Origin of the sequence: Aquibium pacificum (genome assembly GCF_040839445.1) — a bacterium.
Taxonomy (GTDB): domain Bacteria; phylum Pseudomonadota; class Alphaproteobacteria; order Rhizobiales; family Rhizobiaceae; genus Aquibium; species Aquibium pacificus.
In genome coordinates this window covers 1-54,208 of sequence record NZ_JBDPGJ010000001.1, presented here as the reverse complement: position 1 = coordinate 54,208, position 54,208 = coordinate 1, and the positions used below count along the sequence as shown (strand labels likewise).

At 64.0% G+C, this 54,208-nt stretch carries 57 protein-coding genes, 1 tRNA gene, 4 pseudogenes and 1 other annotated feature; of the genes and pseudogenes, 20 read left to right on the top strand and 42 right to left on the bottom strand.

What is annotated here, in order from left to right:
* The first annotated feature begins 29 nt into the window (after positions 1-29).
* A complete protein-coding gene (locus tag ABGN05_RS00310; RefSeq protein WP_367952000.1) occupies positions 30-1,733 on the top strand; it encodes an outer membrane beta-barrel protein in 1,704 nt (567 codons plus the stop codon).
* A gap of 23 nt (positions 1,734-1,756) precedes the next feature.
* Here the strand turns inward: ABGN05_RS00310 and galU are convergent, their stop codons facing one another.
* The gene (gene galU / locus ABGN05_RS00305) at positions 1,757-2,662 is read right to left on the bottom strand and encodes a UTP--glucose-1-phosphate uridylyltransferase GalU (protein ID WP_367951999.1); all 906 of its coding nucleotides are present in this window, start codon (positions 2,660-2,662) and stop codon (positions 1,757-1,759) included.
* Between the two features lie 207 nt (positions 2,663-2,869).
* Here galU and ABGN05_RS00300 point away from each other — a divergent pair, with 207 nt between their 5' ends.
* Together ABGN05_RS00300 and ABGN05_RS00295 are read left to right on the top strand one after the other, a co-directional pair.
* Entirely contained in the window at positions 2,870-4,078 is a 1,209-nt protein-coding gene (locus ABGN05_RS00300; RefSeq protein ID WP_367953106.1) for a lytic murein transglycosylase, read from the top strand.
* Between the two features lie 17 nt (positions 4,079-4,095).
* Entirely contained in the window at positions 4,096-5,406 is a 1,311-nt protein-coding gene (locus tag ABGN05_RS00295) for an SGNH/GDSL hydrolase family protein (RefSeq protein ID WP_367951998.1), read from the top strand.
* On the opposite strand, the gene ABGN05_RS00290 is transcribed toward ABGN05_RS00295, so the two are convergent.
* From ABGN05_RS00290 to gltB, 5 genes are all read right to left on the bottom strand, one after another.
* Positions 5,378-5,569 carry a hypothetical protein gene (locus ABGN05_RS00290; RefSeq protein WP_367951997.1) on the bottom strand — a complete coding sequence of 64 codons (192 nt, stop codon included), beginning with the start codon at positions 5,567-5,569 and terminating at the stop codon, positions 5,378-5,380. The genes ABGN05_RS00295 and ABGN05_RS00290 overlap by 29 nt on opposite strands.
* A gap of 147 nt (positions 5,570-5,716) precedes the next feature.
* Positions 5,717-7,171, bottom strand: coding sequence for a glutamate synthase subunit beta (locus ABGN05_RS00285; protein ID WP_367951996.1), 1,455 nt, complete (start codon positions 7,169-7,171; stop codon positions 5,717-5,719).
* 8 nt (positions 7,172-7,179) lie between these two features.
* Positions 7,180-7,593, bottom strand: coding sequence for a PIN domain-containing protein (locus ABGN05_RS00280; protein ID WP_367951995.1), 414 nt, complete (start codon positions 7,591-7,593; stop codon positions 7,180-7,182).
* Positions 7,594-7,595: 2 nt separating this feature from the next.
* Positions 7,596-7,859, bottom strand: a complete 264-nt coding sequence (locus ABGN05_RS30180) for an antitoxin (RefSeq protein ID WP_373695871.1) — start codon at positions 7,857-7,859, stop codon at positions 7,596-7,598.
* A gap of 57 nt (positions 7,860-7,916) precedes the next feature.
* The gene (gene gltB / locus ABGN05_RS00270; RefSeq protein ID WP_367951993.1) at positions 7,917-12,644 is read right to left on the bottom strand and encodes a glutamate synthase large subunit; all 4,728 of its coding nucleotides are present in this window, start codon (positions 12,642-12,644) and stop codon (positions 7,917-7,919) included.
* 486 nt (positions 12,645-13,130) lie between these two features.
* Here gltB and ABGN05_RS00265 point away from each other — a divergent pair, with 486 nt between their 5' ends.
* The 5 genes from ABGN05_RS00265 (at position 13,131) to ABGN05_RS00245 (ending at position 17,018) form a co-directional block, all read left to right on the top strand.
* On the top strand, positions 13,131-14,180 hold the full coding sequence (locus ABGN05_RS00265) for a threonine aldolase family protein (protein WP_367951992.1): 1,050 nt from the start codon (positions 13,131-13,133) through the stop codon (positions 14,178-14,180).
* A 150-nt stretch (positions 14,181-14,330) separates the two neighbouring features.
* Positions 14,331-14,636, top strand: coding sequence for a BufA1 family periplasmic bufferin-type metallophore (locus ABGN05_RS00260; protein WP_367951991.1), 306 nt, complete (start codon positions 14,331-14,333; stop codon positions 14,634-14,636).
* A 29-nt stretch (positions 14,637-14,665) separates the two neighbouring features.
* Positions 14,666-15,580 carry an MNIO family bufferin maturase gene (gene bufB, locus ABGN05_RS00255; RefSeq protein WP_367951990.1) on the top strand — a complete coding sequence of 305 codons (915 nt, stop codon included), beginning with the start codon at positions 14,666-14,668 and terminating at the stop codon, positions 15,578-15,580.
* A complete protein-coding gene (locus tag ABGN05_RS00250) occupies positions 15,564-16,379 on the top strand; it encodes an HvfC/BufC family peptide modification chaperone (RefSeq protein WP_367951989.1) in 816 nt (271 codons plus the stop codon). Before bufB ends, ABGN05_RS00250 begins: the two co-directional genes overlap by 17 nt.
* Positions 16,380-16,418: 39 nt before the next feature.
* Complete coding sequence (locus ABGN05_RS00245) at positions 16,419-17,018, top strand: DoxX family protein (RefSeq protein WP_367951988.1); 600 nt, start codon at positions 16,419-16,421, stop codon at positions 17,016-17,018.
* Positions 17,019-17,108: 90 nt separating this feature from the next.
* On the opposite strand, the gene ABGN05_RS00240 is transcribed toward ABGN05_RS00245, so the two are convergent.
* Positions 17,109-17,576 carry an Hsp20 family protein gene (locus tag ABGN05_RS00240; RefSeq protein ID WP_367951987.1) on the bottom strand — a complete coding sequence of 156 codons (468 nt, stop codon included), beginning with the start codon at positions 17,574-17,576 and terminating at the stop codon, positions 17,109-17,111.
* 562 nt (positions 17,577-18,138) lie between these two features.
* Between ABGN05_RS00240 and ABGN05_RS00235 the strand changes: the two genes are divergently transcribed.
* Complete coding sequence (locus ABGN05_RS00235) at positions 18,139-18,624, top strand: RICIN domain-containing protein (RefSeq protein ID WP_367951986.1); 486 nt, start codon at positions 18,139-18,141, stop codon at positions 18,622-18,624.
* Positions 18,625-19,073: 449 nt separating this feature from the next.
* Positions 19,074-20,066: an alpha/beta fold hydrolase gene (locus ABGN05_RS00230; RefSeq protein WP_367951985.1), complete on the top strand. Its 993-nt coding sequence runs from the start codon at positions 19,074-19,076 to the stop codon at positions 20,064-20,066.
* On the opposite strand, the gene hisN is transcribed toward ABGN05_RS00230, so the two are convergent.
* On the bottom strand, positions 20,063-20,839 hold the full coding sequence (gene hisN / locus ABGN05_RS00225) for a histidinol-phosphatase (RefSeq protein ID WP_367951984.1): 777 nt from the start codon (positions 20,837-20,839) through the stop codon (positions 20,063-20,065). The two genes, ABGN05_RS00230 and hisN, sit on opposite strands and share 4 nt — an antisense overlap.
* A gap of 250 nt (positions 20,840-21,089) precedes the next feature.
* Positions 21,090-21,977 carry an N-formylglutamate amidohydrolase gene (locus ABGN05_RS00220; protein ID WP_367951983.1) on the bottom strand — a complete coding sequence of 296 codons (888 nt, stop codon included), beginning with the start codon at positions 21,975-21,977 and terminating at the stop codon, positions 21,090-21,092.
* 198 nt (positions 21,978-22,175) lie between these two features.
* On the opposite strand from ABGN05_RS00220, the gene cpdR reads away from it, so the two are divergent.
* Positions 22,176-22,538 carry a cell cycle two-component system response regulator CpdR gene (gene cpdR, locus ABGN05_RS00215; protein ID WP_008835384.1) on the top strand — a complete coding sequence of 121 codons (363 nt, stop codon included), beginning with the start codon at positions 22,176-22,178 and terminating at the stop codon, positions 22,536-22,538.
* A gap of 140 nt (positions 22,539-22,678) precedes the next feature.
* Positions 22,679-22,753, top strand: a tRNA-Val gene (locus ABGN05_RS00210).
* 540 nt (positions 22,754-23,293) lie between these two features.
* Here ABGN05_RS00210 and ABGN05_RS00205 read toward each other — a convergent pair.
* On the bottom strand, positions 23,294-23,860 hold the full coding sequence (locus ABGN05_RS00205; RefSeq protein ID WP_367951982.1) for a nuclear transport factor 2 family protein: 567 nt from the start codon (positions 23,858-23,860) through the stop codon (positions 23,294-23,296).
* A 304-nt stretch (positions 23,861-24,164) separates the two neighbouring features.
* Positions 24,165-24,341 (bottom strand): hypothetical protein, encoded by a 177-nt coding sequence (locus ABGN05_RS00200; protein WP_373695870.1) that lies wholly within the window; start codon positions 24,339-24,341, stop codon positions 24,165-24,167.
* 6 nt (positions 24,342-24,347) lie between these two features.
* On the opposite strand from ABGN05_RS00200, the pseudogene ABGN05_RS00195 reads away from it, so the two are divergent.
* Positions 24,348-24,443: pseudogene (locus tag ABGN05_RS00195) on the top strand (IS5/IS1182 family transposase); the annotation flags it as partial.
* 333 nt (positions 24,444-24,776) lie between these two features.
* A complete protein-coding gene (locus ABGN05_RS00190; RefSeq protein WP_373695869.1) occupies positions 24,777-25,490 on the top strand; it encodes a sugar phosphate isomerase/epimerase family protein in 714 nt (237 codons plus the stop codon).
* A 179-nt stretch (positions 25,491-25,669) separates the two neighbouring features.
* On the opposite strand, the gene ABGN05_RS00185 is transcribed toward ABGN05_RS00190, so the two are convergent.
* The 6 genes from ABGN05_RS00185 to ABGN05_RS00160 are packed head-to-tail and all read right to left on the bottom strand — an operon-like array spanning position 25,670 to position 30,973.
* Positions 25,670-26,461: an SDR family NAD(P)-dependent oxidoreductase gene (locus ABGN05_RS00185; RefSeq protein WP_367951980.1), complete on the bottom strand. Its 792-nt coding sequence runs from the start codon at positions 26,459-26,461 to the stop codon at positions 25,670-25,672.
* A gap of 37 nt (positions 26,462-26,498) precedes the next feature.
* Positions 26,499-27,188 carry an NIPSNAP family protein gene (locus ABGN05_RS00180; RefSeq protein ID WP_367951979.1) on the bottom strand — a complete coding sequence of 230 codons (690 nt, stop codon included), beginning with the start codon at positions 27,186-27,188 and terminating at the stop codon, positions 26,499-26,501.
* A complete protein-coding gene (locus ABGN05_RS00175) occupies positions 27,185-27,886 on the bottom strand; it encodes a hypothetical protein (RefSeq protein WP_367951978.1) in 702 nt (233 codons plus the stop codon). Before ABGN05_RS00175 ends, ABGN05_RS00180 begins: the two co-directional genes overlap by 4 nt.
* A 9-nt stretch (positions 27,887-27,895) precedes the next feature.
* Positions 27,896-29,095, bottom strand: a complete 1,200-nt coding sequence (locus ABGN05_RS00170) for a cytochrome P450 (RefSeq protein WP_367951977.1) — start codon at positions 29,093-29,095, stop codon at positions 27,896-27,898.
* Positions 29,096-29,111: 16 nt separating this feature from the next.
* Positions 29,112-29,909, bottom strand: a complete 798-nt coding sequence (locus tag ABGN05_RS00165) for a shikimate dehydrogenase family protein (RefSeq protein WP_367951976.1) — start codon at positions 29,907-29,909, stop codon at positions 29,112-29,114.
* Positions 29,910-29,956: 47 nt separating this feature from the next.
* On the bottom strand, positions 29,957-30,973 hold the full coding sequence (locus ABGN05_RS00160) for a TRAP transporter substrate-binding protein DctP (RefSeq protein WP_367953105.1): 1,017 nt from the start codon (positions 30,971-30,973) through the stop codon (positions 29,957-29,959).
* 199 nt (positions 30,974-31,172) lie between these two features.
* Between ABGN05_RS00160 and ABGN05_RS00155 the strand changes: the two are divergent.
* A pseudogene (locus ABGN05_RS00155) lies at positions 31,173-31,503 on the top strand (IS110 family transposase); the annotation flags it as partial.
* A gap of 155 nt (positions 31,504-31,658) precedes the next feature.
* On the opposite strand, the gene ABGN05_RS00150 reads toward ABGN05_RS00155, so the two are convergent.
* The 6 genes and pseudogenes from ABGN05_RS00150 to ABGN05_RS00125 form a co-directional block, all read right to left on the bottom strand.
* A complete protein-coding gene (locus tag ABGN05_RS00150; RefSeq protein WP_367951975.1) occupies positions 31,659-32,111 on the bottom strand; it encodes a DNA adenine methylase in 453 nt (150 codons plus the stop codon).
* A gap of 33 nt (positions 32,112-32,144) precedes the next feature.
* A complete protein-coding gene (locus ABGN05_RS00145; protein WP_367951974.1) occupies positions 32,145-32,300 on the bottom strand; it encodes a DNA adenine methylase in 156 nt (51 codons plus the stop codon).
* Positions 32,301-32,542: 242 nt separating this feature from the next.
* Entirely contained in the window at positions 32,543-33,754 is a 1,212-nt protein-coding gene (locus ABGN05_RS00140) for a tyrosine-type recombinase/integrase (protein ID WP_367951973.1), read from the bottom strand.
* A gap of 23 nt (positions 33,755-33,777) precedes the next feature.
* Positions 33,778-33,912, bottom strand: a pseudogene (locus ABGN05_RS00135) (helix-turn-helix domain-containing protein); the annotation flags it as partial.
* 67 nt (positions 33,913-33,979) lie between these two features.
* On the bottom strand, positions 33,980-34,246 hold the full coding sequence (locus ABGN05_RS00130; protein ID WP_367951972.1) for a hypothetical protein: 267 nt from the start codon (positions 34,244-34,246) through the stop codon (positions 33,980-33,982).
* Complete coding sequence (locus ABGN05_RS00125) at positions 34,246-34,401, bottom strand: hypothetical protein (RefSeq protein ID WP_367951971.1); 156 nt, start codon at positions 34,399-34,401, stop codon at positions 34,246-34,248. Before ABGN05_RS00125 ends, ABGN05_RS00130 begins: the two co-directional genes overlap by 1 nt.
* A gap of 111 nt (positions 34,402-34,512) precedes the next feature.
* On the opposite strand from ABGN05_RS00125, the gene ABGN05_RS00120 reads away from it, so the two are divergent.
* The 3 genes from ABGN05_RS00120 (at position 34,513) to ABGN05_RS00110 (ending at position 36,585) form a co-directional block, all read left to right on the top strand.
* Positions 34,513-34,857, top strand: a complete 345-nt coding sequence (locus ABGN05_RS00120) for an Arc family DNA-binding protein (protein ID WP_367951970.1) — start codon at positions 34,513-34,515, stop codon at positions 34,855-34,857.
* Positions 34,858-35,030: 173 nt separating this feature from the next.
* Positions 35,031-35,801: a HipA family kinase gene (locus ABGN05_RS00115; RefSeq protein WP_367951969.1), complete on the top strand. Its 771-nt coding sequence runs from the start codon at positions 35,031-35,033 to the stop codon at positions 35,799-35,801.
* Positions 35,785-36,585: a DUF3037 domain-containing protein gene (locus ABGN05_RS00110; RefSeq protein WP_367951968.1), complete on the top strand. Its 801-nt coding sequence runs from the start codon at positions 35,785-35,787 to the stop codon at positions 36,583-36,585. Before ABGN05_RS00115 ends, ABGN05_RS00110 begins: the two co-directional genes overlap by 17 nt.
* 41 nt (positions 36,586-36,626) lie before the next feature.
* Here the strand turns inward: ABGN05_RS00110 and ABGN05_RS00105 are convergent, their stop codons facing one another.
* From ABGN05_RS00105 to ABGN05_RS00020, 18 genes are all read right to left on the bottom strand, one after another.
* Complete coding sequence (locus tag ABGN05_RS00105) at positions 36,627-36,932, bottom strand: hypothetical protein (RefSeq protein WP_367951967.1); 306 nt, start codon at positions 36,930-36,932, stop codon at positions 36,627-36,629.
* 114 nt (positions 36,933-37,046) lie between these two features.
* A complete protein-coding gene (locus tag ABGN05_RS00100; protein WP_367951965.1) occupies positions 37,047-40,328 on the bottom strand; it encodes a phage tail tape measure protein in 3,282 nt (1,093 codons plus the stop codon).
* 14 nt (positions 40,329-40,342) lie between these two features.
* A complete protein-coding gene (locus tag ABGN05_RS00095; protein WP_367953104.1) occupies positions 40,343-41,941 on the bottom strand; it encodes a terminase large subunit in 1,599 nt (532 codons plus the stop codon).
* Positions 41,942-42,010: 69 nt separating this feature from the next.
* Positions 42,011-42,334: a phage head closure protein gene (locus ABGN05_RS00090; protein ID WP_367951964.1), complete on the bottom strand. Its 324-nt coding sequence runs from the start codon at positions 42,332-42,334 to the stop codon at positions 42,011-42,013.
* Positions 42,331-42,741, bottom strand: coding sequence for a DUF3168 domain-containing protein (locus ABGN05_RS00085; protein WP_367951963.1), 411 nt, complete (start codon positions 42,739-42,741; stop codon positions 42,331-42,333). Before ABGN05_RS00085 ends, ABGN05_RS00090 begins: the two co-directional genes overlap by 4 nt.
* A complete protein-coding gene (locus ABGN05_RS00080) occupies positions 42,741-43,142 on the bottom strand; it encodes an HK97-gp10 family putative phage morphogenesis protein (protein ID WP_367951962.1) in 402 nt (133 codons plus the stop codon). The genes ABGN05_RS00085 and ABGN05_RS00080 overlap by 1 nt, the downstream gene beginning before the upstream one ends.
* 1 nt (position 43,143) lies before the next feature.
* Entirely contained in the window at positions 43,144-43,446 is a 303-nt protein-coding gene (locus ABGN05_RS00075) for a head-tail connector protein (protein WP_367951960.1), read from the bottom strand.
* A gap of 310 nt (positions 43,447-43,756) precedes the next feature.
* Positions 43,757-44,338, bottom strand: coding sequence for a hypothetical protein (locus tag ABGN05_RS00070; protein ID WP_367951959.1), 582 nt, complete (start codon positions 44,336-44,338; stop codon positions 43,757-43,759).
* Complete coding sequence (locus ABGN05_RS00065) at positions 44,332-44,475, bottom strand: HNH endonuclease (RefSeq protein ID WP_367953103.1); 144 nt, start codon at positions 44,473-44,475, stop codon at positions 44,332-44,334. Before ABGN05_RS00065 ends, ABGN05_RS00070 begins: the two co-directional genes overlap by 7 nt.
* Positions 44,476-44,663: 188 nt before the next feature.
* Positions 44,664-44,891 carry a helix-turn-helix domain-containing protein gene (locus tag ABGN05_RS00060; protein ID WP_367951958.1) on the bottom strand — a complete coding sequence of 76 codons (228 nt, stop codon included), beginning with the start codon at positions 44,889-44,891 and terminating at the stop codon, positions 44,664-44,666.
* A 1-nt stretch (position 44,892) separates the two neighbouring features.
* A complete protein-coding gene (locus ABGN05_RS00055) occupies positions 44,893-45,477 on the bottom strand; it encodes a hypothetical protein (RefSeq protein WP_367951957.1) in 585 nt (194 codons plus the stop codon).
* Positions 45,474-46,211 (bottom strand): Ig domain-containing protein, encoded by a 738-nt coding sequence (locus ABGN05_RS00050; protein WP_367951956.1) that lies wholly within the window; start codon positions 46,209-46,211, stop codon positions 45,474-45,476. Before ABGN05_RS00050 ends, ABGN05_RS00055 begins: the two co-directional genes overlap by 4 nt.
* Before the next feature lie 29 nt (positions 46,212-46,240).
* Positions 46,241-46,627 (bottom strand): hypothetical protein, encoded by a 387-nt coding sequence (locus ABGN05_RS00045; protein ID WP_367951955.1) that lies wholly within the window; start codon positions 46,625-46,627, stop codon positions 46,241-46,243.
* A gap of 26 nt (positions 46,628-46,653) precedes the next feature.
* Positions 46,654-47,835 (bottom strand): phage major capsid protein, encoded by a 1,182-nt coding sequence (locus tag ABGN05_RS00040; protein ID WP_367951954.1) that lies wholly within the window; start codon positions 47,833-47,835, stop codon positions 46,654-46,656.
* Positions 47,832-48,365 (bottom strand): HK97 family phage prohead protease, encoded by a 534-nt coding sequence (locus ABGN05_RS00035; protein WP_367951953.1) that lies wholly within the window; start codon positions 48,363-48,365, stop codon positions 47,832-47,834. Before ABGN05_RS00035 ends, ABGN05_RS00040 begins: the two co-directional genes overlap by 4 nt.
* Positions 48,362-48,691 carry a gene transfer agent family protein gene (locus tag ABGN05_RS00030; RefSeq protein WP_367951952.1) on the bottom strand — a complete coding sequence of 110 codons (330 nt, stop codon included), beginning with the start codon at positions 48,689-48,691 and terminating at the stop codon, positions 48,362-48,364. The genes ABGN05_RS00035 and ABGN05_RS00030 overlap by 4 nt, the downstream gene beginning before the upstream one ends.
* Positions 48,684-49,778, bottom strand: a complete 1,095-nt coding sequence (locus ABGN05_RS00025; protein WP_367951951.1) for a phage portal protein — start codon at positions 49,776-49,778, stop codon at positions 48,684-48,686. The genes ABGN05_RS00030 and ABGN05_RS00025 overlap by 8 nt, the downstream gene beginning before the upstream one ends.
* Positions 49,779-50,008: 230 nt before the next feature.
* On the bottom strand, positions 50,009-50,728 hold the full coding sequence (locus tag ABGN05_RS00020) for a hypothetical protein (RefSeq protein WP_367951950.1): 720 nt from the start codon (positions 50,726-50,728) through the stop codon (positions 50,009-50,011).
* 925 nt (positions 50,729-51,653) lie between these two features.
* On the opposite strand from ABGN05_RS00020, the gene ABGN05_RS00015 reads away from it, so the two are divergent.
* Positions 51,654-52,736 carry a GGDEF domain-containing protein gene (locus ABGN05_RS00015; RefSeq protein WP_367951948.1) on the top strand — a complete coding sequence of 361 codons (1,083 nt, stop codon included), beginning with the start codon at positions 51,654-51,656 and terminating at the stop codon, positions 52,734-52,736.
* Between the two features lie 205 nt (positions 52,737-52,941).
* On the opposite strand, the gene ABGN05_RS00010 is transcribed toward ABGN05_RS00015, so the two are convergent.
* Positions 52,942-53,472, bottom strand: coding sequence for a hypothetical protein (locus tag ABGN05_RS00010; protein ID WP_367951947.1), 531 nt, complete (start codon positions 53,470-53,472; stop codon positions 52,942-52,944).
* An 82-nt stretch (positions 53,473-53,554) separates the two neighbouring features.
* On the opposite strand from ABGN05_RS00010, the pseudogene ABGN05_RS00005 reads away from it, so the two are divergent.
* A pseudogene (locus ABGN05_RS00005) lies at positions 53,555-54,208 on the top strand (IS3 family transposase); the annotation flags it as partial.
* Positions 53,836-53,952, top strand: a sequence feature (AL1L pseudoknot). It overlaps the preceding pseudogene by 117 nt.

The window sequence follows — 54,208 nt, the reverse complement described above, 5'->3', positions numbered from 1 at the left end:
TTTCGCACCGGGCGGCTCGTCGGATCACCATGCTCGCATTGCCAGAGAGACGATCGGCAGGATCTCATCGCCTGCTCGCGCGGCAGTTGGCGCTACTGGCCTCGACGGCAGTCCTGTCGCTGACGCTCTCCAACGCGACCGCGCAGGAGAACCAGCTCCGCGGCCAGCTGACCGAGAGCCAGGTCAATGACGAGCTTCTGGGCGGGCAGAAAAGCGATGCTTCCGGCGAACCGTCACGCGGCGGCGAACCTACCCCGGGATACGTTCCCGTGAGCGAAGGCGCGCTCGATCCGGACGAGGAAACGCGCGACGACAACGCCAGCCTGTTCCCGATGGAGGAGACTGACGCCTTCACGGAAGCGCCCCCACCGACCCCGGGACGGGCCGCCCGTGCCACGAACATGCGCGACGAGCCGGAAGAGGCCGCTGACGCCGCCGGGCCCGAGCAGCCGGATCTCGAGGAAACAGACGACACCGCAGTCGGTACTGTCCGGCAGGAGCGGGTCGACGCGCTCGACGAGGAGGCGAACCGGCGCCTAGACCGCGAGAACCCGCGGACGGCCGCGATCGAGACTCCGTCCTTCGAGGAGGAGGAGAACCCCTATTCGCCGCTCGGCCTGCGCGTCGGAACGTTCGACGTCTTCACCACCCTCGACCAGGGGTTCATCTGGTCGACGAACAGCAGGAATGCGCCCGATGGCAGCGAGGGAGTACTCTCGCAGACCGAGTTGCGGCTCAACGCCGTCTCCGACTGGACCCGCCATTCCGCCGCCTTCAACGCCTTCGTCACCTACAAGGACGCCGTCTCGGGAGACGACGACTACGACGAACTCCAGGGCGGCGTGGACGCATCCTTCAGAGCGGATCTGGCGCACGAGATGAACGCCGCCGGTGCGTTCGCCTACACGGTTCGGCCCGAATCGGCGTCCTCTCCCGTCGACATCGGCAACGTCGTCTCGGAGCCTCTGCTGCAGGAGATTTCCGGCAACCTGTCGATCGGCAAGGATGTCGGCAAGGCGCGCTATTCGCTGACGGGTGCGCTCGACCGCGAGATATACTCCGACGCGGACCTGTCTTCGGGCGGAACGCTGTCGCAGAAGGATCGCAACTTCACGCTGGCGACGGTTGCGCTGCGCGCCGGCTACGAGGTGTCGCCGGCGATCGTGCCCTTCGTCGAGGCCGAGATCGGCCGCCGTTACTACGACCTCGAGGTGGATTCCAGCGGCTATGCCCGGTCCGCGGACAGGCTCGCATTGCGCGGCGGCGTCGAACTCGATTTCGGCGAGAAGCTGTCGGGCGAGGTCTCCGCCGGCTGGCTGCGCGAAAGTTTCGACGACGAACGCCTGACGCCGATTTCCGGCCTTCTGCTGGATGCCGCGCTGGTCTGGTCGCCGACCCGCGGCACGACGGTGTCGCTGATCGGCTCGACCGAGGTGGAAGGCACCACGACGGCGAGCGAGAGCGGCTCCGTCCGCTATGCCGCGAGCGTCGAGATGCTGAGGGAGGTCCGGGCGAACCTGACGCTGGGCGCCAATGCGGGCTTCGCCTGGCGCGATTACGTAAACAGTTCCGACCACGAATTGACCTTGAGCGCGGAAACCAACGCGACATGGTGGTTCAACCGCTATGCCGGCATCAACGGCCGTCTGCGCCACGAGCGCTTCGACAGCACCATCGCCGGGCGCGACTACGACGCGAGCAGCATCTATCTAGGCCTCAAGCTCCAGCGCTGACCGCGCCGGAGCGCCGGGCAACCTCAACCGATCCTGGCCTTGGCCTCACCTGCCGTATACTCCTCCAGCAGGTCGGAGATCATGCGCGTCATGCGCGGGCTGAAGTCCTTGCGCCAGAGCGAGAAGGCGACGTTGGCTTCGACGAAGCCTTCCGGCGAGCCGCAGTCGAAGGTGCGGCCCTTGTAGTGATAGCCGTAGAAGGCCTGTTCCCTCTGGAGCTTCAACATCGCGTCGGTGAGCTGGATCTCGTTGCCGGCGCCGCGCTCGTGGGCTGACAGGATGTCGAAGATCTCCGGCTGCAGGATGTAGCGGCCGTTGAGGAAGAGGTTCGATTCGGCCGTGCCCTTGGCTGGCTTCTCGACCATCGAGGTGATCTCGAAGCCGTTGGCGACGTCTTGGCCCTTGCCGACGATGCCGTATTTGTGCGCCTCTTCGGGATCGCACTCCTGAACCGCGATGACGTTTCCGCCGGCCTCCTCGTAGAGTTCGACCATGGCGCGCATGCAGCCCTTCTCCGACTGCATGATCATGTCGGGCAAAAGCAGCGCGAAAGGCTCGTCGCCCACCAGGTTGCGGGCGCACCAGACGGCATGCCCGAGGCCGAGCGGCACCTGCTGGCGCGTAAAGCTGGTCTGTCCCGGCTCCGGTTGCATGCGCTGGAGCTTGGCCAGTTCGGCGTCCTTTCCGCGCTGGGCGAGCGTGTCGTAGAGTTCGAACTGGACGTCGAAATGATCCTCGATGACGCCCTTGTTGCGGCCGGTCACGAAGATGAACTCCTCGATGCCGGCTTCCCTGGCCTCGTCGACCACGTACTGGATGACGGGCTTGTCCACGACCGTCAGCATCTCCTTGGGGAGTGCCTTGGTGGCTGGCAGGAACCGCGTTCCAAGCCCCGCAACCGGGAAAACCGCCTTTCGGACCTTTTTCATGCTGGATGACATCCGTTTCTCGATGGGGGAGGAGTGCGACATCTTGATGCCGAATTCACGGGATACGCATCGGCGGACCGAAACGATCCCGCAAGGCATTGCCCGCAGGATGTATTGCGAATCTCTTCTATGGTAAACCCTTTGCTAACCCGCGCACGGCAGGATTCCGGACTTCGTGCAACGAATTCGGAGGCAGCGATGTTCCAGATGAAAAAGAACTTCCGATCGGCGGCGCTCGGCCTCGTCGGTATTGCGACGGTCCTCGCGGCCCAGCCGGCCGCCGCCGACGCCGGTTTCCAAAAGTGGGTGGCGAGCTTCCGCGGCGTGGCCGCCAGCAACGGCATCTCGGGTAAAACGTTCGATCGCGCCTTTCGCGGCGTGACCGCTCCCGATCCGGAGGTTCTCGAGAAAGCACGCTACCAGCCCGAGTTCACCGCGCCGGTCTGGGACTACTTCGACAACCGCGTCCAGGAGGATGCCATCGCTGTCGGCCGGCAGATGGCACGTCAGTGGAAGCCCTGGCTCGATCGGATCGAAAGCCGGTTCGGCGTGGACCGCCATATCCTGCTGGCGATCTGGTCGATGGAATCGAACTACGGCGAGATTCTGAAGAACGACAAGGTGATGCGCAACGTCGTGCGCTCGCTGTCGACGCTCGCCTATGCCGACAAGAGCAGGGCCAAGTTCGCCCGCACGCAGCTCGTGTCGGCGCTCAAGATCCTCCAGAGCGGCGACATCGACGAAAGCCACCTGACAGGCTCCTGGGCCGGTGCCATGGGGCACACCCAGTTCATACCGACCAGCTACGAGGCCTATGCGGTGGACGCCGACGGCAACGGCAAGCGCGACATATGGAATTCGGTCCCCGATGCCCTGGCCACCGCGGCAAATCTCCTGCGCAAGAACGGCTGGCAGACCGGCAAGGCCTGGGGCTACGAGGTGACGCTGCCGGCAGGCCGGAAGTTTCCCGGCGGTTCGATGTCGCTGGCAAAGTGGCAGTCGATCGGCGTGGTTCGCGCCCGCAACAAGCCGTTCCCGAGCCCGTCGGACAATGCCGAGCTGAAGGTGCTGGACGGGCGCGAGGGACCGGCCTTCCTCATGACGAAGAATTTCTTCGTGCTGAAGCGCTACAACAATGCCGACAAGTACGCTCTCGCGGTCGGGCTGCTGGCCGACGAGATCGCCGGTTATGGAGGGTTGGTGCGCGACTGGAACAGGCCTTTCACGAAGCTCTCCTTCGAGGAGAAGCAGGAACTCCAGAAGCATCTCCTGACGCTCGGCTACTATGACGGCAAGATCGACGGCAAGATCGGCTCGGGCTCCCGATCGGCGATCGTCGCCGTCCAGCAGGCGCTGGGGCTCCAGCCGGACGGACATCCCAGCAAGGAAGTCCTGAGCCGGCTGAGACAACGCTGAGGCGGAAAGTACTGCGTTTGAAATCGTCGCTGCTGCGCAAATGGACGGGTTTCTGCCTTGCGCTCGCGATCCTCGCGGGCGCGGCAGCCGGTTTGGTGATCGCCGGGTCGTCTTCCCAAGCGCAGGCGCAGGAGCGGCCCAGGACCCTGTTCCAGCTCCTGTTTCCCAACCGGCGGGAAGAGAGCCGACCCGCGGTGAGGGAGCCGCAGCCGCGCAAGAAGCAGCGAAGTCCTTCGAAGCGCGTGACGCCGAAGGCTTCCAGCCCCGCACCGGCCGCGGCCAGTGCTCCCCCTCCGCAGGCCGACGTCGAGAAAGCCGAGGACGCGCGAACGCTGCTGATCGTCGGCGACTTCCTGGCCGGCGGCCTCGCCGAGGGCCTCGAGGCTGTATTCGAGAATGACCCGACAGTCCGGATCGTCGATCGGTCCAACGGTTCTTCGGGCTTCGTCCGCAATGATTTCTACGACTGGCCGGGAAACATCGGCGCCATCCTCGACGAGATGAAACCTGCCGCCGCGGTCGTCATGATCGGCTCCAACGATCGGCAGGCCATGAATATCGGCGGCTCCAGCGAGCCCGTCCGCTCTGACCGCTGGAACACGGAATACGAGGCTCGCGCGACGCTGTTCGCCTCCGCGTTCTCCACACGCGACATACCGCTCGTCTGGGTCGGGCTGCCGTCGTTCAAGTACAGCAAGATGTCATCGGACATGATCGCCTTCAACGACATCCACCGGCGCGCCGCGCAAGCCGCGTCCGGTGTCTTCGTCGACATCTGGGACGGCTTCGTCGACGAAAACGGCGCCTTCGTCACCAACGGTCCCGACATCAACGGCCAGCCGGTGCGGCTGCGGGCCAACGACGGCATCAACCTCACGCAGGCCGGCAAGCGCAAGATCGCCTTCTACGCCGAGAAGCCGCTCGCGCATATCCTCGAGGACGGATCGGCTGGCGCCTCGCCCGAGAAGGAGATCGGGGAGATGTTCGGGCCGCCAATCCCCGGCACCACGCCCGTGATCCAGCACACCACTCCGGTCTCGCTGACCGACCCCGAACTTGACGGAGGCGACGAACTGCTCGGGCTGGTCGTCGTCCCGAGACGCGACAATGCGCTCACCCCCGCGCAGAAGCTGGTGATCGAGGGACTGGCGCCGGATCCGCGCCCCGGACGCGTCGACGATTTCGGACGCTCCGGCCTGCCGGAAACCGTCGCGGCGGACGAGGACGGCCGCACGTCGGCGCTGCCCGAAGACAACGGGACAGGCACCGCTCAGGCGGCAGACCAAGCTGCCCGCAATCTCAGCGCAGGCCCTCGATCTTCCGACTAACGATCCAGGCGACGGGAATGGCGACCAGCGCCCCGGCCGCCACCGCCGTGATCATGGTCGTTGCGTCGAAGCGGTGCAGGTCCATGGTCAGCAGCGCCGTCAGGAATACGCCCATCAGCACGGGCGCCACCAGAACGTAGATCACAAGCGGAAGCTTGAGCATGTTTCCCTCCATCGGAAACCGGCCCCGGTGCGGGGCCGCCGGAGGGAGGATCGCCAGTCGCCGACGCATTGCCTTGACATGGCTCAACTGGCCGCAAATCTCCGGGAGCGCCGCCGCGGCGCTTTCGCTCCCGGACGCGCGAAGGCCTCACCGGGGCAGAAGCGTGCTGCCCATCAGCGCCTCGTCGATGGCACGCGCCGCCTGTCGGCCTTCGCGGATCGCCCAGACGACGAGGGACTGTCCGCGGCGGACGTCGCCGGCCGCGTACAGCTTCTCGACGCTGGTCCGGTAGTCGAGATCGCTGGCGACGACGTTCCTGGAGCCACGGCGGTCCGTATTGGTGGCAAGGTCGTCATGGAGCTCGGCCAAGATGCCGCTTTCGCTCGGACCGGAAAAGCCGATGGCGATGAAGGCCAGGTCGGCGCGGATGACGAATTCGCTCCCGGCGATCGGCTTGCGCGCCTCGTCCACCTCGCAGCATTTGACGCCGGTGAGCACGCCATCCTCGCCGACGAATTCCAACGTTGCGACCTGGAACTCGCGCTGCGCACCCTCCGCCTGCGAGGACGAGGTCCGCATCTTGGTCGCCCAGTATGGCCAGACCGTCAGCTTGTCCTCCTTCTCCGGCGGCTGGGGACGGATGTCGAGCTGCGTCACGCGCACGGCACCCTGGCGGAACGCGGTGCCGACGCAGTCGGAGGCCGTATCGCCGCCGCCGACGACCACGACATGCTTGCCACCGGCAAGGATCGGGTCGGACGGCCAGGCGACGGACTGGATGTCCTCGCCGCCGACGCGACGGTTCTGCTGCACCAGATAGGGCATGGCGTCGTGGACGCCGGCGAAGTCGCGCCCGGGAAGATCCGAAGGACGCGGCTTCTCGGAGCCGCCGCAGTAGAGCACCGCGTCGTATTCGGCAAGCAGCTCCTGGGCCTTCCTGTCGACCCCGACATTGACGCCGCAGTGGAAGGTGACGCCCTCGCCTTCCATCTGCTCGACGCGGCGGTCGATGTAGTGCTTCTCGATCTTGAAGTCGGGGATGCCGTAGCGCATCAGGCCGCCGGGCCTGGATTCGCGCTCGTAGACGTGCACCTCGTGACCGGCGCGGCCGAGCTGCTGCGCCGCCGCCATGCCGGCCGGACCCGAACCGATCACCGCGACCTTCCTGCCGGTCTTGTGTTCCGGCGGAAAGGGCCGGACGAAGCCCAGCTCATAGGCCTTATCGCCGATCGCCTGCTCGATGGTCTTGATGGCGACCGGCACGTCCTCGAGGTTGAGCGTGCAGGCCTCCTCGCAGGGCGCAGGGCAGATGCGGCCGGTCCATTCCGGGAAGTTGTTCGTGGAATGGAGGTTGCGGATCGCGTTCTCCCAGTCGCCCTGGTAGACGAGTTCGTTCCAGTCCGGGATCTGGTTGTGAACAGGGCAGCCCGTCGGCCCGTGGCAGTACGGGATGCCGCAATCCATGCAGCGGGCGGCCTGTTTCTCGACCTCCCGATCCGACATCGGCAGCGTGAACTCGCGGAAATGCCGGATGCGGTCGGACGCAGGCTGGTACTTGTGCACCTGCCGGTCGATTTCGAGAAAACCTGTTACCTTGCCCATTCTCGTTCCTACTCGCGGACCGCGGGAACATCCCGCAGCCAGTTCTCAACAGTAAGACCCGGCACCTGCCGGAACCCCTCGTCGTCGGTGACCATGGTCGCGCCGATTGCCATGGCGTGGGCTGCTATGAACATGTCGTTCGGCGTGATCGCCTTCCCCTTTTGCGCCATCTCAGCGCGAAGGAACGCATAGATTTCATCGGCCGGCTTTTCAAGATTGACGATTTCAATCGCGTCTAGGACTGCCAGCATCGCGGACTTCAGCCGGTGCCCGCGCGCCTTTTCCAGCCCATACTTCACCTCCGCCGATACGATGATGCTGGTACAAAGCTGGCCGGCCTCGGTCGACGCAAACCGCGCTGCCGCTGTTCCTCCCGGATTCTTCGCGATGTCCGAGATGATGTTCGTATCCAGCAGGTACACTCCTACAACTCGATGTCGTCCAGTGGCAGCAGGTCGCTGTCGTCGATCTCCGGAAAGTCCTCGTCGATCGGGGGCTGGGTCTTCAGCCACGCGATGACCTCGCGTGGCGTCATCTTGGCACTTGCGGGCCTCAAGACGAGACTGCCATCGCTCTGCTTCTGCATGATGACCTCATCACCCCCAAAATCGAACTCCCGCGGAATGCGGACGGCCCGGCTTCTACCGTTCCGAAACACCCGTACCTTTCGTTCGCTCCTGTCCAGCATGGGCAGACCTCCTGCTTCGGCATATCACATGATATATGCCAGGCGTCTCCGACACAACTACTCCGCGGCGATCCCCATCCTCATGCGCTCCATTTCCCGCAGGGCGCGGCGGTATTCGACCGGCATCACCTTGCGGAACTTGGAGCGGTAGTTCGCCCAGTCGTCGAGGATCGCGCGCGCGCGGGTGGAGCCCGTGTAGTGCGCGTGGTTGGTGATCAGCTGGACCAGCCGCTCCTCGTCGTGGCGGGTCATGTCGCCGGAGACGTCGACGCGGCCCTTGTGCATCAAGTCGCCGCCGTGGTGGTGCAGCTTCTCCAGCATGTCGTCTTCCTCGGGCACCGGCTCGAGTTCGACCATGGCCATGTTGCAGCGCTCGGCGAAATCGCCCTCCTCGTCGAGCACGTAGGCGACACCGCCGGACATGCCGGCCGCGAAGTTGCGCCCGGTCTTGCCGATGACGACGACCGCGCCGCCCGTCATGTACTCGCAGCCATGGTCGCCGCAGCCTTCCACGACCGTGACGGCACCGGAGTTGCGCACCGCGAAGCGCTCGCCCGCCACGCCGCGGAAGTAGCACTCGCCCTCGATCGCGCCGTAGAGCACGGTGTTGCCCACGATGATGGACTCCTCCGCCTTGATGCGGGAGTTTTCCGCCGGGCGGATCACGATCCGGCCGCCGGAGAGGCCCTTGCCGACATAGTCATTGCCATCGCCGATCAGCTCGAACGAAATGCCGCGCGCCAGGAAGGCGCCGAAGGACTGGCCGGCGGTCCCGGTGAGCGTCACCGAGATCGTGTCTTCCTTCAGGCCCTTGTACTTCCAGCGCTTGGCGACGGCGCCCGAGAGCATCGCACCGGTCGAGCGGTCGGTGTTGCGGATCGGAAGCTCGATCTTCACCTTCTCCTTGCGCTCCAGCGCCGGACGCGCGAGTTCGATCATCTTGCGGTCGAGCACGTCGTCGATCGGATGCTTCTGGCGGGTCGTCCAGAACGTCTCTTCCTTGGGCGCGTCGGGCTTGAAGAAGACTCGGCTGAAATCGAGGCCGCGCGACTTCCAGTGGCCGACCAGCGTCTCCTTTTCGAGAAGCTCGCTCTGACCGATGATCTCGTCGAGCCTGCGATAACCCATGTCGGCGAGGAACTGGCGTACTTCCTCCGCCACGTAGAAGAAGTAGTTGACCACGTGCTCGGGCGCTCCCTTGAATCGCTTCCTGAGCACCGGGTCCTGGGTGGCGATGCCGACCGGGCAGGTGTTGAGATGGCACTTGCGCATCATCAGGCAGCCCGCCGCGATCAGCGGCGCCGTCGAAAAGCCGAACTCGTCGGCGCCGAGCAGCGCGCCGATGATGACGTCGCGGCCGGTCCTCAAGCCACCGTCGACCTGCAGCGCGACGCGCGAGCGCAGGCCGTTCAGGACCAGCGTCTGGTGCGTCTCTGCAAGGCCCATCTCCCACGGTGATCCCGCGTGCTTGAGCGAGGTTAGCGGCGAGGCGCCGGTGCCGCCGTCATAGCCGGCGATGGTGATGTGGTCGGCGCGCGCCTTGGCGACGCCCGCCGCCACGGTGCCGACGCCGACTTCCGAAACGAGCTTGACCGACACGTCGGCCGCCGGGTTGACGTTCTTCAGATCGAAGATCAGCTGCGCCAGATCCTCGATCGAATAGATGTCGTGGTGCGGCGGCGGCGAGATCAGTCCGACGCCCGGCGTGGAGTGACGCGTCTTGGCGATCGTGGCGTCGACCTTGTGGCCGGGCAGTTGTCCGCCCTCGCCCGGCTTGGCACCCTGGGCGACCTTGATCTGCATCATGTCGGAGTTGACGAGATATTCCGCCGTCACGCCGAACCGGCCCGAGGCCACCTGCTTGATGGCCGAGCGTTCCGGGTTCATCGATCCGTCTGGCAACGGCAGATAGCGATCCGGCTCCTCGCCGCCTTCGCCTGTGTTGGACTTGCCGCCGATCGAGTTCATCGCCCGCGCCAGCGTGGTGTGCGCCTCGCGGCTGATCGAGCCGAACGACATCGCCCCGGTCGAGAACCGCTTCACCAGTTCGGCCGCCGGCTCCACCTCGTCGAGCGGCACCGGCGCACGGCCGGTCTCCGCCGCCGTACGGATGTGGAAAAGGCCGCGAATGGTCTTGGCGCGGGAGGATGCGCCGTCGATCTGCGCCGAGTACTCCTTGAAGGTTTCCCACGAGCCCTTGCGCACCGCATGCTGGAGCGTCGCCACTGCATCTGGCGACCAGATGTGGGCTTCGCCGCGGATGCGGTACATGTACTCGCCGCCGATATCGAGCGCATTGCGCAGCACCGGGTCATCGCTGAACGCAGCCCTGTGCCGTTCGACCGTCTCGGTCGCGACCTCCTCCAATCCGACGCCTTCGATCGTCGTCGCCGTGCCGGTGAAGTACTTCTCCACGAAGTCCGTCTTCAGCCCAACCGCGTCGAAGATCTGAGCACCGCAGTAGGACTGATAGGTCGAGATGCCCATCTTGGACATGACCTTCAGGATGCCCTTGCCGATCGACTTGATGTAGCGCGACACGACCTCGTAGGCGTCGACCTCGGGCGGGAACTCGCCGCGGCGATGCATCTCGGTGAGCGTGTCGAAGGCGAGGTAGGGATTGATCGCCTCGGCGCCGTAGCCGGCGAGGCAGCAGAAATGGTGCACCTCGCGCGGTTCGCCGGACTCCACGACCAGACCGACCGAGGTCCTGAGACCCTTGCGGATCAGGTGATGATGCACCGCCGCCGTTGCCAGCAGCATCGGGATCGCGATGCGGTCCGGCCCGATCTGGCGGTCCGACAGGATGATGATGTTGTAGCCGCCCGCGACGGCGGCCTCGGCCCGGTCGCACAGCCGCTCCAGCGCGTGCGGCATGCCCTCGGCGCCCTCGCCGGAGCCGTAGGTCACGTCGATCGTCTTGGTGTCGAAACGGTCTTCGGTGTGGCCGATGGAACGGATCTTCTCGAGGTCGCCATTGGTGAGGATCGGCTGGCGCACCTCCAGCCGCTTCTTGCGCGACGAACCGACGAGGTCGAAGATGTTCGGCCGCGGCCCGATGAAGGAGACCAGGCTCATGACCAGCTCCTCGCGGATCGGATCGATCGGAGGGTTGGTCACCTGGGCGAAGTTCTGCTTGAAGTAGGTGTAGAGCATCTTCGACTTGTCCGACATGGCCGAAATCGGCGTGTCGGTGCCCATCGAGCCGATCGCTTCCTGACCGGTCGTCGCCATCGGCGCCATCAGGATGCGCGTGTCCTCCTGCGTGTAGCCGAAGGCCTGCTGGCGATCGAGCAGCGTCACGTCCTTGCGCAGCGCGCGCGGCTCCACCGGCTTCAGCTCCTCCAGGATGAGCTGGGTGTTGTCGAGCCACTTGCGGAACGGATGCTTGCCGGCGATCTCGGCCTTGACCTCCTCGTCGGAGACGATGCGTCCCTGCTTGAGGTCGATCAGGAGCATGCGACCGGGCTGCAGCCGCCACTTGGTGATGATCTTTTCCTCGGGGACCGGCAGCACGCCGGCTTCCGACGCCATGATGACGCGGTCGTCGTCGGTGACGACGTAGCGGGCGGGACGCAGCCCGTTGCGGTCGAGCGTGGCGCCGATCTGCAGGCCGTCGGTGAACGCGACGGCGGCTGGCCCGTCCCACGGCTCCATCAGCGCCGCGTGGTACTCGTAGAAGGCCTTGCGCTCGGCATCCATGGACTTGTTGCCGGCCCAGGCTTCCGGGATCAGCATCATCATCGCATGGGTCAGCGAATAGCCGCCCTGGTAGAGGAACTCGAGCGCATTGTCGAAGCAGGCGGTGTCCGACTGTCCTTCATAGGAGATCGGCCACAGCTTCGAGATGTCGTTGCCGAAGAGTTCGCTGTCGACCGAGGCCTGGCGGGCCGCCATCCAGTTGACGTTGCCGCGCAGCGTGTTGATCTCGCCGTTGTGCGCGACCATCCGGTACGGGTGAGCGAGCTTCCAGGACGGGAAGGTGTTGGTCGAGAAGCGCTGGTGCACGAGGATCAGCGCGCTGTCGAAGCGCGGATCCTTGAGGTCCTTGTAGTAGGCGCCGACCTGGTAGGCCAGGAACATGCCCTTGTAGACGATCGTGCGCGACGACAGCGACACGGTGTAGAAGCCGTTGTCCTTTCCCTGCGTCTCGGAGAAGATGCGGCCCGAGATGACCTTGCGCAGAATGTAGAGCCGCCGCTCGTACTCCTCGTCGCTTTCCGCCACCGGGTTGCGGCCGATGAAGACCTGGCAGTGGACGGGTTCGGACGCGGCGATATGCGGCGCCTTAGACAGCGAGGAATTGTCGACGGGAACATCGCGGAAGCCCAGGAGCGGCTGCCCCTCGGACCTGCAAACCTCGGCGATGACTTCCGCGACATGGGCGCGCTGGGCGGGGTCGCGCGGCATGAAGAAATGGCCGACGGCATAGTGGCCGGGCGGCGGGAGCGTGATCCCCTGCGCCGCCATTTCCTCGCGGAAGAAGCGGTCCGGAATCTGGACGAGCACGCCCGCGCCATCGCCCATCAGCGGATCGGCGCCGACGGCACCGCGATGCGTGAGGTTTTCGAGCATGGCGAGGCCATCCTCGACGATCTGGTGCGAGCGAACGTTCTTCATGTTGGCGATGAAGCCGACGCCGCAGGCATCGTGCTCCTTGCGCGGGTCGTAGAGACCGCGAGCGGCAGGCAGGCCGGCAAAGGCGGGCGCGCGTATGACGGCGCGCGCATCGAGTTCGGCGGCCAAACGTGGCTCCGTCGTCGCAGATGGCGTGAAAACCGTCATCGTCCTTCCTCCGTTTCGTCCCGCTGGAGGCGACAGCCTCCCTCCGGGTCTTCATCTTAACAGCCCTGGCGAGTTCCTGCACAGGCAGGCGGCCGCGACGGTTCGTAGCGCGCCGGACGCGCGACCATCGTCACCCTTGACCGCCAGCCCGCGGTTCTTGGCTGCTTTCGGTGCCGGTACGCAAGAGCCCGGACCGGCGCGATTTCTCCGCCAGTCCCGGCCCGGTTGTCCGTCAAAAAATAAGACAGCAATACTGTCCTAATTGCACATTGTCAGAAATGGTCGCCGGGCACAAGACCGAAGCGCAAAAAAATGCGGTATCCCTCGCAACAATCGATGCACGGGCAGCCTTCCCGAGAAATTTTGTTGCGCCGAGAGCGTTTCGACCCCGCCAGCGGGAGAATGATAGGGGCTCGAAGAAGGGGCTTGAAGTCCCGCATCGCGGCAAGGCACTCTCCGGCGGCATTTTACGCTTCGGGAAAATCGATGATCTTTGCTTCAGACAATTGGGCCGGCGCCCATCCGGCAATCGCGGCGGCGCTTTCGGAGCACGCCGGCGGATATGCCCGCGCCTACGGCAACAGCGATCTGGATCGGAAGGTCGACGACAGGTTCAGCGAAATCTTCGAGCGCGAGGTCTCAGTCTTCTTCGTTTCGACGGGTACGGCGGCGAACTCGCTCTCGCTGGTTTCGGTCAACAAGCCCGGCGGCGTGGCCTTCTGCCATCGCGAGGCGCATATGACGGAAGACGAGGCGGGCGCGCCGGAATATTTCACCGGCGGTGCGCGGCTCTGCCCGGTCGATGGTCCCCTGGGCCGCATCGACCCGGCGAACCTCGACACGGCGATCGCACGCTATCCGGCCGAATTCGTCCATTCGGGCCGCCCGATGGCGATTTCGGTCACGCAGGCCACGGAAATCGGCACCGTCTACGGCCTCGACGACCTCGATGCGGTCGCCGACGTCGCCAGACGGCATGGCCTGCCGCTGCACATGGATGGCGCGCGCTTCGCCAACGCGCTCGTCGCGCTCAATTGCAGCGCGGCGGACATGACCTGGAGGCGCGGCATCGATCTCCTTTCTTTCGGCGGCACGAAGAACGGCTGCTGGTGCGCAGAGGCGGTCGTGCTCTTCGATCCCGGCATGGCGCGGGAATTCGCCTTCATCCACAAGCGCGCCGCGCAGCTCTTCTCTAAGTCGCGCTTCGTCGCCGCCCAGTTCGACGCCTACCTCGCGAACGGTCTGTGGCTGCAGACGGCGCGCCATTCGAATGCCATGGCCGCCCGGCTCGCAGGCCATCTGCGCAGGTCTCCCCGCGCGCGCCTCGCCTGGGAACCGCAGGCCAACGAGGTCTTCGCCATCCTGGGTGCGGACGTCTCAGCGTCGTTGCAGCGGGAGGGCGTCGTCTTCCATCCCTGGCACGCCCCGCGAGGCTTTGCGGAGGCAATGGCGCCCGACGAAGCGGTCTTCCGCTTCGTCACCAGCTTCGCGACGACGCAAGAGGACGTTGAGTCTCTGGGCGCGCTGATCGCCTGACCGATCTTCCTTCATTAACTTTCGGTAACGTCGGCGTCAGGGCTGCGTGATTTTGGGTCGCGTCCTCTTTACTTCCAAGTGAGCAACAGCCTGCCGATGATGGTCTTGCCGGTCTAGACCGGTTTGAACCAGCACCGAGAGGAGACTTGCATGTCGACGAGAACCGTAGTCAGCGCCGCCTATCTGGCGGGCGTCGTCGCGACCGCGCTTTCAGCGGGCATCATCACCACGGCCGGCACCGCCCAGGCCCAGGACAAGGAAAAGTGCTACGGCGTGGCCATGGCCGGCAAGAACGACTGCGCAGCCGGACCCGGCACCACCTGCGCCGGTACGTCCAAGGTCGACTATCAGGGCAACGCCTGGAGCTATGTCGAGAAGGGCACCTGCGCCAAGATCGAACTGCCCGGCGAGCGCATGGGATCGATGGAGCCGCTCAAGCGCGACATGCCGTCGTAAGCACCGGCGTCGGAAACGGAGCTTCCGCGATGAACGCGCATTCGCAGATCCGATCCTCGCACCGGCTCCGCTTTCCGGATCATCCGGTCGCGGGCAAGGCCGGAGCGAGCTTCAAGCCGGAGCACTTCGATGCGATTGCGGAAGACTCCGGCTTTGGCGGGTTCTTCGAGGTCCACGCCGAGAACTACATGGGCGCCGGTGGACCGCCCCACCTCGCGCTCGCGGCGATCCGGCAGCGCTTTCCCGTTTCCATGCATGGCGTGTGCATGTCGATCGGCGGGCCGCAGCGGCTCGACGAGGAACATCTGGCGCGTTTCGCCGGCGTGGTCGAACGCTACGAGCCGGCTCTGGTATCCGAGCATCTCGCCTGGTCGACGCACGACGACGTCTTCTTCAGCGACCTGCTTCCGCTGCCATATACCAATGCCACGCTCGCCCATGTCTGCGCCCATGTCGACCAGGTGCAGGAGGCGATCGGCCGCCGCATCCTCATGGAGAATCCGGCGACCTACGTGCTGTTTGACGAGTCCACATGGTCGGAGACCGAGTTCATCCGCGAGATGGCGCTGCGCACGGGATGCGGCCTGTTGCTGGACGTCAACAACGTCTTCGTCTCCGCCACGAACCACCGCTTCTCCGCGATGGACTATCTCGACGAATTCCCGCTGCATCTCGTCGGTGAGATCCACCTGGCAGGCCATGACGAGCAGGCCGACGACGAAGGCCGGCCGCTCCTGATCGACACGCACGACCGTCCCGTGCCGGACCCCGTCTGGTCGCTCTACGAAACGGTGATCGGCCGCATCGGCCCGGTCCCGACGCTCGTGGAATGGGACAGCGACATTCCCGAGTGGCACGTCCTGCGCGCCGAGGCGGAGGCGGCAGGACGCATTCTCGAACGCAACGCGAGCATGGCGGAGGCGAGGCATGGAACGCGCGGCTGAGGTCGGCCGTCCCGGTCTGCCGGCACCGGGCGAAGCCGCCGGAGGGTATGCCGCCGCTTTCGCAGCCTGCCTGCTCGATCCGGACCGCAACGCGCCGGAGAACATCGCGGCTCCCGGTGGCGGGCGCGCCGCGAAGCGCTTCGCAGTCTACCGCAACAACGTGGCGGCGAGCCTCGTCAACGCGCTGGCCGACATCTACCCCGCCACCGCGAGGATCGCAGGCGAGGAATTCTTCCGCGCCATGGCACTCGTCTTCGCCCGCTCGTCCCCTCCCCGCTCGCGCGTGCTCAGCGAATACGGGCACGATTTCCCGGGCTTCATCGCAGGCTTCGAGCCGGCGGCCCGGATGCCCTACCTTGCCGACGTGGCGCGGCTGGAGCGCGCTTGGCTGGACGCCTATCACGCGGCCGATGCGCCGCCGCTGGACCCGCGGGCGCTCGGCGAACTGCCGCCCGAGGACCTGGCCTCGGCCCGCTTCACCCCGCACCCGGCCATGCGGCTGGTCCGGTCCCGCTTCGCCGTGGTGTCGATCCTGGAGGCGAATCGCGGCGATGCCGGCAACGCCGGCAGGATCAGGGGCGATGTCGCCGAGGACGCGCTCGTCACGCGGCCGCGTGCCAGGGTCGAGGTGCGGCGGCTTGAACCCGGCTGCGCCGTCTTCCTGGAATGCCTCGCGGCAGGCGCTTCGCTGGCACTGGCGGTCGAAGAGGCGTTCGCGGAGGAACCCGCCTTCGATCCCGGCAAGGCGATCGCCTTGATGCTCGAAGCCCGCGCCTTCAGCGCGGTAATTCAGGACTGATCAGCGGGCATTCCCGTCCGCCAGATCCGGAGGAGTCTCATGTCGTACCTGATGGAAAAAATCGCCAGGCTGCACGCCTCGGTGTTCGGCACGATCGAGCGGGTGCTGGACGGCTGGTTCCTCGGCCTTCTCGCGCGCTTCGTCTTCGCCGCCGTGCTGTGGATGTATTTCCTCAATTCGGCGCGCACGAAGGTCGGCGACGGCCTGCTCGGCTTCTTCACAGTCAGCGACAACGCCTACTACCAGATTGCCCTTCCCGCAGTCGAAGCGGCCGGGGGCGACGTCAGCCAGGTGTCCTTCATTCCCTGGGGCGCGATGGTGTGGGCCGGCACCTATGCGGAGTTCGTGCTGCCGGTCCTGATCGTGCTCGGGCTTTTCGCGCGTATCGCGGCGCTCGGCATGATCGCCTTCATCGCGGTGCAGTCGATCGTCGACGTCACAGTCCACGCCGTCGGCCCCGAGACGATAGGCAGCCTGTTCGACCGCTTTCCGGATGCAGCGATCCTCGACCAGCGGCTGCTCTGGGTGTTCCCGCTCGTCTATGTCGCGGTGAGGGGTGCGGGCGCGATTTCGCTCGACGCCCTGCTGTCGCGCGGACGGACCCGGGCGCATGGCGCGGTCGCCGCTCCCGCCGGTTGAGCCGGACGCACGACATCAAAAAGGGCGGCCCGTTTCGGAGCCGCCCAGCATCGGCCTTCAAGGCCGGTCAGCAAGGGTGGGACTGGCCGCTCAGGCGGCTTTCGCCTCGATCTGCTTCGAAGACCTGGCGCCGCCATTGGCAATGGCGATCTTCCGGGGCTTCATCTCCTCCGGAATGTTGCGCTTCAGGTCGATGTGAAGCAGGCCGTTCTTAAGCTCGGCGCCGTTGACCTCGACATGGTCGGCAAGCTGGAAGCGACGCTCGAAGGCGCGCGAGGCAATGCCGCGATAGAGGACCTCGGTGCTCTCGCCGTTCTCGGTCTCGGCCTTCTCGCCCTTGATCGTCAGCACGTTGCGGTGAGCCTCGATCGAGATCTCGTCCTCGCCGAAGCCAGCAACCGCCATGGTGATGCGATAGGCATCCTCACCGGTGCGTGCGATGTTGTAGGGGGGATAGGTCTGACCGCCGTCGGGCTGCGAAAGCGAGTCCAGCATCGTGAAGAGCCGGTCGAAACCGACGGTCGAGCGATAGAGGGGGGAAAAATCGACGTGACGCATAGTTGTTCTCCTGTTGAGCAACATCGTGTTTGCGCTTTGACCGACGGCTGAAAATCCAAACTGGCATTCTCTTGTCGGCCAGCGGCCCCGATTTCGGCGACCGCAGCAACGATTTGGGAATTGGGATTTCGGGTTTCAAGACCCTGGAATGAGTACGTGCCGCATCGCTGGTCGCACGGCGGAGCGCACGCCGCCCACTCGAACTGCTTGATTTCCGGCGCGGGGAGAATGCAGGTGCGAAACCGGAAATGGCACTCGCGAGAGTTGAATGTCAGATCTTGCGTCCGGCAGAGAATGCCAACGTTGCAAGGATAGTACTGACATCATCAAACGGTATTATAGAGATCCATTCCGATCCTCCTTCTTGCCAGGGAAAAGCCACACAAACGACAATTTCGTTCATCTATCGTTCATGAGAAATCCTTAAAAATCGCGGCGTACACAAGTCGTGTATATTCGATATTGGGCCTAGGGGGCTTCGATATTTGAACTTTAACACCGATAACGTACTGCAACTTAAAAGGAGAAGATTATGCGAAATATTCTTGCTATTGCTATTGTAATGGCATTTCCTGTCCTTGCGGCAGCGCAGGACTTTCCGAGTGGCTACTTCAAGCTCACCACGCAGTTTCGCGAGGGCTCGAACGAATGCCTCGAAGGCAACCAGAGGGGTGGCTCCATGAACGGGGCAGCCTTCATGGACTCCTGCCAGAACGTCTCCGGACAGCTGTGGAAGGCCATTCCGGCCGGAAACGGCTACGTCAAGCTCACCACCCAGTTCCGCGAAGGTTCGAACGAGTGCCTGGAAGGCAACCAGCGGGGCGGCTCCATGAACGGCGCGGCCTTCATGGACTCCTGCCAGAACGTTTCTGGACAGTTGTGGAAGATGATGCCGGCTGGCAACGGCTACTTCAAGCTCACCACGATGTTCCGCGAGGGCCAGAACGAATGCCTCGAAGGCAACCAGCGGGGCGGCTCCATGAACGGCGCGGCCTTCATGGACTCCTGCCAGAACGTCTCAGGTCAGTTGTGGCGCGTCGGACAGTAGGCTCCGCCGGCACAGCGGGCGCCGCCGCTTAGCGGGGTGGTGCCTGCCGCGTCGCAGTGCCAAACGGCCTCGTCACGTTTCGTCCGGCTTGCCGGATGGGTTGGCTCGCGGGATCGACCGATCCCGCGAGCCATTTCGTTTGCAGTCCCGTCCGGGGACCCGATCCCCGTCTTCGTAAGAGAAAATCGCTCCATCGGGACATGAACGCCACATGAACGGCCCCTTCCGCTTCCGTTCAGGTGCGCGCGGCTATCTTCCGCTCGACCAACAAGAAGCGGCGCGGCCGACAAAGGCCCCGCGATCGGTTCGGTCCGGGTGTAACGTCCCTTCCTCCCGGATCGGCATAGGCCGGAGGCGCCCCATCGCCTCCGGCCTTCAGTTTGTATTGCGTTCGGGCGGAGCGGCTCGAAGACTTTGCTTTTGAATCCTCTCCCTTCTATCAGAGGCTCATGGACGCCACCCAGGAACCCGCGCCCGCCGCGGCGCCCGTCCCGGAGATTCTCTTCGGAACGGCCGACAACGAAATCCCGCCACGCGCCCGCGCCGGTTATCTCAAGGCGCGCGACGGCCGCCGGCTTCGCTACGGGGTGTTCGCCGCGGGCGGCCGGCCCCGCAGGGGCACGGTGGTCATTCTCCAGGGTCGCAACGAGAGCATCGAGAAGTACTTCGAAACGATCGGCGACCTGTCCGTCCGGGGCCTGGGAACCGCCATCATGGACTGGCGCGGCCAGGGCGGATCGGATCGCCTGATCCGCGATCCCGAGCGCGGATACGTCGACAGCTTCCGGGACTACGTCGCCGACCTCGACCGCTTCTTCGAGGAGATCGTGCTGCCCGACTGTCCCGGACCGTTCTATATCCTTGCCCACTCCACCGGCGCGCTGGTCGCGCTCATGGCGGCACCGGAACTCGTCAACCGCGTCCGCCGCATGGTGCTGACGTCGCCGCTGCTGAGCCTCGAAGGCCTTCCTGTCTCGATGCTCACCGTCCGGCGCATCGCGACCCTTCTCTACAGTCTCGGCCTCGGCTCCATGTATCTCGGAGGCGGCCCCCGCTCGGCCGGAAGGACGGCCTTCGCCACCAACACGCTGACCTCGGACTTCCGCCGCTATGCGCGCAACACCGGCATCTACCTGCGGCATCCAGAACTCGGCCTCGGCGGCCCGACCGTGACATGGATCCTGGCGGCCTGCCGCGCCATCGCACGGGTGACGGATCCGGATTTCATGGCACGCATTCAGGTCCCGACACTCATCATCGCGGCCGGCGCCGACGAGGTCGTCTCGACCCCCGCCATCGAGGAGTATGCCATGGCGCTGAAGTCGGGTTCGCTGCTCACCATCGACGGAGCCCGCCACGAACTCCTGCAGGAGGCGGACGCCTACCGCGAGCAGTTCCTCGCCGCTTTCGACGCCTTCGTTCCGGGTGGCGACGTTTCCTAAATCTTGCCTTGGATCGCCTTCATCGCCGCTTCGTGAAGCTCGGGACTCGCCGCGGCGATGATGTCGCCGCCCGCTTCGGCCGGACCGCCCTCAAACGTCGTCACCACGCCGCCCGCCTTCTCGATGATCGGGATCAGCGCCACGATGTCGTAGGACTGCAATCCGGCATCCACCGCGATGTCGGCGTAGCCGGCCGCGACCATGGCGAAGCCGTAGCAGTCGGTGCCGTAGCGCGTCAGCCGCGCGGCGCGCTCCAGCCGGTCGTAGCGCACCCGCAGATCGCCCGTGAAAAGCGCCGGCGTGGTGGTGAAGACGGTCGCCTGGGAGAGGTCGGCGATGCGCCGCGTCGTGAGCCGGCGCGAACCGCCCGGCCCTTCGTAGAAAGCGCCGTCGCCGGTGGCGAAATAGAGTTCGCCGGTGAACGGCTGGGACATCATCCCGCACACGGCCCGTCCCCCGACGGTCAGGCCGACGAGCGTTCCCCACAGGGGAATGCCGGAGATGAAGGCACGCGTTCCGTCGATCGGATCGATCACCCAGACCCGGTCGGAACCGCCGTTCTCCGTGCCGTGCTCCTCGCCGAGAATACCATCGCCCGGATATTCGGCCCGGATCAGTTCCCGGATCACCCGCTCGGCTTCGCGATCCGCCTCGGTGACAGGGTCGAAGCCGGCATCGAACTTGTTGGAGACGACACCTGCGGCGCGGAACCGCGGCAAGGTTTCCTTCGCCGCAGCCGCCGCCATCGCGCGCAGGAACTCCGTCATGTCCATCCGTCACCTCTTCGAGCTGTTGTATTTCTGTCACATTGATGCCGCGACACACCGCGCGCAAGCGCTTCCGTAGCTGTTTTGCACGAGAGGCGCTTGACAATTGTGCATCGCACAATATGCTTCTTCATGAACGGTTTATTCCGTTCTGCCCTCCTTGGGCGTTTCCTCCCTAGACTTCGACCGCGTCGTGAAAACGATGCGGTCTTTTTTTTCGCCCGCCTCGGAGAGGTTACCGCGCCCGAATATGCCGCTATTCGGCCGCGAGCGGCCGCTCGTCGGCGAACGGCGCCGAGCGGAGCAGGAGGGTCATGAAGCGCGAAATGTCCTTCGCCAGCGGCTCGAAGCCGCTCGACTTCCGATAGGTCCGCTCGTTCATGTAGAGGCCGCGGTTCACCTCGATCTGCAGGGCATGCAGGCCGCGCGCCGGCCGGCCGTAATGCTCGGTGATGAAGCCTCCCGCATAGGGCTTGTTGTGGGCGACCGTATATCCGAGCGAGGTGAGGATGCCGATCGTGGCCTCGGTCATGGCGGCCGAGGCGGAGGCGCCGAAGCGGTCTCCCACGATGAAATCCGGCCGGATGCCGGACTCGCCCAGCCGGATGCTCGCCGGCATGGAGTGGCAGTCGATCAGCGCCGCTACGCCGAACCGCGCCTGCGTGGCCACGATCAGCCGCCTGAGGCTTTCGTGATAGGGCTTGTAGATCAGGTTGATACGCCCGACCGCCTCGTCGAGCGGTATCTTCCCGCCGTATATTTCCTGTCCCTCGCCGACGATCCTGGGCACCGTGCCGAGCCCGCCGGCCACCCGCGCCGAACGGACGTTGGCGAAGGGCGGCGGCGTTTCGAGGAACATGCGCGGATCGAGTTCCCACGGCTCGCGGTTGACGTCGAGATAGGCGCGCGGGAAGTTCGCCGCCAGCATCGGCGCGCCCAGCGCGAGCGACTCGCGGAAGAGTTCGTCCACGAAGCAGTCTTCCGAGCGGCGGATCGCATCGCGGTCGAGCCGCGCCATCGCCAGGAAGCGCTGCGGGTAGTGTCTTCCGCTGTGGGGGGAGTTGAAGACGAAGGGAACAGTCTGGCGCTCGGGCTGCCGCACCTCGAAGGGAGCGGTGTCGCGGAAGTCGGTCTCGGTGCTCATGGGCGGGGAACCCGCTGGTGGGTGGCGATCATCGCTGGAACGTGCCACCGGGACCAACGCCTGTCCAGTCCGTCTCCATCCCCGGCGAGCCCGCGAGATGGCGGAATTCACTTGATGTTTACCCTGTCTCCCTCATATATCCGCCGTGGTGAACGGGTGGGACCGCGTCTGCCCGGCAGGTGATTCGGACGGGAGCACATGGCGAGAATCCTTCTTGCTGAAGACGACGACGACATGCGCCGCTTCCTGGTGAAGGCGCTCGAGCGCGCCGGCTACGACGTCAGCGATTTCGACAACGGCGCCAGCGCCTACGAGCGGCTGCGCGAGGAGCCTTTCTCGCTGCTTCTGACCGACATCGTGATGCCGGAGATGGACGGGATCGAACTCGCCCGCCGAGCCACCGAGATCGACCCCGACCTCAAGGTGATGTTCATTACCGGCTTCGCCGCCGTCGCGCTCAATCCCGATTCGAAGGCACCCAAGGACGCCAAGGTCCTGTCGAAGCCCTTCCACCTGCGCGACCTCGTCAACGAGGTCGAGAAGATGCTGCAGGCCGCCTGACCGGGCTGCCGACAAGGTCCGGCGCGGCCCCGGCCGGCGGCGCCGGCGCGAACGGGACCGACCGCGTGTTCGATGTTCCGGCGGAGGCGTTTTTGTCATTGACGGCCCCGCGCATTGTGTGGTGTATGCGCGGCGCTGATGGGCGTGTAGCTCAGCGGGAGAGCACTACGTTGACATCGTAGGGGTCACAGGTTCAATCCCTGTCACGCCCACCATCATTTCAGGCACTTAGCGGAGCCCCTACCCGCCTCCGCACAGAAACCGAACAGAATCCTCATTTCTGCGGCTCCTGCGTGTTGACCCAAACGGCCTTGCCGCCGGGTTCAATGACCGTTTTTGCAATGTCCTCGCGCCAGCTTGCACCGCGCTGAATTACCAGCGCGTGAGATGGACCAAGGGGTCGGCTCGCATACCGCGACGGAGGTAATCCTTGGTCCTCGCGAAATCCCCGGCAGGACCGACCCCAAGAATGCGAAGCGGCTTTCTCTCGTTCGACCGCATGTCATGCCAGAAGTCGATTTCCTCAACTCCCGCCTCGGAGATCCAGCCGGCGTCGACCAACAACTGGAGGCGCTGCCTCGGCTCGAACTGATCGATGTCCACAAAGACGCTCGTGGATCTGTGCCGCTAAGCCATGGTTCAAACCTCCGCTGCGTTCTTCTGCCAGTCCGGGTGGTGAGGAAGTCGAGGCTGAGCTGACGCATCGTCTCTCCGATGGGATTCAAGTGCGCGGCATGGCACTCCGAAGCGGCTGGCTACTTCAACATGCCGTAGAGCGGATCGCCGGGTCCGCGAACATGCGCCACCGAGACCGGAGGACCGTTTCGGACCGGCACGCGCTTCGCGTCGACCTCCTCGATCACGACCACGCGATTGGCGATCTTCCACTCCCCGGCCCGCCGCTCAAAACGATCGATCATTCGCGCATACATCACGACCGCGAGCCGCTCCCCCTTATTGAGTTCCTCTTCGCCGACCCAGGCACGGATGGTTTCGCGGGCTTCGGCGGGATAGGATTGCGGAACGATCACATAGCTTTCCATGACCGCGACGTCGTTTGAAAGGAACTCGATAAGCGTATTAGCGATGAGGTGCATCGACTGATCGATGGAGGCATGCCGGCGCATGATCCATTCGATCAGCCCGTCGACGTCGCCCTTGTAAGATCCATGGTCGTCATGTGCGTCCGAATGATAGGCGCTACGGATCAGGTCCGGGTCGAGTCTGTCGACGCCGCGAGCATAGCGGTACATCGCGTCGCGAATGGCGTCCTTGTCCGCCAACCACCGCAGCGGATCCTCGACGGATGACTGGTCAGGCATGTTCTTCGTCCTCCCTGATCGCAGAACATATCAGCCTTCCCGGACACCGATGAAGTCCCAACGGCTGGGGACGTCAGAAGTCCACGCCGTGCGACGCCGGAGTGACGGTGGCATGGGAGTGTGCCAATGGATTCTCTGTGGCCGACGCCAGGGAGTCGAAGGACGGGAACCAGAGCCGCGCCCAGGCTCAGGACTCATTGGTCAGAGCCAGAAGATGACGGCTTGTGGTCGCTCATCTGGCGTTCAGACAGGAGCAGGATGATCGGCCGTCCGTCAGCATCGCAGACGGTGTGGAGCTTGGAGTTCAGCCCGCCTTTCGTTCGCCCGATACGACGGGGAACATCCCCTTTTCTAACAGGCCCGCCGCCGTGCGGTGGGCCTTCAGATGCGTCGCGTCGATCATGATGCGCTCGGGCTTGGGCCGTTCGCCGGCGAGGCCAGCGAAGATGCGGTCGAACACCCCCATCAGGCTTGAGCGCATGAAGCCCGGCGGGTGGTGAGCGGCATCATCTATGTGATCCGCAACGGGCTGCAGTGGAAGGACGCACGGTCTGGCTACGGTCCGCACAAGACGCTCTACAATCACCAACCCCCGGAACGCCGTGCGGCAGCGGTAAGAATGGCGATATCCGCACCATCTGGCGCTCGCTCAGCAGAAACAAAACACCCGTCGCGGTCTCCTTCTCGGAGACCGTGAATCACATCTCAATCGGAACAAATAGGTCTTGCGCCTAGCTGCCGACCGACCTTCCGAGCCGACAGGGACTGCTCATCGCGTTAGAAACGTCTCTATTCTGTATCGCATCACGACAGGCGGGAGAAAGACATGCGCCCAATATGCATCGACTGGCTAAGCGCTCCCGAACTCGATGCGCCGGGACTCGTACGCGCAGCAGCCGACAATCGGGTGGACCGCGTGAGCCTGATCGTCAATCCAATGTACCCGTTCGCCGACCGCGACCTTGCCGGCGACACCGCGGCTCGACGCGAAACGCGCCGCCTGTGCCGCGACCTTGGAGTCCAGGTAGATTGCATGGAGGTGCTGCGCTTGCATAGTGACACCGATCCGCGCTCCTTCCGGCCGGCCTTCGATTCGGGCGCCTGGCTGGATGCACGCACGGCCGTGGTGCTGGCTTTCGACTCGGACGAGGCGCGGCTGGCCGATCTGCTGGCCATGACCTGCGACGTCGCCGCCGAATACGGGATTGCCGTGGTGACCGAGCTCAACCGGCGCTTCGCACTGAAATCGCTCGAGGACGCCACGCGACTGATCGCGCGCAACGGACGCACCGACTTGGGAGTACAGATCGATTCCATGCACTTTTACCGGTACGGCAGCCGCTGCGAGGACATCGCGCCTCACCGCGACCTGATCGCGCGGGCGCAGATCTGCGACGGTCCCTTGGCCGGTCCCGCCACCGACGAGGAACAAATGATCGAGGGGCGCACCAACCGGCTGCTGCCCGGCGACGGGGAATTGCCGCTGGCCGAATGGCTAGCCGAGATCCCGCAAGGCATCGTGGTCGCGCTTGAGGCTCCGATGCTGCGGCTCGAGGTGCACGAACGTTTGCGCCGCGGCGTCGCCCAACTGCGCGCGCTGGTCGAGCGCGTCGACGGCACGCGAGCCTGACCCGGCTTGATCGGTCTGCTAGAGGCTTCGCCGATCACGGCGCGGCTCGTCCGGTACGGATCGATCCGTGCGGGCCGGAGGCCTGCATGGCACGAAACTCATGCCGTTTTGCATCATCGCACGCCGGTTGATTCCGTGTGCATGGTCACATTGTCCCATGCAGGCTGCGGGAACTAGCTTCAGCCCTGGGCCGGACTCAGCTCGGGAGGGAACCAGCCCGAGGACAGCGCCATGTTGCCGCCATCGACCGGCATGATCACTCCGGTGACATAGGAGGCGTCGTTCGAATTCAGGAAGGCCATCACCGTGGCCTGTTCGCGCGGGTCGGCGGCGCGCCCCAGCGGAGTCTTGCGCGCGCGCGACGCGAAGCGGTCGGGTTCCTCCTTCGTCACCGCCTCGAAGATGCCGGTCATGGTGAAGCCGGGACAGATGCAGTTGACGCGAATGTTGTAGCGCGCCCATTCCACCGCCAGCGATTTGGTGATCCCGACCACGCCGTGCTTTGCCGCGATGTAGCCGACGTCGTTGGGATGCGCGACCAGCCCGCTCAGCGAGGCGACATTGACGATCGCGCCCTTGCGGTTGGGGATCATGCTCTGTCGGGCCACCTCCCGGCAGAAGTAGTAGGTACCGCTCATGTTGACGTTGACCATCTCGTCCCAGACGTCATAGGCCTCGGCCGGACCGTAGGCGGCATATCCCGCGACGTTGAAGAGCGTGTCCACACCGCCCCAGTCGCGCACCACCTGCGCCGTCATCTCGGTCACGAAGGAGCGGTCGCCGATGCTGCCGGCCGCGGCAAGCACCCGCGCCCCCTTCGCGCGCAACTCGTCTTCCACCTCGGCAAGACCCTGTCCGTTCACGTCATTGATCGCGACGGCGGCGCCCCGCGAGGCCATCAGCTGCGCGGTCGCCCGCCCCATCCCCGAGGCGGCGCCGGTGATGATCGCGATCTGGTTTTCGAAACGCATGGGAAGCTCCGGTTCGGGTGTTGGCATCGCTTGGGAATCAAACGTCCGGGTGGGGGTGCGGTGAAAAATCCGCACGGGCGCGGCCATAGGGCGTGGGGCGCAACAGGAAGGCGTCGTGCGACGGCCCGGGCGGTTCGATGGCGGCGCCGTAGGCGGCCAGGGTCCCGACGTCGGGCCACGCGGTCACGCTGACCAGCCGCTGAACGGGCGCGCCGATCAGGGTTTCGAACACCCCGAGCACCTGCCCGCCCGCCGCCTGCATCGCATCCAGTTGCGCGCCAACCATCGCCTCGCCTTTCGCCCGGTCCTGGCCGGAAAGATCGTGCCGGCGCAGTTCGTAGACGCCTTCGACCAGGTCGCCGGCGGCCACGCCGTCGGCACTCCGGTAGCCCGCCCAGAGCGGCGAGGCGCGCATCAGGGCGATGTGCGCGCGTTCGACCCGCTGCTCGCCGGCATAGTTCGCCGTCATCTTCGCGATCCATTCCGGATCGGAATAGAACGCTCCCCAGGCCCGCATCCGGGCGTCGAGGTTGGTCCAGCGCAGAAGATAGCCGTAGATGGGAGCGAATGGCCCGCCCACCCCGGCGAAATGCATCAGCGGCACGTCGAAGCCATGCCGGCGGAAGAGCGGGGGCACGTCTTCGCCCATCTGCCGCGCGAGGCCAGCGAGGCGTGACTGTACCGTTTCATAGATGCGCAACTCGTAGAAAAGCTCGTCCCGCATCATGCGCCCTCCACCAGCGGCTGCAGCAGAATGGACTCCACCTGCCAGAACAGCCGCCGCCGGTGGCGCGCGCGTTCTTCCAGCCGGCGCGCCGCCGTATCCGCCCGCGCATCCAACGCCAGCCATGTATCGGCCGGCAGCAATCCCTCCGGCCAGGCGAGGATGGCGGCAATCAGCGGGCGCTCCGGGCCGATGGCGATCTCGAATAGCCCCGTAACCCGCGCGCCCTCCTCCTGCGCGGCAGTCAGTTCGTGGTCGGCGAGCGCCGTTGCAGCCTCGGTCGCCGCGCCGTTCAGGACTCGGTAGAGCCGCAATTCATGCAGGCCAGAACTCGATACCGCCGTGTGCTGGAGGGAGGATGCAGCGGCCGAATCTATCAGCAACCAGCTTTCGGCGTCGCGGATCAGGCCTCGCGCGCCATCCCAGATCTGGGCCCGCGCCTCTTCCCCGTCCAGCCATGTCCCGAGACTTGCCTGCCGTTCTGTGAGGTTGGGCCAGCGCGTCAGCGTCACCAGACCTGGTCCGCGGCTGCCGAGGCGCACGGTCCAGGCGCCTTCGGGCGGCGGCACCCCCGCCGCGGCGCGCGCGGCCGCGGTGTCCCGGTACCAGCCGCACAATTCCCGGATCGCGCCACCGGGGGCGAGCATGTCGAACCGCAGTTCGAACAGTTGGCGCTTGGTCGTGTCAAGCCAGGTGGTCATGGCATGCCCCTAGTGCAGCCGGAGCGGCAGCGACGATAGCTGGCGCATCTGGTTGACCGGCCGATAGACCGGCGTGCCGGCGAGTTCCATTCGCTCGAAGGCGCGCGACAGCGCGGTCAGGATCACATCGGCCTCGTGCCGGGCCAGCATCTGGCCCAGACACATGTGGATACCATGCCCGAAGCCGACGTGGATGCCGGCAGTCTCCCGCGAAAGGTCGTAGCGGTCCGGCGCGTCGAACTTGCGCGGGTCGCGGTTGGCCGCACCCAGGAACACGCCGATCTTGGCATCCCGCGGCAGACGGGTGCCGGACAGCTCGGTCTCGCCGAGGGTCGTGCGGTAGATCATCTGGAATGGCGATTCGAGCCTTATCGCCTCTTCGACTGCCACGCGCGCCAGCCCGCTGTCGGCGCGCAGCCGCGCCCATTGGTCGGGATTTCTTGCCAGAAGGTGCAGCGTGTGTGAGAGCGAGGTGATGGTGCTGTCGGTGCCCCCGCCCACGAAGGTCAGCAGCATGTTGGCGGCAGTGCCCGGCGTGATCTCGCCCCGATCCTCGCAATCGTACAAGAGTTCGCCGATCGATCCCGGCTGGACGGCGTCGCGTTGGGTAAGGCCCTGGAACCATTCCAGATGGGGTCCTGCGCGCCTGACGGATTCGCGCAGGGTCTCGTTGTCCGGCCCCACCTGGTTGAAGCGCATGTTCGAAATCGCCATCGTGTTGTCACGCGGAAGGTCGATCCCAACGGCGCCGGAAAAGGCGCGCAGCACATAGGTTTCGGCAATGTCGCGCACGCCATCCACGCCGTCGGCGTCGCGGAGTTCATCAATCAACTGGCCAGCGACCGCGTCGAACCCCTCGCGCCAGCCCCGGATCTTGATCGGAGACATCAGGCGCGACAACACCCCGCGCAACGCCGTGTGCGCCGGCGGATCGACCTCGTTCAGCCGGTTGGGTATGCGGTGGTTGCCCGGCTTGCGGATGTCCTGGATGCCGACCCCTCCCGACGATGAAAAGCGTCCCGGATCACCAAGGATTTCCAGCGCTTCCGCATGCCGTCCGGTTGCATAGACGCCATGTGCGGTCAGCCGTACCACCGGGGCACGGTCCCGCAGCGCTTCCTGAAAGGGATAGGGGTTCAGCAGGACCGGCATCGAATATGGATCGATGTCCAGGCTCGGGGCCTCGGCTGCGGGTCGTGAAGGGGCCATGATCTCCTCTTGACGTTCAGAAGCCCCAGAACCGCATCATTTCGCCACGCTGGCCGTCAGCCATCGCGCGAAAGTCAAAGGTTCGGCAGCCAAACCGTTCTACGTGCCGCAGGAACGGCGTCAGGGGCTTGGGCACGATGTCGACCACCACCGTCTTCGGGTCGAGCGCCTCGAAGGTTGCAGGCGGAGGGTCGCCGGGGTTCATGCCAAGCGGGGTGGCATTGACGATGAGATCATGCCCGGCGGGATCGGCGGCGCCGGGCGCAGCGCGGCAGGCCGGATAGGCGGCCGCCACCCCTGCCGCCACCCGCGAGGCTCGCGCGGTATCGATGTCGACCAGGGTCAGCGCCGCCGCGCCCGCTTCGGCGCAGGCGAAAGCGACGGCCGTGCCCGCTCCTCCTGTGCCGATGAGCAACACGCGACGCCCTTCCAGACGCACTCCGGCCTCGGCCAGTCCGGCGATCAGACCGCGTCCGTCGAGGATATCGCCCGACCAGCGGCCGTCAGCCTCCCGCCGCATGATGTTGATCGCGCCCACATGTGTGGCGGCGGGCAGCACGTCATGGACCACCGACAGCGCCTCGGACTTGAAGGGATAGGTGACGATCAGGCCGTGGAAGTTCGGCATCACCATGAGCGCGCCGACAACTTTCGCGAAGCGCCCCGCCGGAACGTGCAGAGGCACCACGACCGAATTCGCCCCTGCGGCCGCCAAACGCGGATTCAGCGCCTGCGGCGTCTGGGTCTGTACGATCGGATCGCCTGCGATTGCATAGAGACGGGTATCGCCGTCGATGAAGGGGATGTCTGGCATGATAATCCGGAGCCGGGGAGGCGCGGCATGGCCGCGCCCTTGTGGGGCTAATGCTTCGCCGCTTCGGCCGCCGCTATGTCGGCTCGGAACTGGGTCAAGATAGCCGCCGGGTCGGCAAGTCCCGCAGCCTTCGCCCGTTCAATCCAGGCGCCTTCCAGCGAGGCGGTCTTTTCCTTCATCGCCGCGACCAGTTCATCGCTGGCATCCACGATGTGGATCGTTCCGCGCGTTTGGGCCGTTTCCAAGGCCTTGGAGTCGGCGCGGTCATAGCCCTGGCCGACCACCTTTGCCAGAACGTCGCCGGAGATCGCCGTGATCGCAGCCTGATCTTCGGACGAGATTTTTTCCCAGGCAGCCTTATTCATGATGACGGATACCGGAGCGTGATACATTCCACCCGGAATGATGGTGCCGTGTGTCACGACCTCAACCATCTTGGACACGACAAGATTTTCCGGACCAGAGAGGCTGCCGTCGAGCGCGCCGGTAGTCAGCATCTCGAACACTTCGCTCGATGGCTTTGTGATCGGCACCGCACCGAGCGCCTCAAGCGAGGCGGTGGTGCCCGTACCGACAGATCGAATTTTCAGCCCCTGCCAGTCCTCGATCTTCTCGATCGGGCGGACGCGGTTGAAGACATGACCCGACGAAGTCAGGAACATGGAAAGGACCTTCACTTCGTCGTACTCGCCGACGGGCTGGAGATGCTGCTCGAACAGCCGGTGGAACAGAGGCGCGATAATCTCGACCGAATTGGTTTCCAGGAACGGCAGCTCTCCCAGTTCGGTGGTGACGAAGCGGCCCGGCGTATAGCCCGGAATGAGCAGTGTCACATCCGCCAGCCCCTCGCGCACGACGTCGAATTGCGAAGCGGCGGTTCCCACGGTCTTGGGCAGCATTTCGATCGCCACTCGGCCATCGGTGACGCGCTCGACTTCATCGAAGTAGGGTAGCAGCAGATCGGTGTTCACCCAGCTGGTGGGCGGCAGCCAGGAAGAATATTTGAGCTCAAGTTCGGCTGCCGAAGCCGCGGATGCCGACAGCCCAATTCCCGCAACCAGCATGGCGGCGTAGATATGGTTGAATTTCATGAAGTCCTCCCTGTAACAACCGGAGGCACGGGGTAGTGCCTTATCGGCCGTAGTGCAGCACTCAAGGCTGCCTAGGACGAGGTTTTCAGAGGGCCGTCCAAGGATCTGTCCCTGACAAAAGGGACCGCCGCGTGCCGCCAGGAAGTGTGGGCAGGCTGATGCACAGGATGACGGCAACTGCATGCCGGTGTCACGGGTGCTTTCGCCGTTCGTGAAGCGGGTGGTGATCGCCCACCCGCTTCAGGTGAAGGCGATCGCACATGCCCAGGTGAAGACCGACAAGGTCGATGCGGGGACCGTGGCGAGCCTGCATGCTGCGGGCTATCCGCCGGAGATCTGGACACCGGATGCCGCCACCGAGCGGATGCGCTGGCTGGTTGCCCGCCGCTACCAAGTGGTGCGATTTCGCCGCACGGATCAAGAACGAGGTGCATGCGATCCTGCGCGCTCATCTGATACCGAAGTGCCCGCACGCCGATCTGTTCAATGGTCGCGGTCGCGCCTAGCTGATGCGCCAGCCGGTGCCCGACGATGTCCATGGTGACTCGCTGCCAGTCAGCGAGGCGATCATCGTAAAGAGCGTCGGCATAGCCGGAGAGCACCACCATGCCGTCCAGTTCGCAGAGGAACTCGAGCAGCTCGGCGTGATTCTCCCGGCTCAGGTCGTGCCGGTACATCCGCCAGGCGAGTTCGTATCGGTTGCCGAGCGCCCGGTTCTCCGGCAGGTAGGCGGGTCGACGTAGTGAAAGCTGGCGGCGCTGTCGTGTTTGGCCAACACTTCGCTGGCGTCCCGGTTCTCGATGACGAAGCCCTGCAATCGCTCCACCGTCACGGCAAGCGCGTCGGGCCAGTTCTTCCAGTCCGTCGCCGGCGCGGTGCCGCTTCTGGACGAGTTCGCGCGAAAGCCGGTCGATCGGTGCCCCCTATCCTGGCTCGCGTGCGCATTGGAGCCGAATCCCATGAACGCGCGAACGACCAGCCGGCGTGAGCGCTCGATGGGATCATCGGTGGGCTCATACGCCTCGCGGAACTCGGTCCGGCCGAAATTGGTCAGACGGATCACCCGTTCTAGCTCGCAGGCCTGCGCCAGATCCCGCAGCACCCGGAACATCGTGACAGCCTCGTCGTCCAGGTCGTTGTAGACCTAGCAATAGCAGCGCGACTTGCGGATCAGCACGGACGCCGCGCCGCCGAACGGCTCGACATAAGCCCGGTGCGGTGGGAAGTGCGAAATGATCCATGGGGCGAGCCGCCGCTTGCCGCCGTGCCATCGCAGCACCGGGCGCGATGGAGCGATCATTTGCGGCCCAACTCCCTGACTAAAGCGAGCCAGAGCACGCAATAGCAGGCGATGACCCAAGTCGGGCCGTCGACTGCATAGCCCAGCCATTTGGCGATACCCAGGATCACGAGGCACCCGCCAATCGGGACGACCGCCGACGTCACCGCCGGGCTCCGCACAGATACCGCACAGATACGTCTCGGGAGTTCCCGGCCGATATGGCTGGTTCTCGTGCGAAAACGCCTGAAAACCCTGTAAAATCAGGCTGAGCTATACGTTGACATCGTAGGGGTCACAGGTTCAATCCCTGTCACGCCCACCATTCGGCCCCTTGAAATGGCACAGAAATCCGCTTCGGCGGATTTTTCTTTTTCTGGCGACTGACACGCAACTGACACGCAAAGCCCTTTCGGCACGGGCAGCGACACTCCCAAGTCCCCGAAGTAGCCGTCAATCGCCTCCCGCCCCTTCGATAGGTAGTCAGGCGAGAACTCGGCATAGACTTCCGTGACACCCGGCGTGCGATGCCCCAAGAGGCCGGACACTTCCCATGCTGGAACGCCCCGTTTGCGAAGCTCCACCGCCATCGTGTGGCGAAGGCTGTATGCGGTAATGTCGTCGGACAGCCCTGCCGCCCGCACCACGGTCTTGAAGCCCTTCTTGATGTCCGCGATTGGCGCGCCATGCCAGTTCACGAACCGCTTCACGTCCTTCCGCTGGAGGAACGGTAGCAGCGTGTCCGTGATCGGCACGATAGGCCGGTACTTCTTCGTCTGCTTCCTGCCCTTCGGGTTCAGGTGGATATGGCGGTCATCAAGCCGCACCTGTGCGGGAGCAAGGTCTAGGATGGCGTCCGGCCTCGCCAGCGTATTCAGGGCGATCACGACATACGCATACAGATGCGGCCATTCCTGCACCTTGGTCAGGAGGGTCTTCATTTCTGTCTTGTCCAGCCGGTAAGGCTCTTTAGCGTCAGACCTATCGGTCAGGTCCATGATAAACGGGCGGGACGTGATCTCGCCGTGCTTCCACGCCATGTTGATCGCAGCCCGTCCAACCGACAGGGTGCGGCTCACGTAGCTGTTGGCGTAACCCTTCGCCGACAGCCACGCGATGAACTCCTTCTGGCGAGGGATGGACAGGTCCGCAACGCTCCCCTCCTTCCAAAACTCATTCCAGTACCCGAGCGCATATTGCGCCGCTTCGCGGGACGGTAGGTTCTTCCCGTGCGCTTCCCAATACCGGACGAAGATCGTCGCCAGCGGCATGTCAGCGGGGGCGTGGTCTTTGAACGTTGCCTGCTTGGTGACGAACTCGGCTAGGGCGACTTTGGCGTCTTGAAAGTCTTCTGTGCCAAGAGATACGCGCTTTGTTTGTCGGGAATGGGCGTCATACCAAGTGGCTTTCCAGACGGGTGAGTTTTTGTGCTGGGAGAGGTAGTAGGCTCCGATTTCAAAACGGTCTTCGGGCATGGCTTTGAACTCTTACTCGCGACATAGGATTGGAGGTCTTCCAACGTGTATTGGGCACGATTGCCGACCTTGGCATGGCCGATCTCCCCGCGCTTCCTGATCCGCTGGAGGGTGAAGACGGAGACCCCCAGCCAAGCAGCGGCTTCCCGTTCCGACATGCGGTCGGAAAGCAGCTTGGCTGGAGCGCCCCGCATCATGCGAATGACGTCTTTCATGCCGCCCGATTTAGGCATCGCCTTTGCCGGTCTTGATGAAAATGCTCCCATCAGGGAAGTGGATTACAACGCCTTCCCGCGATGCTGCGGGTCTGCCGCTATCGGCGACCCCTTCCCCGTAACCGACGCGATACACATTCGGGTACTGTGCGCGGCTGAAATCAGCCCACATCGGTTTGCCTTCGTAGCCAGCGACATACCCCGCCAAGAACGCTGATTTCTCATAGGGATCGACGTAATCGTGAGCGGCGAGGCGAGCTTCGGGTTGAAATGGCATTACGCGGCCTCCTGCTTCTGATCGGCATCGCGGGCAGCTTCCAAGAGTTGAACAAGCTCGCCAGTCAGTGTCCGGTGGTTTGATGCGGCGCGACCCTCCAGCCAAACCTTGAGGTCGGCAGGAACGCGAAACAGAATGGATTTGCGGTTTGTCATTGTCTTCGCCCTTCGATACGAGTTGATAGTTTTCGTATCATATCGACTATCAACTCGTATCGCAAGACTATCAAGCGTTGACGCGCCGAGCCGGGCTGCTAACCTGTTCCCATGAGCAAGACCTACCCCAGCCAATCACTGAAACAGGTGCTGTTGCGCATTCCCGACGAAATGCGTGACAAATTGGAAGAAGCCGCCAAAGAGAACGGCAGGTCTCTCACCGCAGAAGTCATCGCTCGATTGGAAAGTACATTTCCCGCCAGTGAACCGTGGCTAAGCAGGATGCAGCGGTCGCCATCTATCAAGATAGAAAAGCGCTTGCTTGCCGTAGAGGCTGGCCTTGAAGGCCGGCTTGAAGCGCTTGAAAAGCAGCTATCCGTGCTCGTCCAAGACCACGTATCGCAAGAGGAGTTTGCGGATTTAGCAAATCTGGTCAGGTCAAGATTATCTGAATAATCCGCCCCCAAGTTGGCGTTTCAACACGGTCTCCCCGCGGCAAGAAGCTTGCCAACCAACCGCTTTCGGCTTTCAACACTTTGGATTGAAATGCTGCGCTGCTCCCGATAGACTTCGACGGGGATCGGGTTCGGGTCGAAGCGGATAGCGGCGGCACGGCATGCGGAGGGGGAATGGCTCTAGCGCCTGCACAGGTGAATGTTCCGCAACTCGTGGCGCTGGACGCGCTATTTTGCGGAGCAGCCGATTTCGGAAGTCAGGATACCAATGAGGGCTGCTTCTGCGGCGATGCAGGTACGTTTGTCATCAAGAAGAACAACGTGCATCCGGGGCTGCCCCACTGTGAGTGGTTCTGTTCCTCACTTGCCGCAGCGGTGGGAGTGCCTCAGGTACCATTCAGCATCGTTCGACACCCAGACGGAAACCTTTGGTTCGGCTCACAATGGATGAATGGCAAGACAAGGGATTGGTGGAACCTCGCTGTTCAAGGAACAATTGACTTTGCAGCTCTCGCCGACGACCTCTCTCGAATTTATGCATTCGATCTGTTCGTCCATAACGTCGATAGGCACGCCAATAACTTCATGGTTGTGCCGGACGGCAATACACACAAAGTTCTTTCCTTCGACTATTCTAGATCATGGATAGTAAATGGGTTTCCGCCGCCCGGATTGATGATCGATCCATTGATCCCGACAGTGAGCGTAAAAAACTGGCTGAAAAATCAATTCGGTAACTACATATCGATAAACGCCGCAATTGAAGTCTTAGATCGAATTGAAGCGTTGGATGCCGGAGGTGTTCAGCGGATCATCGGCGCGCACCCGAAGGACTGGTTGACCCAACAAGAGGAGGATGCGATCAATGACTGGTGGGGGAACGGCATGGTGTCGGCCAGAGTGGCAGCGATCAAAACTGGCTTGAACGATGGCACACTCACATAGATTTTCCATCATCCAAGCCCGCCCTGACGCGATGCGGTCAGAGAGGGTCAATGTCGGCGTGGTCGTCATAGGCCCCGACGGGCTTGATGTACGACTGACAGAGGTGCGGAAGCTTCTACACCTTACCGGGCATAGGTGGGACGAGATTGCACAGGCCTATCGGGATGCGCTGTCAACGATTGAAATAGCCGACCTCGAAGCACAGTTTGCTCGTCATGGTTCCGCTCGCGGAACCATGCAGAGTGAGGTTTTTGTTCTTGGCAAACCCGGAGAAATTCGGGCTCGCTCCCCTGAGGAATATGAGACGGCAGTCCGCAGAATACTCTCCACCTTCGTGGATAAACCCCAATTGTCGCGCCGCGAAAAACAACAGAAAATCAACACGGAAATCTCGCAGATGTTGCGCCAAGTGGGGGTGCTAGGCGAGCGCGGACAGCGTCTGGACGAAGGAAAAGTCGTACCGAAATTCGTCATTTCGGAAGAAAAGGAGATAGTCGCTGACTTCGCTTATAGGCCGAACGGTCTCAAGGTTGTCTCAACCTTGGAGTTGCGGGGAGTATCGACAGGTGCTCATGCGAAGGCGTGCGAGAAGGGTGCGACGCTCTACTTTGCCAAGCAGAAATTTGGTGCCGAGGTAAAGCCTTTTGGGGTTTACGCGGTCACGCCTGATCAGCGTGACATCCATAAAGGTGAGATTGAGATTTTAACGAGTTTCGCGGACGGGAACGCCTTCAATTGGATGGACCCGAAGGACCGGCAGAAGTTCAAGGCCGCTCTGTACTAAGCTCGCTCGGAGGGCGCACGCATCAAGCACGTGCGTTCGCTTTATTCATCTCTGTGCTTTGCGCAATAGCCGCATTCGTCGCCGCAGTGATCTTCATAAGCTTCCTTTAGAAGATCGGTGAACTCACGTGCGCCCATTGCCGCCGCCCAAGGGGTAGGTCCGCGATCACCACGGTTGCGATCCGCCATGGCATTTCGCCAAAAATCGCCCTCCAAATCCCACATGCCGCCGCCGTACACTTCGCCATGGTATTCGCACTTTTCGAGTGCGCCTTTGCTAACGAGATACGAAGTCGCCATTGCGACGTCTTCTTCATGCCTGAGCATGGCTTCCTTTGCTCCACCCATCTGCAACTCCTCTCTCGACAATAGAACCCTGAACGAGGCCTGTTCCGTTGGGGAAGTTATGTGGGAGCGCTACCCGAGTTAAACAAGCACCGGTGCTCCATTCATGCACGATTGTTACCCGTTCCGGCCCGCCGCGTGTTGCATGTCCTGTGCCTGCTTGGTGAGCGTCTGATAGGGTGAGCGGCGGAACCCGTCACGGGGCTGATTGGCCTTCAAGGTTCGGTCCACGGTGTCCGCGATCATCCCCGCAAGCTGCGCATCCTGTCGGGCGTTGCCCGACCCCGCCACGTTGATGTTCAGGCTCGGGGCGTAGGTGTTGGCGTAGCTCCCGCCGACGAAGCCCCCAGATGCGAGGCCGATTGCCTTCCCGGAGTTGATGGCCTCCAGCGCGGCGCGGTGCTTCTTGGTCGCCTTGGCGTTCACCACGAACTCACCATCGGACAGCATGGCGGGGATGCTGTCGCTGGTCGCCGTTCCCGGTCCCCGAACCTGTCCGCTGTCCTTCAAGCTGAGGATGGACCCGAACAGTCCCCCGCCGCCCATGCCGGACAGGAGTTGCTGGAGAAGCTGTTGCACGGCCCCGGAGAACTGTCCAAGGCCGGGGACAGCCTGCATGAGCGGACCAAGGAGGCCGGTCATGCCCTGAGTGACCCCGCCAAGGTTCGGAACAACCTGTGTCGCCGCCATGCCGATGTTCTGGATTGGCGGCGTCATGGCCTGTGCGGCTTCCTGTGTCGCCGCCATCTGTGCGGCAAGCTGTTGCTGCGCCGCGATCTGGTCTTGCACGGCCTTGGCCTGATCCGCTGCGATGGGGCCGGTGGACATCATGTCCACGCCTTCCGGCATGATGCCACGCTGTCCAGCACGAACGGCGTCCATCTGTCCGGGCGTGATCCGTCCGCCCTGCTTGCTGTAGTTCCAGAAGCGGGCGCGGTCGGTGTGTTCGTCCAGGTGGATACCGCCGCCGCGCATTTCCAGTCCGGTCCCGCCGAACTCCTTGGCCTGCCAATACTGTGCGAGGGGCGCAAGATCGTCACCCGTCATCTGGCGTCCCTGCGCATCGTAGACATAGGCGTCCGCCGCCATACCCGCGTTGTGGCGCGTGGAGCCGGTCCAGCCGCCCGGCCTGTTCTTCAAGTCAGGATCGCGGGATGCGGTCTGTCCGCCCGAATAGATTTTCGCGGTGGCGTCGGGACCATAGACGGCCCCCACGGCTTCCCTGATTTTGGCTTCAAGGGAAGGCGTCAGCTTCATGTTCCGGGTCGCGCCTTGGTTCGTGTACTGGAGGGACGCCAAGGCTTTCTCGATTGGAGCCGCTGCATCCGTGACCGGGGCGAATGCCGTCTCCAGCGTCCCGCGAAGCCCCTCCACGGTCTCCTGAACCGGCGCAAGCGGGGCACGGTCCACACTGCCGAGCGGCGCGGCGAAGGTCTGTTCCGCGACGGCGGTGGCAGGTGTGGAAATTGATTTCACAGGGGAAGACGCGGACGGCGACGAAGCTGGGGCGATGGCCTTGCCGAGACTGCCGAACAGTCCGCCCGTGCCCTTCAAGGCTCCCGCAAGCGGACCCTCCCCAAGGAACACCGCCTGCATCAACATGCGCACAAGGGTGCGGAGAAGCTGGCGAAGGGCGTCCATCGCCGTCATACTGCCATCGGCAATCCCCATGAGGGCATCAATCGCCTGTTCCCCGAACATGCGGCTGATCTCGGCGGCGTCTTCCTGTGACCGCGCAAACTGTTGCGTGGCCTTCTCCGCTTGCGCCATGCCCTGCGCATAGGTGGCGATCTCGCTGCGCTGATCGGCGGTAAGCTCCAGCCCCTCCCGGCGCGCCTGATTGAGCATGTCCTGTTCGTAGCGGAACGCGGCTGCGGCATCGGCGGACATGCCGAGCGCGGCCTGTTCCTGCCGTGCATAGGTGATGAACTCCTGTGCGCCCGCGATGATGTCGGCATAGGCGGCGATCTGTTCTTCCGCCTTCCGCTTCGCGTCATCCCCGGTATCGGTGACGGTGCCGCCGTTGCCGGGAACCTCCTTGCCGATGGAGGCGAGCGCCTGTTGCCGGAGCGCATATGCCTGATTGGCTTCGCCGATGGAGCGGGCATTCTGGACAGCGGCGCGATAGGCGGTGTCGATCTTGGCGCGGGCGTCCAGCATCGCCACTTCTTCCGCCAGTTCGGGGATTTCCCGTTTCAGGGCGCGGATGGCGTCGGCATAGGACTGCATGCCCTTCGCCGCCGTGTCCGTGGCGGGCTTCGTTCCCTGAATGGCGGTGTTCAGCTTGGTGATGTCGGGGACGGCTTCCGCCGCTTCGGCCCCGGCCTGTCTGGTCCGTTCGTCCAGAATGTCGAGGATGCGCTTTTCGGTTTCGTGGAGTTCGGCGCTTTCTCGCTCCAGCGTCTCAATCTGCTTGTCGAAGGCGGGTCCGAATAGCGTCCCGCCGATGGTGGTTTCCCGGTCGCCCCGGAGTTTCAGGATTTCGTTTTCGATCTCCATCCGCCGCATGCCGATTTCAGACAGGCGGTTGCCGAGCGTGTTGGACTGCTGTTCCTCCACGTCGCGCATGCGGTCGAGGAAGGCCAGAAGATCGCCCGTTGCCGAGACGATGGCCCCCTTCATGCGGGTGCCGATGGTGCGGCTGATCAGGTTGAACTTGCGGTCAATCTCGTCGGCCTTGGCGATCACGTCATCCGACAGGACAAGGCCAAACTCGTTTGCCTCGCGGATCATGGTGCGGATGCCATCCGCGCCCCGGTCCAGAAGCTCCACGAAGCGTTCGCCCGCCTGTCCGCCGAACAGTTCGTCGGCGATCCTGATCCGTGCCGCCGTGTCCAGTTGCTCCATGCGGGCGATGATGTCCACAAGGAGGTCGCTGGGGTCTTTGAGCTTCACCTTCAATTCGTCGGCGGTGTAGCCGAGACGCTGGAATGCCTCCGCTGCCGAGCCGCCGCCCGTTGTGATCCATTCATCGGCGCGAAGGTTCAGTTCCTTCATGCCGTCCGCCAGCGCGTCCACCGATATGCGGTTCTGTTCGGCGACGTAGGAGAGTTCCTGAAACGCCTTGGTGGTCAGTCCCGCCATCTTGGCATTGGACCCGATCATGGCGACGGACTTCGCCACGTCCCCGATGCTGGCGGCGATGCGCTGGAGACCGGCGACGGACAGCCCGCCGAGAATGCCGCCCGCGAAGCCCGCGCCGAAGGTCTTCAAGGTGCTGCTGACACGGGACGCGGCACCCGCAAGGGACTTCTCCAGCACGTCGCCCGACTGCTTGGCGCGGCGTTCGATGCGGTTGAAGTTGTCATTGGCGGTGCGGTTCGCCCGCTGAAAGTTGCGCTCGAAATCCCTGATCCGGGCTTCGAGGGCGACGACAAGCTGTTCCGTGTCACGGGCCATCGGCGGGCCTCCTGTTACCAGACAAGCAGGCCATCGGCCCGTTCGTCGCTGTCATAGATTGAGCGGGTGTCTTCGCCTGTCGCCGCCCGCGCCACTGCCATCGCAGCCGCCACCGCACCGTCAATGCGGTCGCGGGACTTGCCCTTGTGGAACGCCTTGTTCCCGGCCTTGTCCGTCTCGACTGCGATGTTGTCGAAGCACCATCTAAGGACGGGATGGCCACCATGGATGAAGCGGCCCGCGATGATGGCGCGCTCCAGCTCCTTGATGGCCGGTGCCATCGTCACCCAGCCCTGTCGCATTTCCACGGCGGGGTAGCCGTCATCGCGAAGGGTGTTCATCATGACGCGGGCAAGGTGCGGGTCGAAGGCGATTTCACGCACGTCGAAGCGCTCGCACAGGTCGCGGATGCAATCCTCCACGATGCGGAAATCCACCACGTTCCCCGGCGTCGGTTCGATGAACCCTTCTTCGGCCCATAGCGGATACGGCACGCCATCGCGCTCCGCACGGCGATGGAGATTGTCACGCGGACAGAAGAACCACGGATGGACGATGTAGCCGCCATCCTGATCGGGGTCGCGCCAGCATGCGACGATCACGGTCAAGTCGCTGTTGCTGGAGAGGTCCACCGCAAGCCAGCACGGTTCGTGTTCGAGGTCGGCAAGGTCGAAGGGTTCGTCGCCCTGATCGTAGATCGCCATTTCCACGAACGGGTCGGACGAATGGTCCTGCCAGATGTTCAGATGGTAACGCTGGAAGATGGAGCGTTCGGACGGCTTGTGTTCGGCCTCCCGCGCCATCTGGCGAAGCCCTTCAAGATCGGGATAGCCGAATGCGAGACCGGGATTGACCGCGTGCCACAGGGCTTCGTCTTTCCAGTCAGCATCGCGTGGAGCCTCGAATAGGATCGGCAGGGTTGCCGGGTCTTCGATCTCTCCCCGCGCCACCTTGCGCGCATAGTCGATCACGTCGAAGGCCAGATTTTCCTGCCCGGCTCCCGCCGTGGTGGTGACGACAGTCAGGGAGTTCGCCACCTTCGCCGCACCGGCACGCATCGCGCCCCAAAGCTCGCGGGGGTCGCGTTTCAGCCATGCGTGGATTTCGTCGGCGATGATCAGGCTGGGAGTGCGGCCCTGTGCCGTGCCCGCGTCGGACGCCAGCGCCTCATATTCGATGCCACCGGGGAACACGATCTTGGACACATAGTCCCTGATCTTCGCGCCGCGTGCTTCGTCCACGGTCTTGGCGCTGTTGCCGACATTGGGGGCGAAGGCATAGTCCCCGTCGATCATGCCCGCGACTTCCTTGAAGACGCCCTTGGCCTGCTTCTTGTCCACGGCGACGGACACAAGCTGCGCACCGGGACGGCGTTCCGGTCCCTTCGCATGCAGGAGCGTGATGGCCCCCGTGAGCGTGGTCTTGCGGTTGCCACGCGGGACAAGCAGCACGGCGGTCTTCACGACACGGGAGCCGTTCGGATGCCGAGGTCCGTAAATCTGGCGGATGATCCGTTCCGCCCATGGGTCCAGCGGGAACGCATTGCCGGGTCGCGTGGAAAGCGGGTGCCGCAAGGTGCGGATGAAGTCCACCGCCCGCTGTCCGTATCCCATGGGGTCGGGGATTTCCGGGAAGGGGTTGATTGGCTTCTTCGGCTTGCGGATGATCTTCAAGGGCACGGTTCAGGCTCCCGCGCCTTGCGCCACGCATCGAAGCTCCAGCCCCTCACGACGCCCCAGCGGCTCCACGGCTTTGAGGTCGAAGGTCTCGCCATCGCACGTTACGCGGTCGGCAAGGGTCAGTCCGTCCATGTGACGGATGCGGAAGACGGCCACGGCTTCGGACGTGGTGCCGAAGGCGCGAAGGAACTCGTCTGTCGTGAGCTTCACCCGCTGCGCTCGCACGGTGGTGACGGTGGACCAGCCCTCCACGGGCGTCCCATATTCGTCCACGGTGGTGGTGACGCGATCAATGGTGATGATCCTGTCGAGCTTCCCCGCCCTCATGACGCAAGCTCCACCAATCGGCATTCGAGCGACAGGACGGCATGCGAATGCAGCCCGCCCGGATCGCGAAGGAAGCGGCTGGAGGCGATGCGAAGGTCCGCGACGTGATAGCCGTCCGGGGCAAGCGGACCATCGGACAGGGCGGCGCGGATCGCCCCGACAACCTGCTTGGCCCCGACAAGACCCGGCTCCTTGCGCCACACATGCACGTCCGCGACGATCATGTGGCGGTGGCGGGCAATGCCATCGTCGGGTCCGGTCATTGCCTCCCCGATCACGATGGAATGGTCCAGCGCGGGCGTAGCGTTCCTGTCCACGATTGCAGACGCGGGGATGATGGACGTGATGGCGCTGGAGCCGACAGGGCGGGCGCGGATTGCGGCCTGTAGCGGAAGGGAAGGTTCCATCACGCGCCCCTCACGGCCTTGCGGATCGCCCGCTTGATCCGGTTCGCCAGCCGCTTCCGTTTCAGGCGGAAGGCGGGCCAGAAGTAGGGTTGCGCGGGAGCGTGCGCGGTGCCGTATTCCACCAAGTGCGGGTAGCGGACTTCATCGTTGCCCGCCGTCACGAGAACCTGATTTTCCGCCGCCACGCGGGAGCCGCCCGGCTGCGAATAGGGCGGCGTGGCGTTCCCCGGCATCGTGTATTTGATGGAGTGCTCCAGCGCGTGCGTGTCCTTCGGGGCAAGGTTGCGCATGGCCCCGACAAGCTCATTGCCGGACTGTTCCAAGGCGGGGACCACGGCCCGTTTCACCGCCTTGGGAATGGCGTTCAGGCGGCGGCTGAGTTTCTGGGATTGGGCGCTCACGTCAGAAGCTCCATTCCCGATAGGGCGACATGAGGTCGAACAGGCCGGGACTGACATCGGACATGGATATGCCGACGACGGTCGCTTCCCGATTTTCATACAGATGCGCCGTGAGTTGCCGGACGGCCTCCTTCAACGGTTCCGGCGTGCCATCGGGAAACGTCTCCGCATCGTCCAGGGCGAAGCCGATGAACTTCCCGATCCACGCTTCCGCCGCCCCGATCTTGCCCGCGATCAGGTCATCATCGGCGTCCGTGGTGATGTTCATGTGCGCCTTGGCGTCTTCGACACTGACGATGGTCATGGCGATGTCCCGTCCAAATCTGTTTCGTGCCTCCCCACGCCGGTCCCCTTGGGAGGTGCAAAGTTCTTAACTACCCCCGGAGGTTCGTCTTGCTGCCCGTCACGGCCTGTGATCATCTTCTTGGATGGCAGAAGATCAGACGTTCTCCCGCGAAGAAGTCGAAGCCGAACACAAGCGGCGGCGACTTGGTGCAACAGTTCAGCACGGGCGTCTGTTGCTAGAGTGCGTCCACTGCCACAGCGAATTTGACCCGGCGTCAGGCGGCAACAGCACTGTTCCGCTCTGCGATTGGTGTCTTCACCGCGACTAGTCATCGCCTTGCCTCATACGACTGTCGGTGGAAGCTGGCGGCGATGCGACGGATGATCCGCCTGTTGTGCTTGAAGACGAACCGTTCGTTCGGACGCATCGGGGGTTCAGTCAGGGCGCGCTCTATGCTCCAGCCCCGATTGATCCGATTGCGTAGCGTGGCATCCGTGATCCCCAGCCGCTGAGACCATCCCGCCACGGTGTCCGTGCGCTTGTTGAAGGTGAGCAGCACAAGATTGTCCTTGAGAAGGTCCGTCATGTGCATGTCGTCGCCCTCAAGGACGGACGTGCCGCTGATACGGGAGCGGGTCTTGGTGATGCTCCATCCCGTGAGGGCGGCAATCTCCTTGATGGAGAGGCTACATTCCCGAAACTCGTATCGTCTGCGCTGCGGTCCCGGCTTCCGGCGTGGCATATCGAGGTCCACGCCAGCCTGAATGCGGCGCTGTATGGTCCGCTCGCTCATGCCGGTCGCGGCTGCGATCTCGGCAACCGTCATCCACTTCCCGCGATAGGGATGCCTGCGGGCGGGTTTCTTCGCCAGCATGTAGCGGACATAGCCGCGCTCACCTTCGGTCAGCATCGCCGTTCCTCCCGCTGCTTGCGGCTGGAATGACAGGGCGTGCATAGCGCCTGCCAATTCGAGCGTGACCAGAACAGGCGCTTGTCCCCACGATGCGGGGTCTTGTGGTCCACGAGGCGGGAAGGCGCGCCGCACATGACGCATCGGGGATGGGCGGCAAGGTAGGCGCTGGCCTCCTTCTGCCACTTGGTATCGTATCCCCGTTCCCGTGCGGTCGGGCGGTGCTGATCGTGGCGCGCCTTCCGCTCCCGGTCACGTTGCGCCATATGCTGGCATCGTTCCCCGGAGGCGAGCACGCATCCGCATGCGCGTATGGAGGGGGCGCTTACAGGCATGGTCTGGCCTCCTTGCGCGGAACCACGTCCAGCACGTAGCCGAACACGGCAAGCAGAGTTTCGAGCCGGTCCATGGACAGGGTGGATTGCCCTTTGACGAACCGTCCGATGGCCTTGCGACTGATCCCCGTCATCTGACCAAGGCGGCGCATGGACACGCCGCGTTCGGTCATCAATTCGCGAATGAGGTTGCGCCAGAAGTCGGACGGACGTGCCATGTCATGCCGCCTTCTTCCGCTTGGCGATGGTGGTGCCGAAGGAGCCGAAGGCGGTCTTGAACTTCTGGTCCAAGGGCATGTCGGACTTGCTGTCCGGGGCGTCTTCCTTGCCCCCGAACACGGATCGCAGAAGCTCCAGTCGCCCCTTGTAGGCTTCGAGGATTTCGAGCGGGGTTGCCTCCAGCGTGTCCTTCGGGGTCCAGCCCAGCCACCCCGTGCCGATGCGATAGAGGTTCGCCAGATAGTCGCTGAACGGCACGTCCCGGCGCTGCTTGGTCGGCTTGCCATGATCGTTCGCGGGACCGTCATCCGGGTCGATCCCCGCAAGCCCCATGACGTAGCCCAGCAAGGGCGTGGTGAGGCTGGGAAGGCCGGTCTCCAGAATGCGCTTCGGCAGGTCCGGCATCACTGTGTGGTCGCGGATGATCTCCACGGCGGCGGACAGGCTCCCGTCCATGATCTCCCGCGTCAGGATGGAGAAGGAACCCGGACGGCGCTCCAGCCGGATCGCAAAGCGAAGACAGGGGCGAAGCGTAATGGCCTCGCCCCCGATGCGGACGATGATGTCGTCCGCCAGCTTCGTCATGCCGATACCACGATAGAGTAGTCGGCTTCGGCTTCACCCGCGCCGCTATAGGTAGCGGTGATGGTGAAGTTCTCCGTACCGGCTGCGGTCGGCGTGCCACTGATTTCGCCCGTGGCGGCGTTGAGCGAAAGGCCATCGGGAAGGTCGCCGTCCGTGACCGCATAGGACACGGTGCCGATGCCGCCCGATGCCGTGACGGTCGCGGTGTAGGGCGTGCTTTCCGTCGCCGCCGCCAGTGCGCCCGATACCGGCGACATGGTGACGACAGGTGCGGCGGGAACCTCCAGAATGGTTCCGTCGATGCCGAGCGCGAAGGTGGTCTTGGTGATGTCGTCGGCGGTGCCGAACTGATTGCGGGCCGACATGACCGGGGCACGGAAGTAGAAGACCGTGTTCGATCCGTCCGGGGTCGGCTTGTCGTTCAGTTCCACCTTGAAGGCGTAGGGAAGCCATTCCTCCACGGCGGCGCGGGCCTTGTTCTGGCCGGGGTCGGACGGATCACGCCCGCAAATCAGTTCCACGGTGCCGCTGTCGATCGACCCCTTGCGGCGACGGACATGCCCGTCCGCCAGCGACAGGAAGGTGACTTCCGTTCCTTCCGCGCCCCATTCCCCGAGGTCTTCGACTTCCTTGATTTCGGTCCAACTCTCATTCTCGAAATCGGCAAGGAGCGCGATGGTGGCGTTCGGGTCGCCGATGAAGACCCGGCTCTTGGCAGTGGTTTGAATGGACATGTTCAGTGCCTTTCAGGATGGAGACGGGTTCAGGCGACAGGCCGGGAGGCGGCGTTGCCGAGAATGGCGACGGCCCCGGCTGCGATGGAGGTTCCGCCCGCCTTGGTGATGGCGAGCCGGACGAACCGCTTGTGACCGCGATAGCCGAGCTTGTAGGTGCTGGCGGCTTCCAAGGTGGCGTCGGCGGTGCTGTCCACCACGGCGGCGTCGGCGTCGGTGAAGTCGCCGGACACGTCCGTGTCGCTTTCCTGAACCTTCGCCCCGAAGTCGCCGTCGCCAGCGATGGCCCCGGTGTTCAGGATGAAGGCCACGGAACCGAAGCCCTGTGTGTCGATTGCAGCGCCGTTGATCGCGGCGGACTGGACGGCGGGTGCAAGCGCTGCGATGGCGCTGATGTTGGATGCGAGGTCACGCATGATGATGGTCCTTCCTTCTTCGGCGCTTACGAGGTCGCGCAACGAACTTTGCGGATGGCAGCCGCCTGCACGACGGCAGCGCCGACGCGGCGGGTTGCATGGATGCGGGTGATGCCGTCCGTGGCCCTGAGATACGGGTTGACGAGGATGGACAGGGCCACGCGATCCACGATCCGGTAGGCGGTGGCGATGTCGCCGAACAGGATCGGTTCGGCTCCCGCGCCGATGTCATCCATGTCCGGGACTTCGATCACGGGACGCCCCAAGATCGTTTCAGGCTGGCCCGCCGCATAGCTTGGCTGCCACAGGTAGACGCCCGTGGTGCCGTCTTTCAGCTTGCGGATGGCGGCAAGGGTGCTGCCGTTCATCAGCCATGTGCCCCGCGCCCGATACGCGGCGGGAAGCGCATACATGTGGCTGATCAGAAGATCGGCGGGATTGGTGCCGAGCGTTGAAGCGTTGCCGCTGAACGTGTAGCCGACGCCCGCATGGGCCATGATACCTTCGGGCTGGAGCGTGCCCGTGCCCTTCACGAACGCCAGCCCTTCTTTCTGTCCGAAGTCTTCCGCCAGCGCCAAGCGGACTTCGGCTTCCGCCGCCCCGCCGCTGTCCGCCAGAAGCTGATTGGAAATGTCCACGAAGGTGTTCACTTCGCGGATGGGAACTTCCACCTGCCCGAAGCCGGGTTCGCTCCCCTCCTGCGATTGCGTCTCGCCCTTCCACTTGGCATTCGTGATGCCGGTGCGGCGCGGATAGGAGACGGACGGCGCGGACGTGCTGCGCACCGTCGCCAGCGAACGGATGGGGCTGAACTCGACAAGCTCACGGATGAACTCGCTGCTGAGTTCGGCGGGTGCCAGATAGCCGCCCTGCGGATCGCTGGAGACCGTGAGCGTGCGCAGTTCGTCAGCGGGGGCACGGTCGCCCATGCGCAGATAGGTGCCGAACGCCCTCGTTTCGGCGGCGGGTTCGTTGCGCTGTTCCTGCTGCTGGGTGCCCGGACGGTTCAGCCGCGTCTCGATACCGGCGATGCGGTCGGTGACGGTTCGCAGTTCCGTCGCCAGCCGCTCGTCAAGCTGGGTGCGGTGCTGTTCGGCGGCGCTGCGCAGTTCCTCCACGGCGGCGGTCGCTTCCGCCAGCGGATCGTCTTCGCGGGTCTCGATTGGCAGCGCCGAACGGGTCTCGATCTTCTTCACATGGCGGGTCATTTCAGTGTCTCCAATGAGCGCATGGCCTTGCGGCAAGCGGTGACGAAAGCCACAGCGCTCGCGTGGCTGGTTTCGGATGTGCGGATGGACGTGACGCGGGAACCGGGGACGCTGGGGAGCGCGACGAAGGAGATTTCCCGAAGCCGGGCTTGGGTGATGTGCCGCACGCCCCCGGCGCGGGCTTCGTCCTTCAAGCGTTGGAAGCCGATGCTGAGACCGGATATGTCACCCGCGATCAGCATGGCCCTGATCTCGCGTGCGCGCTGAACGTCGAGGTTCAGCTTGCCCCGGATTTTCAGCCCGTCATCGTCCACGTTGACGGCGCGGACGGACCCCACGACTTCACGCTGATCGTGCGCCCATAGCATCGGCAGGTTCGTGCCCTCGAATGCGAAGGCGCGGCGGTCGAAGCTGGTCCGGTAGCTGTCGATTACGTCGAAGCGGACGGCGGTGCCTTCCACAGTCCCATCGTCGGCGGGAGGGGCGAAGCGGACTTCGCAGTCCAGATGATCGGGTGAAATTGATTTCATTCCGCGCCCTCCTTCTGGACGCTGCCGAACATCACGGTTTCGATGACGGGCAAGGCGAGCGCGTAAAGCTCCATCACCGGGAGCGGCGCGGCATAGACGGCGACAAGGGAGGCGGACACGGCAGGGCTTTCGCCGCCGCCGATCAGGCCGAGCCGCACGACTTCAAGAAGTTCATGGTGCGCGAACTCGCCTGCGAACATGCGCCGCGACAGGCCACCGATGCCCGCGCCGGTCTTGCGCTCCAGTTCGGTGACAAGATCGGCGTTCAGGCGGAAATCGCGTTCGGCGTCCCCAAAGAACTGGCGATGCGTGGGGAGGTCAGCCATTGGCGTTGCTCCCCGGCGTCGTGTTCGGATTGATGAACTGGTCCCCGCCCTCATAGGGGGCACGATTTTCCATCGCCCGGACTTCGTTCGGGTTCAGGACGCGGGCAGCGATCAGTTGCGAATAGGCGGTGGCGCGGGCGGCAAGATCGCTGCGCAGAAGATCGTCAGTCAGGAACTCGGCATAGAAGGTCGCCCGGTCTTCCGGCGCGATCAGCTTCAATCGGACTTCGCCCTGCCAAGCCTTGATCCAGCGGTCCAGCGTGAAGCGAAGGAAGGTCGCGCCCATCTCGGCGGCGTTGCCCCACGTCGCACGGCCAAGCTCGAACACCATGTGCGGCGGCACGCGGAACACGCGGCAAATCTCCAGAATGGAATGCTGCCAAAGCTGTTGGAACTGCGCATCGGTGCTGGTCAGGGTCAGGGCTTGGAACTCGCCGCCTTCCTCCAGCACGGCGGTGCCGCCTGAGTTCTCCCCGGCATGCGCGGCCTGCCACGATGCCTTGATCCGCTTCGCCGTCTCCGCGCCAAGGCGCTGGGGGAACTTCAACAGGCCGGACGGACGGCCCCCGCGACCGAACAGGCGGGCGGCATGGCGCTCCATGGTGATCGCAAGGGCGATGGCCTCCCGGCACTCCAGCACGGGGGATGCGCCCTTCACGCCATCAATCGACGGGGCGGCGATATGCAGGATGTCCCGGCGATCAAGGAGCCGGTTGCCCGCGCCGTCCGCGATCCGGTAACGGGGTTCGCTGGTCAGCGTGTCCAGTTCCACCGTGACGGCATCGGGACGGATGCGGATCAGTTCACGGGGCTGTCCATCCTGCCGATTGATGAACCCATAGCCGTTACCCCACAGGAGCGCGTCCCGCGTGACTTGCTCCCGGAACATGCTGGCGGGCGTCCAGTCGTTCGCCTGATCGTGAAGGAGGGAATAGGCCGGATGATCCGGGGCACGCTCCCTCGCATCGCCGTTGCGCTGGTAGACGTGGACAGGCAGCCCGCCGATGGCTTCGCTGATCGCCCCCACGGCGGCACGGACGGGCGTGGCGCGCATGGCGGTGGACGGCGACACGGTGACGCCCGACAAGGCCGGGGTCGCGGCGAACAGGTCCAGAAGCCACGGCTGGGGGTCGGCAAGCGAACGGGTCTCGGCAGGAGTGAAATTGATTTCACTTCCCGCCTGTTCGGCCCTGCGCTGCTTGAAGAAATGGAACACTCGCCACGATCCCGGTGAATACGTGGCTATCCAATTTGCACATGCCGGGGGCTATGTCATCAAGCCCCCGCGTGCGTGGTCCCCGCTGGGGTCCAGCGCGTTCAGGTCTTTTTCAGAAGGCCGAACAAGCCCCCCGGCTTCTTGCCGGTGTAGAACCCGCTATCGCCATCACCGGACTTGCCCTTGGCCTTCTTAGCAGACTTCGATTTCAGGGCCTTCGTGACATATGCGACGTAGACGGCGTAGCGTTCTTTCTTCAGCTCGAATGACCATCCGGTCCAAGCGGCATGTTGATCAGCGGGATGCCAGACGCCATGGTCTCCTTCGATCCGGGGAAAGACGGCAAGCCACTTCTCCAGCGATTTGACTTTCATCGCCTCGAATGCGGCTTCGTCATCATCGGTCGGCGGGGGTATGGGGGTCTTCGGGATAGGCTTCTTCAAGATCAATTTCTTCTTCTTGATCTTCTCATCTTCCCCGGCCTTCCCCTTCCCTCCCGTGTGTGCGTGCGCATGCGAGAATAGGTCTGTTGGATTGGGAGGATTGGAAGGGAAGGAAGTGATATGTGGCTCCCCGTTCGGTTGCCCCTTCGGTGGCTTCTCCGGGCTTGCCTTGGGATGTCCCGTTGGGCTGGATTTCGACTGTCGGGACTGCCCCAATTTGGCGTAGTCGGTCGGTCGGGGGTTCATGAAACTGATCGCTAACGGGGTCGGGCGAATGAAGGTGCGGGGCTTGAACCCGTCCCATGATCCCGGCTGGCGCTCAATCAGCCCGTCCAGCTCCAAGCGAAAGAACTCCAGCTTCATGGCGTTCACGGACAAGCCGGACTTCTCCATCCATTCGGCCTGTGAGTATGCGGCCCACTTCCCGGCATGGCCGCGAAGGGTCGCGTTTCTCCCTCGCCACTCGAATATGACGGTATCGAGAAGTTGATATGCGCGGCGGTGCTGAACACGCCACGCGGCGAAGTCCTGCTTGTCAGTCAGTGGATAGGGGTGCTGAGGTCGTCGGGTCATGGCCTAGCCAAGGCTATTCAGAATGAGCGGCAAATCAAATTGCCACGCGGTGACACGCAACTGACACGCAGACCCTAGCAAAACCCCGCTAAACCGTGGTTCTTACTAGAGCCGCGTGCCAGCGTTTGCTGCCGTTACTCCTTGATTTTCTTGATTTTGGATGCCCTTGACATCGTAGGGGTCACAGGTTCAATCCCTGTCACGCCCACCATCAAGCCTCTGATTTGTAAGCAGTTTTCGCTCCGCGGTCGAGAGTTTTCGAGCCTTTGGCTGGTCACTTGCGTGTAACTTGCGCGCATCGAGACAACGTGGGGGCGGCACTCGGAGGCCTCTTTGCGCGGGCGCTTTCCGGCGCCGTGCCGAGCCACAGTGCCGATACGGCACAGGCCCCCGAAGCGCGAGCTCAACGTTCCGTAACGTTTCCCGTGTAGCGAGAAGGAGGATGTGGTGCTTAGGCATCGGCCCGCGCGCAGGAAAAGAACGAAGGATGCGACACCCCAGCAACCGGGATGCGCCCGGGCCTCGAAGCCCACAGCCTCGGAATGTCCACCAAAGAGCCGAATCCAGAAGTTCCGACTTGCTCGACCGGTTGATCCACGACAAGACGGTCATGGACGAAGCCGAGCGACTGCTCTCAGGACGAACGCGGGACATCCGTCTCGGCCGCCATACGACCGAAGCCTTCCGCCTCCGCACTTGGGCAAGTACCGCAAGCGTCATCCGCTCCTGGATGATCTGGGTCGCCCTGCTGGACGTCTTGATGCTGGCCATCAGCGCGCTCCTGCTCCCCCCGGGAACAGCTGCGGCTGTGGCCCCCCCGACAGCCCTGATGCTCCCGTTCGCGTTTGGCGCGGCTTACTTGTGGCGAAGCCCCCAGTCGCGTACGGCCGCCGACTGGAGCCTGATGTTGGCGATCTCGGGCATCCTCCTGTCCGTGTGCCTGATGGGAGTGGCAGTCGGAGATCTCCTGCTCGAGCGCTACCTGAACATTATGCTATTCGTCGCCACGACGGCTATCGTCATCTTCAGCGTCCCGTTCCCGCAGACCCTCGCCATCGCCGGCATCGCACTCGCCTTCTACCTGTTATTCCAGATAGGCTTCGCCGGCTCCGACACAGGGACGGCGATTTCCGGCTTCATGTTCTTCGCCAGCGGACTGGGCGCGACGGTCGTCGCCAGACGTACGATGAACATCTTGGCCCACAAGTCCTTCCTGCTGGAACTGCGCGACCGAAAGCGGCTGGCGGAGCTCGCGCGGACGAACCTTCGCCTCGACAGGCTCTCCAAAACAGACGGCCTCACGGGCGCTGCAAACCGGCATTTTCTACAGGAAAGATCGCGCGATCTGTGGGCTTCCGGCTGCCCGGTAGCAATCCTCATGTGCGACATCGATGAGTTCAAGGCGCTGAACGACCACCTTGGGCATCTCGAGGGAGACAGGTGTCTGACGGAGGTCGCGCAGATCGTCACCGAATGCACGCGCCCCGGCACCGACTGTGTGGCCCGGTTCGGCGGCGAGGAATTCCTGGTGCTGATGCCCGGGGCGAACGAGGCTGAAGCCGTGGCCGTTGCAGAGCGTATCCGCCGCGCAGTCGGGGTTGCCAACCTTCCCAACCCGCGTTCGCGCACAAAACCTACGGTCACCGTGAGCGTCGGCGTGGCGCTGAGGCCGTCGAAGGGTCCAGCCCTCTCCTACGACGAAGTACAGAAGCGCGCGGACGCGGCCCTCTATGCCGCTAAGCGATGCGGGAGGAATCGGGTTCGCGTGTGGAATCCGGCCCTTGACTCCCGCGGACTCAGCAGCGCCGCCTGAGCAGTCCTTTGAGGCTCCGGTTGCCTCCGTGCTGCGGGGCGAGTGGAGCTGCTTTCTTTGGCCGTCGGGAGCGGTGCGCAAACGGTACGCGCGGGGGTTTTGAAGGAATTTGAATGGTCCGGAAAGTCACGAAAGGCGCCGAAAAAGTGCTAGACGAGCGGGTTCCCCGATCGGCCCTTGCGTTGACCTCGTAGGGGTCATAAATTCAATACCTGTCACGCCCACCATCAAGCCCCGGATAAGTAAGTAGTTTTCGCGGATCGGACGGGAGCTTTCGAGCCTCTGGCTGGTCACTTCCGTGCAACTTGCGCGCATCGAGACAGCGTTGCGTGTGCTGCTGCAGCTTGCCGATCACTATCTCTGTTGCAGTTTTGCATTCGCGCAGAAACTCTGGTCCGCGGCTTTCATAGAAATGCGCCGTCCGCTTTCGTCCGTGACCGAGCCAGGCATCCTGTTGTTCGGTTGCTGGCAAAGGCCTGACAAGGCGAACCTCCGTCGCCATGAAATGTCGGATGGTGCCTTGGGTGAAGCGCGGCAAACCACATGCCTCAGCGTGGCGTTTGAAGGTCCATTTGATGGCCCCTATGCTTTGTCCGTCCCAGCGGAGCGGCGCGTCGCTGTTCCATTCATCAAGCCAGCCCGCGAGATTTCCCGTCAGAGGGATTCGTGGCCTGTGCTTTTTGTTTTGCCGACGGTTGGGCGGATTGAGGTCGATCACGCCCGCAACCCGATCCACCTGAGAAGGCATCCGCAGTTGCAAGATAGTGAACCGCGCCGGGTTTGCCGGAGGTTCCAAACCTTGAGAAGGTGGAGCCATCATGAGCAAGACGACGAACAGGTTTTCTCCCGAGGTGCGTGCCCGAGCGGTGCGCATGGTTTTGGATCACGAAAGCGAGCATCGGTCGCGCTGGGCGGCGGTGTCCTCGATCGCGGCCAAGATCGGCTGCACGGCGCAGTCGCTCAATGAGTGGGTGAAGAAGGCGGAGGTCGACAGCGGTGTGCGCGGCGGCCTTCCCACCGAGGTCGCCGAGAAGCTGAAGGCGCTGGAGCGGGAAAACCGGGAACTGCGGCAGGCCAACGAGATCCTGCGCAAGGCGAGCGCTTATTTTGCGATGGCGGAGCTCGACCGCCGGTTCAAGCCATGATCGCGTTCATCGACGATCACCGCGAGGCGCATGGGGTCGAGCCGATCTGCAAGGTGCTGCCGATCGCCCCTTCGACCTACCACGACCATGTCGCCAAGCGGCACGATCCCTCCCGGCTATCGGCGCGGGCAAAGCGGGATGAGGAACTCAAAGTCGAGGTGCGGCGCGTGTTCAAGGAGAACTTCCGCGTCTACGGCGTGCGCAAGGTCTGGCGGCAGCTCAGGCGGGAAGGCTTCGACGTCGCCCGCTGCGCCGTCTCGCGGCTGATGCGGGAAATGGGCCTCGAAGGGGCGATCCGCGGCAAGCCGGTGAAGACGACGATCAGCG

Bases quoted from the DNA above. Each gene is read 5' to 3' on its own strand.
- ABGN05_RS00205 (WP_367951982.1), bottom strand. From the start codon at position 23,860: ATGCCTGACCAGTCATCCGTCGAGGATCCGCTGCGGTGGTTGGCGGAC.
- ABGN05_RS00110 (WP_367951968.1), top strand. From the start codon at position 35,785: ATGGCACACTCACATAGATTTTCCATCATCCAAGCCCGCCCTGACGCG.
- ABGN05_RS00060 (WP_367951958.1), bottom strand. From the start codon at position 44,891: ATGGCACGTCCGTCCGACTTCTGGCGCAACCTCATTCGCGAATTGATG.
- ABGN05_RS00200 (WP_373695870.1), bottom strand. From the start codon at position 24,341: ATGCGCTCAAGCCTGATGGGGGTGTTCGACCGCATCTTCGCTGGCCTC.
- ABGN05_RS00120 (WP_367951970.1), top strand. From the start codon at position 34,513: ATGAGCAAGACCTACCCCAGCCAATCACTGAAACAGGTGCTGTTGCGC.
- gltB (WP_367951993.1), bottom strand. From the start codon at position 12,644: ATGACGGTTTTCACGCCATCTGCGACGACGGAGCCACGTTTGGCCGCC.
- ABGN05_RS00130 (WP_367951972.1), bottom strand. From the start codon at position 34,246: ATGCCATTTCAACCCGAAGCTCGCCTCGCCGCTCACGATTACGTCGAT.
- ABGN05_RS00310 (WP_367952000.1), top strand. From the start codon at position 30: ATGCTCGCATTGCCAGAGAGACGATCGGCAGGATCTCATCGCCTGCTC.
- ABGN05_RS00230 (WP_367951985.1), top strand. From the start codon at position 19,074: ATGGACGCCACCCAGGAACCCGCGCCCGCCGCGGCGCCCGTCCCGGAG.
- ABGN05_RS00265 (WP_367951992.1), top strand. From the start codon at position 13,131: ATGATCTTTGCTTCAGACAATTGGGCCGGCGCCCATCCGGCAATCGCG.
- ABGN05_RS00175 (WP_367951978.1), bottom strand. From the start codon at position 27,886: ATGACCACCTGGCTTGACACGACCAAGCGCCAACTGTTCGAACTGCGG.
- ABGN05_RS00100 (WP_367951965.1), bottom strand. From the start codon at position 40,328: ATGGCCCGTGACACGGAACAGCTTGTCGTCGCCCTCGAAGCCCGGATC.
- ABGN05_RS00070 (WP_367951959.1), bottom strand. From the start codon at position 44,338: ATGCTGACCGAAGGTGAGCGCGGCTATGTCCGCTACATGCTGGCGAAG.
- ABGN05_RS00185 (WP_367951980.1), bottom strand. From the start codon at position 26,461: ATGCGTTTCGAAAACCAGATCGCGATCATCACCGGCGCCGCCTCGGGG.
- ABGN05_RS30180 (WP_373695871.1), bottom strand. From the start codon at position 7,859: ATGCTGGACAGGAGCGAACGAAAGGTACGGGTGTTTCGGAACGGTAGA.
- ABGN05_RS00085 (WP_367951963.1), bottom strand. From the start codon at position 42,741: ATGGAACCTTCCCTTCCGCTACAGGCCGCAATCCGCGCCCGCCCTGTC.
- ABGN05_RS00220 (WP_367951983.1), bottom strand. From the start codon at position 21,977: ATGAGCACCGAGACCGACTTCCGCGACACCGCTCCCTTCGAGGTGCGG.
- ABGN05_RS00180 (WP_367951979.1), bottom strand. From the start codon at position 27,188: ATGATGCGGGACGAGCTTTTCTACGAGTTGCGCATCTATGAAACGGTA.
- ABGN05_RS00245 (WP_367951988.1), top strand. From the start codon at position 16,419: ATGTCGTACCTGATGGAAAAAATCGCCAGGCTGCACGCCTCGGTGTTC.
- cpdR (WP_008835384.1), top strand. From the start codon at position 22,176: ATGGCGAGAATCCTTCTTGCTGAAGACGACGACGACATGCGCCGCTTC.
- ABGN05_RS00015 (WP_367951948.1), top strand. From the start codon at position 51,654: ATGATCTGGGTCGCCCTGCTGGACGTCTTGATGCTGGCCATCAGCGCG.
- ABGN05_RS00285 (WP_367951996.1), bottom strand. From the start codon at position 7,171: ATGGGCAAGGTAACAGGTTTTCTCGAAATCGACCGGCAGGTGCACAAG.
- ABGN05_RS00075 (WP_367951960.1), bottom strand. From the start codon at position 43,446: ATGACCATCGTCAGTGTCGAAGACGCCAAGGCGCACATGAACATCACC.
- ABGN05_RS00125 (WP_367951971.1), bottom strand. From the start codon at position 34,401: ATGACAAACCGCAAATCCATTCTGTTTCGCGTTCCTGCCGACCTCAAG.
- ABGN05_RS00040 (WP_367951954.1), bottom strand. From the start codon at position 47,835: ATGACCCGCCATGTGAAGAAGATCGAGACCCGTTCGGCGCTGCCAATC.
- ABGN05_RS00165 (WP_367951976.1), bottom strand. From the start codon at position 29,909: ATGCCAGACATCCCCTTCATCGACGGCGATACCCGTCTCTATGCAATC.
- ABGN05_RS00300 (WP_367953106.1), top strand. From the start codon at position 2,870: ATGAAAAAGAACTTCCGATCGGCGGCGCTCGGCCTCGTCGGTATTGCG.
- ABGN05_RS00045 (WP_367951955.1), bottom strand. From the start codon at position 46,627: ATGCGTGACCTCGCATCCAACATCAGCGCCATCGCAGCGCTTGCACCC.
- ABGN05_RS00290 (WP_367951997.1), bottom strand. From the start codon at position 5,569: ATGCTCAAGCTTCCGCTTGTGATCTACGTTCTGGTGGCGCCCGTGCTG.
- ABGN05_RS00035 (WP_367951953.1), bottom strand. From the start codon at position 48,365: ATGAAATCAATTTCACCCGATCATCTGGACTGCGAAGTCCGCTTCGCC.
- ABGN05_RS00260 (WP_367951991.1), top strand. From the start codon at position 14,331: ATGTCGACGAGAACCGTAGTCAGCGCCGCCTATCTGGCGGGCGTCGTC.
- ABGN05_RS00235 (WP_367951986.1), top strand. From the start codon at position 18,139: ATGGCATTTCCTGTCCTTGCGGCAGCGCAGGACTTTCCGAGTGGCTAC.
- ABGN05_RS00065 (WP_367953103.1), bottom strand. From the start codon at position 44,475: ATGTGCGGCGCGCCTTCCCGCCTCGTGGACCACAAGACCCCGCATCGT.
- ABGN05_RS00115 (WP_367951969.1), top strand. From the start codon at position 35,031: ATGGCTCTAGCGCCTGCACAGGTGAATGTTCCGCAACTCGTGGCGCTG.
- ABGN05_RS00050 (WP_367951956.1), bottom strand. From the start codon at position 46,211: ATGTCCATTCAAACCACTGCCAAGAGCCGGGTCTTCATCGGCGACCCG.
- hisN (WP_367951984.1), bottom strand. From the start codon at position 20,839: ATGGACATGACGGAGTTCCTGCGCGCGATGGCGGCGGCTGCGGCGAAG.
- ABGN05_RS00095 (WP_367953104.1), bottom strand. From the start codon at position 41,941: ATGGGATACGGACAGCGGGCGGTGGACTTCATCCGCACCTTGCGGCAC.
- ABGN05_RS00150 (WP_367951975.1), bottom strand. From the start codon at position 32,111: ATGTTCCGGGTGCTGCGGGATCTGGCGCAGGCCTGCGAGCTAGAACGG.
- bufB (WP_367951990.1), top strand. From the start codon at position 14,666: ATGAACGCGCATTCGCAGATCCGATCCTCGCACCGGCTCCGCTTTCCG.
- galU (WP_367951999.1), bottom strand. From the start codon at position 2,662: ATGAAAAAGGTCCGAAAGGCGGTTTTCCCGGTTGCGGGGCTTGGAACG.
- ABGN05_RS00140 (WP_367951973.1), bottom strand. From the start codon at position 33,754: ATGCCCGAAGACCGTTTTGAAATCGGAGCCTACTACCTCTCCCAGCAC.
- ABGN05_RS00055 (WP_367951957.1), bottom strand. From the start codon at position 45,477: ATGACGAAGCTGGCGGACGACATCATCGTCCGCATCGGGGGCGAGGCC.
- ABGN05_RS00105 (WP_367951967.1), bottom strand. From the start codon at position 36,932: ATGGGTGGAGCAAAGGAAGCCATGCTCAGGCATGAAGAAGACGTCGCA.
- ABGN05_RS00145 (WP_367951974.1), bottom strand. From the start codon at position 32,300: ATGATCGCTCCATCGCGCCCGGTGCTGCGATGGCACGGCGGCAAGCGG.
- ABGN05_RS00090 (WP_367951964.1), bottom strand. From the start codon at position 42,334: ATGAGGGCGGGGAAGCTCGACAGGATCATCACCATTGATCGCGTCACC.
- ABGN05_RS00250 (WP_367951989.1), top strand. From the start codon at position 15,564: ATGGAACGCGCGGCTGAGGTCGGCCGTCCCGGTCTGCCGGCACCGGGC.
- ABGN05_RS00030 (WP_367951952.1), bottom strand. From the start codon at position 48,691: ATGGCTGACCTCCCCACGCATCGCCAGTTCTTTGGGGACGCCGAACGC.
- ABGN05_RS00170 (WP_367951977.1), bottom strand. From the start codon at position 29,095: ATGGCCCCTTCACGACCCGCAGCCGAGGCCCCGAGCCTGGACATCGAT.
- ABGN05_RS00240 (WP_367951987.1), bottom strand. From the start codon at position 17,576: ATGCGTCACGTCGATTTTTCCCCCCTCTATCGCTCGACCGTCGGTTTC.
- ABGN05_RS00160 (WP_367953105.1), bottom strand. From the start codon at position 30,973: ATGCTGGTTGCGGGAATTGGGCTGTCGGCATCCGCGGCTTCGGCAGCC.